The 57,671-nt window shown below is 31.9% G+C and carries 53 protein-coding genes and 1 riboswitch; of the genes, 40 read left to right on the forward strand and 13 right to left on the reverse strand.

Features of this window, described 5'->3' with window-relative positions; genetic code table 11:
* Positions 1–324 precede the first annotated feature (324 nt).
* Positions 325–891 (forward strand): hypothetical protein, encoded by a 567-nt coding sequence (locus ACVC08_RS10580; protein ID WP_452602010.1) that lies wholly within the window; start codon positions 325–327, stop codon positions 889–891.
* 76 nt (positions 892–967) lie between these two features.
* Here the strand turns inward: ACVC08_RS10580 and leuB are convergent, their stop codons facing one another.
* The 4 genes from leuB to ACVC08_RS10600 form a co-directional block, all read right to left on the reverse strand.
* A complete protein-coding gene (gene leuB, locus ACVC08_RS10585) occupies positions 968–2,086 on the reverse strand; it encodes a 3-isopropylmalate dehydrogenase (protein WP_452602011.1) in 1,119 nt (372 codons plus the stop codon).
* A 340-nt stretch (positions 2,087–2,426) separates the two neighbouring features.
* The gene (leuD, locus tag ACVC08_RS10590; RefSeq protein ID WP_452600417.1) at positions 2,427–3,014 is read right to left on the reverse strand and encodes a 3-isopropylmalate dehydratase small subunit; all 588 of its coding nucleotides are present in this window, start codon (positions 3,012–3,014) and stop codon (positions 2,427–2,429) included.
* Position 3,015: 1 nt separating this feature from the next.
* Positions 3,016–4,398, reverse strand: coding sequence for a 3-isopropylmalate dehydratase large subunit (gene leuC, locus ACVC08_RS10595; RefSeq protein WP_452602012.1), 1,383 nt, complete (start codon positions 4,396–4,398; stop codon positions 3,016–3,018).
* A 58-nt stretch (positions 4,399–4,456) separates the two neighbouring features.
* Complete coding sequence (locus ACVC08_RS10600) at positions 4,457–5,632, reverse strand: 2-isopropylmalate synthase (protein WP_452602013.1); 1,176 nt, start codon at positions 5,630–5,632, stop codon at positions 4,457–4,459.
* 149 nt (positions 5,633–5,781) lie between these two features.
* Between ACVC08_RS10600 and ACVC08_RS10605 the strand changes: the two genes are divergently transcribed.
* The 21 genes from ACVC08_RS10605 to ACVC08_RS10705 all read left to right on the forward strand — a co-directional run bounded on the left by ACVC08_RS10605 (position 5,782) and on the right by ACVC08_RS10705 (position 30,654).
* On the forward strand, positions 5,782–7,326 hold the full coding sequence (locus ACVC08_RS10605; protein WP_452602014.1) for a hypothetical protein: 1,545 nt from the start codon (positions 5,782–5,784) through the stop codon (positions 7,324–7,326).
* A 218-nt stretch (positions 7,327–7,544) separates the two neighbouring features.
* Positions 7,545–7,669, forward strand: a riboswitch (SAM riboswitch).
* A 119-nt stretch (positions 7,670–7,788) separates the two neighbouring features.
* A complete protein-coding gene (locus tag ACVC08_RS10610; RefSeq protein WP_452602015.1) occupies positions 7,789–9,081 on the forward strand; it encodes an O-acetylhomoserine aminocarboxypropyltransferase/cysteine synthase family protein in 1,293 nt (430 codons plus the stop codon).
* Between the two features lie 101 nt (positions 9,082–9,182).
* Complete coding sequence (thrA, locus tag ACVC08_RS10615) at positions 9,183–12,581, forward strand: bifunctional aspartate kinase/homoserine dehydrogenase I (protein ID WP_452602016.1); 3,399 nt, start codon at positions 9,183–9,185, stop codon at positions 12,579–12,581.
* A 15-nt stretch (positions 12,582–12,596) separates the two neighbouring features.
* Positions 12,597–13,766, forward strand: a complete 1,170-nt coding sequence (locus ACVC08_RS10620) for a trans-sulfuration enzyme family protein (protein ID WP_452602017.1) — start codon at positions 12,597–12,599, stop codon at positions 13,764–13,766.
* A 40-nt stretch (positions 13,767–13,806) separates the two neighbouring features.
* Positions 13,807–14,802 (forward strand): homocysteine S-methyltransferase family protein, encoded by a 996-nt coding sequence (locus tag ACVC08_RS10625; RefSeq protein ID WP_452597063.1) that lies wholly within the window; start codon positions 13,807–13,809, stop codon positions 14,800–14,802.
* Positions 14,802–17,486, forward strand: a complete 2,685-nt coding sequence (gene metH, locus ACVC08_RS10630; protein WP_452602018.1) for a methionine synthase — start codon at positions 14,802–14,804, stop codon at positions 17,484–17,486. The genes ACVC08_RS10625 and metH overlap by 1 nt, the downstream gene beginning before the upstream one ends.
* 142 nt (positions 17,487–17,628) lie before the next feature.
* Complete coding sequence (gene metF / locus ACVC08_RS10635; RefSeq protein WP_452597061.1) at positions 17,629–18,585, forward strand: methylenetetrahydrofolate reductase [NAD(P)H]; 957 nt, start codon at positions 17,629–17,631, stop codon at positions 18,583–18,585.
* Between the two features lie 28 nt (positions 18,586–18,613).
* Positions 18,614–19,027, forward strand: coding sequence for an RrF2 family transcriptional regulator (locus tag ACVC08_RS10640; RefSeq protein ID WP_452597060.1), 414 nt, complete (start codon positions 18,614–18,616; stop codon positions 19,025–19,027).
* Positions 19,028–19,141: 114 nt separating this feature from the next.
* Positions 19,142–19,393 (forward strand): DUF2061 domain-containing protein, encoded by a 252-nt coding sequence (locus ACVC08_RS10645; protein WP_452597059.1) that lies wholly within the window; start codon positions 19,142–19,144, stop codon positions 19,391–19,393.
* Positions 19,393–20,007 (forward strand): phosphoadenosine phosphosulfate reductase domain-containing protein, encoded by a 615-nt coding sequence (locus ACVC08_RS10650; RefSeq protein ID WP_452602019.1) that lies wholly within the window; start codon positions 19,393–19,395, stop codon positions 20,005–20,007. The genes ACVC08_RS10645 and ACVC08_RS10650 overlap by 1 nt, the downstream gene beginning before the upstream one ends.
* A gap of 6 nt (positions 20,008–20,013) precedes the next feature.
* Complete coding sequence (cysD, locus tag ACVC08_RS10655; RefSeq protein ID WP_452602020.1) at positions 20,014–20,916, forward strand: sulfate adenylyltransferase subunit CysD; 903 nt, start codon at positions 20,014–20,016, stop codon at positions 20,914–20,916.
* A gap of 92 nt (positions 20,917–21,008) precedes the next feature.
* Complete coding sequence (locus ACVC08_RS10660; protein ID WP_452602021.1) at positions 21,009–22,256, forward strand: sulfate adenylyltransferase subunit 1; 1,248 nt, start codon at positions 21,009–21,011, stop codon at positions 22,254–22,256.
* Between the two features lie 7 nt (positions 22,257–22,263).
* On the forward strand, positions 22,264–24,354 hold the full coding sequence (locus ACVC08_RS10665) for a HEPN domain-containing protein (RefSeq protein ID WP_452602022.1): 2,091 nt from the start codon (positions 22,264–22,266) through the stop codon (positions 24,352–24,354).
* Positions 24,355–24,372: 18 nt separating this feature from the next.
* Positions 24,373–25,140 carry a uroporphyrinogen-III C-methyltransferase gene (gene cobA / locus ACVC08_RS10670; protein ID WP_452602023.1) on the forward strand — a complete coding sequence of 256 codons (768 nt, stop codon included), beginning with the start codon at positions 24,373–24,375 and terminating at the stop codon, positions 25,138–25,140.
* Positions 25,140–25,727 carry a precorrin-2 dehydrogenase/sirohydrochlorin ferrochelatase family protein gene (locus tag ACVC08_RS10675; protein ID WP_452602024.1) on the forward strand — a complete coding sequence of 196 codons (588 nt, stop codon included), beginning with the start codon at positions 25,140–25,142 and terminating at the stop codon, positions 25,725–25,727. Before cobA ends, ACVC08_RS10675 begins: the two co-directional genes overlap by 1 nt.
* A 3-nt stretch (positions 25,728–25,730) precedes the next feature.
* Positions 25,731–26,780, forward strand: coding sequence for an NAD(P)/FAD-dependent oxidoreductase (locus ACVC08_RS10680; protein WP_452602025.1), 1,050 nt, complete (start codon positions 25,731–25,733; stop codon positions 26,778–26,780).
* Positions 26,780–27,109 carry a ferredoxin gene (locus ACVC08_RS10685; RefSeq protein WP_452600359.1) on the forward strand — a complete coding sequence of 110 codons (330 nt, stop codon included), beginning with the start codon at positions 26,780–26,782 and terminating at the stop codon, positions 27,107–27,109. The genes ACVC08_RS10680 and ACVC08_RS10685 overlap by 1 nt, the downstream gene beginning before the upstream one ends.
* 15 nt (positions 27,110–27,124) lie before the next feature.
* Positions 27,125–27,865 carry a serine O-acetyltransferase EpsC gene (epsC, locus tag ACVC08_RS10690; protein ID WP_452602026.1) on the forward strand — a complete coding sequence of 247 codons (741 nt, stop codon included), beginning with the start codon at positions 27,125–27,127 and terminating at the stop codon, positions 27,863–27,865.
* Between the two features lie 4 nt (positions 27,866–27,869).
* Positions 27,870–28,748 carry a cysteine synthase CysM gene (gene cysM, locus ACVC08_RS10695; RefSeq protein ID WP_452602027.1) on the forward strand — a complete coding sequence of 293 codons (879 nt, stop codon included), beginning with the start codon at positions 27,870–27,872 and terminating at the stop codon, positions 28,746–28,748.
* Between the two features lie 64 nt (positions 28,749–28,812).
* The gene (locus ACVC08_RS10700) at positions 28,813–29,907 is read left to right on the forward strand and encodes an acyloxyacyl hydrolase (RefSeq protein WP_452602028.1); all 1,095 of its coding nucleotides are present in this window, start codon (positions 28,813–28,815) and stop codon (positions 29,905–29,907) included.
* Between the two features lie 3 nt (positions 29,908–29,910).
* Positions 29,911–30,654 carry a head GIN domain-containing protein gene (locus tag ACVC08_RS10705; RefSeq protein WP_452602029.1) on the forward strand — a complete coding sequence of 248 codons (744 nt, stop codon included), beginning with the start codon at positions 29,911–29,913 and terminating at the stop codon, positions 30,652–30,654.
* 170 nt (positions 30,655–30,824) lie between these two features.
* On the opposite strand, the gene ACVC08_RS10710 is transcribed toward ACVC08_RS10705, so the two are convergent.
* The 3 genes from ACVC08_RS10710 to gldA are packed head-to-tail and all read right to left on the reverse strand — an operon-like array spanning position 30,825 to position 32,291.
* Complete coding sequence (locus ACVC08_RS10710) at positions 30,825–31,178, reverse strand: hypothetical protein (protein WP_452602030.1); 354 nt, start codon at positions 31,176–31,178, stop codon at positions 30,825–30,827.
* Between the two features lie 4 nt (positions 31,179–31,182).
* Complete coding sequence (locus ACVC08_RS10715) at positions 31,183–31,392, reverse strand: hypothetical protein (protein ID WP_452600365.1); 210 nt, start codon at positions 31,390–31,392, stop codon at positions 31,183–31,185.
* A 5-nt stretch (positions 31,393–31,397) separates the two neighbouring features.
* Positions 31,398–32,291, reverse strand: a complete 894-nt coding sequence (gldA, locus tag ACVC08_RS10720; protein WP_452602031.1) for a gliding motility-associated ABC transporter ATP-binding subunit GldA — start codon at positions 32,289–32,291, stop codon at positions 31,398–31,400.
* A 342-nt stretch (positions 32,292–32,633) separates the two neighbouring features.
* Between gldA and ACVC08_RS10725 the strand changes: the two genes are divergently transcribed.
* Genes ACVC08_RS10725 through ACVC08_RS10740 form a run of 4 tightly spaced genes read left to right on the forward strand, consistent with a single transcriptional unit; the run spans position 32,634 to position 36,559 of the window.
* A complete protein-coding gene (locus ACVC08_RS10725) occupies positions 32,634–33,461 on the forward strand; it encodes a prephenate dehydratase (protein ID WP_452602032.1) in 828 nt (275 codons plus the stop codon).
* Complete coding sequence (locus tag ACVC08_RS10730) at positions 33,458–34,600, forward strand: pyridoxal phosphate-dependent aminotransferase (protein WP_452602033.1); 1,143 nt, start codon at positions 33,458–33,460, stop codon at positions 34,598–34,600. Before ACVC08_RS10725 ends, ACVC08_RS10730 begins: the two co-directional genes overlap by 4 nt.
* Positions 34,600–35,451, forward strand: a complete 852-nt coding sequence (locus tag ACVC08_RS10735) for a prephenate dehydrogenase (protein ID WP_452600388.1) — start codon at positions 34,600–34,602, stop codon at positions 35,449–35,451. The genes ACVC08_RS10730 and ACVC08_RS10735 overlap by 1 nt, the downstream gene beginning before the upstream one ends.
* Positions 35,452–35,476: 25 nt before the next feature.
* Positions 35,477–36,559, forward strand: a complete 1,083-nt coding sequence (locus tag ACVC08_RS10740) for a chorismate mutase (RefSeq protein ID WP_452600369.1) — start codon at positions 35,477–35,479, stop codon at positions 36,557–36,559.
* Positions 36,560–36,783: 224 nt separating this feature from the next.
* Here ACVC08_RS10740 and ACVC08_RS10745 read toward each other — a convergent pair whose 3' ends face one another.
* Together ACVC08_RS10745 and ACVC08_RS10750 are read right to left on the reverse strand one after the other, a co-directional pair.
* Positions 36,784–36,957 carry a hypothetical protein gene (locus ACVC08_RS10745; protein WP_452602034.1) on the reverse strand — a complete coding sequence of 58 codons (174 nt, stop codon included), beginning with the start codon at positions 36,955–36,957 and terminating at the stop codon, positions 36,784–36,786.
* 375 nt (positions 36,958–37,332) lie between these two features.
* Entirely contained in the window at positions 37,333–37,812 is a 480-nt protein-coding gene (locus ACVC08_RS10750) for a hypothetical protein (RefSeq protein WP_452602035.1), read from the reverse strand.
* A gap of 287 nt (positions 37,813–38,099) precedes the next feature.
* On the opposite strand from ACVC08_RS10750, the gene rsgA reads away from it, so the two are divergent.
* From rsgA to rlmN, 10 genes are all read left to right on the forward strand, one after another.
* The gene (gene rsgA / locus ACVC08_RS10755; RefSeq protein WP_452602036.1) at positions 38,100–39,053 is read left to right on the forward strand and encodes a ribosome small subunit-dependent GTPase A; all 954 of its coding nucleotides are present in this window, start codon (positions 38,100–38,102) and stop codon (positions 39,051–39,053) included.
* A gap of 10 nt (positions 39,054–39,063) precedes the next feature.
* Positions 39,064–39,516 (forward strand): D-aminoacyl-tRNA deacylase, encoded by a 453-nt coding sequence (dtd, locus tag ACVC08_RS10760; protein ID WP_452602037.1) that lies wholly within the window; start codon positions 39,064–39,066, stop codon positions 39,514–39,516.
* Positions 39,517–39,559: 43 nt separating this feature from the next.
* Positions 39,560–41,458 carry a DUF3857 domain-containing protein gene (locus ACVC08_RS10765; protein WP_452602038.1) on the forward strand — a complete coding sequence of 633 codons (1,899 nt, stop codon included), beginning with the start codon at positions 39,560–39,562 and terminating at the stop codon, positions 41,456–41,458.
* A gap of 2 nt (positions 41,459–41,460) precedes the next feature.
* Positions 41,461–43,491: a DUF3858 domain-containing protein gene (locus ACVC08_RS10770; RefSeq protein WP_452602039.1), complete on the forward strand. Its 2,031-nt coding sequence runs from the start codon at positions 41,461–41,463 to the stop codon at positions 43,489–43,491.
* A 24-nt stretch (positions 43,492–43,515) separates the two neighbouring features.
* Positions 43,516–45,528, forward strand: coding sequence for a DUF3857 domain-containing protein (locus tag ACVC08_RS10775; protein WP_452602040.1), 2,013 nt, complete (start codon positions 43,516–43,518; stop codon positions 45,526–45,528).
* Between the two features lie 4 nt (positions 45,529–45,532).
* A complete protein-coding gene (locus ACVC08_RS10780; RefSeq protein ID WP_452602041.1) occupies positions 45,533–46,054 on the forward strand; it encodes a metal-dependent hydrolase in 522 nt (173 codons plus the stop codon).
* Positions 46,044–46,370, forward strand: coding sequence for a nucleotide pyrophosphohydrolase (locus ACVC08_RS10785; RefSeq protein WP_452600379.1), 327 nt, complete (start codon positions 46,044–46,046; stop codon positions 46,368–46,370). Before ACVC08_RS10780 ends, ACVC08_RS10785 begins: the two co-directional genes overlap by 11 nt.
* 50 nt (positions 46,371–46,420) lie before the next feature.
* Positions 46,421–47,653: a 3-phosphoshikimate 1-carboxyvinyltransferase gene (locus tag ACVC08_RS10790; protein WP_452602042.1), complete on the forward strand. Its 1,233-nt coding sequence runs from the start codon at positions 46,421–46,423 to the stop codon at positions 47,651–47,653.
* 237 nt (positions 47,654–47,890) lie between these two features.
* Entirely contained in the window at positions 47,891–48,940 is a 1,050-nt protein-coding gene (gene queA / locus ACVC08_RS10795) for a tRNA preQ1(34) S-adenosylmethionine ribosyltransferase-isomerase QueA (protein ID WP_452600381.1), read from the forward strand.
* A 128-nt stretch (positions 48,941–49,068) separates the two neighbouring features.
* Positions 49,069–50,109 (forward strand): 23S rRNA (adenine(2503)-C(2))-methyltransferase RlmN, encoded by a 1,041-nt coding sequence (gene rlmN / locus ACVC08_RS10800; protein ID WP_452600382.1) that lies wholly within the window; start codon positions 49,069–49,071, stop codon positions 50,107–50,109.
* A 6-nt stretch (positions 50,110–50,115) separates the two neighbouring features.
* Here the strand turns inward: rlmN and ACVC08_RS10805 are convergent, their stop codons facing one another.
* The 3 genes from ACVC08_RS10805 to ACVC08_RS10815 form a co-directional block, all read right to left on the reverse strand.
* Complete coding sequence (locus tag ACVC08_RS10805) at positions 50,116–50,739, reverse strand: JAB domain-containing protein (protein WP_452602043.1); 624 nt, start codon at positions 50,737–50,739, stop codon at positions 50,116–50,118.
* Positions 50,740–50,804: 65 nt separating this feature from the next.
* Positions 50,805–51,218 carry a hypothetical protein gene (locus ACVC08_RS10810; protein ID WP_452602044.1) on the reverse strand — a complete coding sequence of 138 codons (414 nt, stop codon included), beginning with the start codon at positions 51,216–51,218 and terminating at the stop codon, positions 50,805–50,807.
* Position 51,219: 1 nt separating this feature from the next.
* Positions 51,220–52,005 (reverse strand): hypothetical protein, encoded by a 786-nt coding sequence (locus ACVC08_RS10815; RefSeq protein ID WP_452602045.1) that lies wholly within the window; start codon positions 52,003–52,005, stop codon positions 51,220–51,222.
* Between the two features lie 167 nt (positions 52,006–52,172).
* Between ACVC08_RS10815 and ACVC08_RS10820 the strand changes: the two genes are divergently transcribed.
* From ACVC08_RS10820 to ACVC08_RS10835, 4 genes are all read left to right on the forward strand, one after another.
* Positions 52,173–53,150, forward strand: coding sequence for a polyprenyl synthetase family protein (locus ACVC08_RS10820; RefSeq protein ID WP_452600385.1), 978 nt, complete (start codon positions 52,173–52,175; stop codon positions 53,148–53,150).
* An 80-nt stretch (positions 53,151–53,230) separates the two neighbouring features.
* On the forward strand, positions 53,231–53,797 hold the full coding sequence (locus ACVC08_RS10825) for an RNA polymerase sigma factor (RefSeq protein WP_452602046.1): 567 nt from the start codon (positions 53,231–53,233) through the stop codon (positions 53,795–53,797).
* Positions 53,784–54,641: a hypothetical protein gene (locus tag ACVC08_RS10830; RefSeq protein ID WP_452602047.1), complete on the forward strand. Its 858-nt coding sequence runs from the start codon at positions 53,784–53,786 to the stop codon at positions 54,639–54,641. Before ACVC08_RS10825 ends, ACVC08_RS10830 begins: the two co-directional genes overlap by 14 nt.
* A 72-nt stretch (positions 54,642–54,713) precedes the next feature.
* Positions 54,714–55,781: a hypothetical protein gene (locus tag ACVC08_RS10835; RefSeq protein ID WP_452602048.1), complete on the forward strand. Its 1,068-nt coding sequence runs from the start codon at positions 54,714–54,716 to the stop codon at positions 55,779–55,781.
* A gap of 103 nt (positions 55,782–55,884) precedes the next feature.
* On the opposite strand, the gene ACVC08_RS10840 is transcribed toward ACVC08_RS10835, so the two are convergent.
* A complete protein-coding gene (locus ACVC08_RS10840; protein ID WP_452602049.1) occupies positions 55,885–57,288 on the reverse strand; it encodes an HYR domain-containing protein in 1,404 nt (467 codons plus the stop codon).
* Between the last annotated feature and the right edge of the window lie 383 nt (positions 57,289–57,671).

Genomic DNA, 57,671 nt, shown 5'->3' on the forward strand with positions numbered 1-57,671 from the left:
ATTATTTTATTAATTTTAGGAACGTATTTCTTTGTAACCAAAAAAGCATCAGAATCAACAACTAATTTATTGTTAATAGCAGGAGTTACTCAATTAACCCTTTTTTACGGAGTTATGTTTTACCTTTATAAAGGAAAAATGCATTAGAAGACTAGTACCCCATGTTGGAACTCGTCTGCGACGAGTTATTATTTACAATATATGTAGATACAGAAAGAAATAAAAAGCTTTCGTAATGTAAGCATTGCGAAGGCTTTTTTACATTTGTGTGTATTATAAAACACTAAATAGACTATTAATTACTCTTTTTATAACCCAACCATTATGTTTAAAACATTAAAAAAAACAGCGCTTTTTATTTTAACTTTTGCTATAATCTCTTGCGGCGCAAAAAAAACAAGCACTAAAACAAAATTAAAAGTAAATACACATTTTAATGAGCGCTATAAAAACAGTGTAAAAACGTTTACAGGCGTATTAAACAATACAGACTATAACGCATTAAAAACGGCATTAAAAACGGCATTAGAAAAGGAGTTGGGTACAACACTACCTAATGATAAAGCAATACTTATAAATTATAACCAGGAAGCACCTAATTGTATTGGGTATACATATTGGAATATTGGTAATAGAGTAAGGATTTCATCTAGAATAAGTAACGCTAATAATGCAATGGATTTTTTTGTGTACAATGCGAATGCGTTTCATAAGGAACTATATGAAAAGTATAAGAAGTATAGGTTAGACACAGGCTTCTTTTATAATACCATTTTTACATTGCACGAAAATTGCAAAGCCTTTTTTATTGTAAAACCTAACGGTGACTTTTTAAAGTATTATGGAGAAGATTATTTTAGTATAGTGGAAGATTTTTTAAAAAAAGATTAAAACTTTATACTTAAAAAGCGACACTATTATTACATTAGCGTCGCTTTAAGTAGTAGTTGTGTGTCGTGTTTATTCTTTAAATAATAGTAGACTGCCCCAAGTGTATGTTATTAAAATTAACAGTACTGTCTTCGGGGTTACTAATAAAATCGGCAATAAAATCACCAACTTTAGTTGTTGTTATATTACCATAAGTGGTATTAATATCTGGTGTTGTAATTTCTAATTTAAGCGATTTTTCTACAGCTTCTTTAATAAGTTCAGCTTCGTCAAATAACTCAAAGTGCTCTAGCAACATGGCCGCTGATAAAATAGAAGCAATAGGGTTGGCAATACCTTTACCCGTAGCTTGTGGGTAGGAACCGTGTATAGGCTCGAACATAGCATAACGGTCTCCTACAGAGGCAGAAGCTAGTAAGCCTATAGAACCACCGATAACACTAGCTTCGTCGCTAATAACATCACCAAATAGGTTTTCGGTTAGTATAACATCAAACTGTTTTGGGTTTAAAATCATTTGCATAGCAGCATTATCTACAAACAGAAAATCTAGAGTAACCTCTGGGTAATCGCTTGCCATTTCGGTAACGACTTTACGCCATAAACGAGAGGTTTCTAAAACATTAGCTTTATCTACTAAAGTTACTTTTTTATTGCGCGCTTGTGCGGCTTTAAAGGCTAAATGCGCAATACGCTCAATCTCTACACGCGAGTACTCGCATAAATCTGATGCTGTATTGCCATCGTCGCTTAATTGTTTTTTACCAAAATAAATGCCGCCAGTAAGCTCACGATATATACTAATATCTGTGCCTTGTATAATGTTGCGTTTAAGAGGTGATTTTTCTAAAAGCGTATCGTAAGCCTTTACGGGTCTTATATTGGTGTATAACCCTAGTTCTTTTCGTAACTTTAAAAGCCCTTGCTCTGGACGTACTTTTGCGCTGGGGTTGTTATCGTATTTAGGGTCGCCAATAGCGCCAAATAAAATAGCATCGCTAGATTTGCATAAGTGTAATGTATGGTCTGGTAACGGGCTGTTATGTTTATCTATGGCAATGGCGCCTACGTCTGCGCTTTTAAATAAAAACGTATGGTCGAACTCTACAGCGATGGCTTTTAAAACCTTTATGGCTTGCTCGGTAACTTCTGGGCCAATGCCATCTCCTGCTAAAACTGCTATGTTTAATTTCATATTAATTTCTGTGAAGGCAGGACGCTTATCCTACTTTCTTTTTTTTATAAATTTCTGCGAATACAGAAACCTTATTATTTGTATTTATTTTATAGTGTTACGTTTGCAAGTGCATTCGTAATTTTTATTGGTTCTCGATACACTGCTCATACTTCGCAGTACTCGAACTGACGTTTATACTATATTTTTCAATTTTAATTTTCATAAGAGTAAGCCAATCGTCATTCATTAATTGTACTTCTCAATGGTTCTCGATACACTGCTCATATTTCTCAGCACTCGAACTGATGTTTGTTTTTATTTGAGTAAGCCACAGCTTACTGCGAATTGCTCACTTATTTTAATTTCTATTGGCTTCAAAAGCTATGATACTGTCTTTTTTGCTTAATAAATAATCGATATCATCATAACCATTTATTAAGCAGGTTTTTTTATACGGGTCTATTTCAAACGAACTAGAAAAGGAGGTATGCTCAACTGTAATGGTTTGTGCCTCTAAATTGACTTCTAGTTTAGTGTCTGGTTTTGCTGTGATTTCGGTTAATAGAACGTTTAAAAAGCTTGGCGAGACTTGTATAGGTAATAGGCCATTGTTTAATGCATTACCTTTAAAAATATCGGCAAAAAAACTTGAGACGATTACTTTAAAGCCATAATCGCTTAAGGCCCATGCGGCATGCTCTCTACTAGAACCACAACCAAAATTATCGCCAGCAACTAATATGCTTCCAGAATATTTAGGATTGTTTAAAGTAAAGGCTGTGTTTAAAGTATTGTCTTTATTGTATCTCCAGTCTCTAAACACGTTATCACCAAAACCGTTTCTATCGGTTGCTTTTAAAAAACGAGCAGGGATAATTTGATCGGTATCTATATTCTCTATAGCTAATGGAATGGCTTGCGATTTTAATGTTACGAATTTTTCCATTTTAATTTAATTGTTTCATTACATCAATAATTTTTCCTTCTACAGCAGTTGCAGCTGCTACAAGCGGACTTGCTAAAATAGTTCTAGCGCCTTGCCCTTGGCGACCCTCGAAATTTCTGTTAGACGTAGAAACACAATATTCACCTTGCGGAATTTTATCATCATTCATTGCCAAACATGCCGAACAACCGGGTTGCCTTAATTTAAAACCAGCAGCATCAAAAATGGTTTTTAAGCCTTCTTCTATAATTTGAGCTTCTACTTGTTTGCTTCCAGGAACTAACCAAGCCGTGACATTATCGGCTTTTTGCTTGCCTTTTATGTAGTTGGCTGCTACTCTAAAATCTTCAATTCTAGAATTGGTACAACTGCCAATAAACACATAATTTATAGGCTTGTTTATTAAGGATTCTCCTTTATTAAAGTTCATGTACTGTAATGATTTCTCGAAAGAGTCGTCCTCTAAAACAGGGATATTTTCGGTAACCTTAATGCCCATACCTGGATTGGTACCATAAGTAAGCATAGGTTCTATATCTTCTGCATCGAAAACATATTCTTTATCGAAAACGGCACCATCATCTGTTGGTAGCGTTTTCCAATAGGCTACTTTTTTATTAAAATCTTCGCCTTTAGGCGCAAAGACCTTGTTTTGTACATAGTCGAAAGTGGTTTGGTCTGGCGCAATCATTCCGCCACGAGCCCCCATTTCTATGCTCATGTTACATACCGTCATGCGGCCTTCCATAGACATGTTTTCGAATACGTCGCCAGCATATTCGCAAAAATAGCCAGTACCAGCATTGGTACCTAATTTAGCAATAATGTATAGTATTACATCTTTTGGTAGTACGCCCTGCTTTAATTTTCCGTTAACCGAAACACGTAAGCTTTTAGGTTTGGTTAATAATAAGCATTGGCTTGCAAATACCTGTGCAACTTGGCTAGTACCAATACCAAAAGCAATAGTGCCAAAAGCACCATGGGTGGAAGTATGGCTGTCTCCACACACAATGGTCATACCGGGTTGGGTAATGCCTAGCTCTGGCGCCATAACATGTACAATACCATTGTATTTATGGCCTAGCTCGTATAATGTGATATTATTTTTTTTACAATTGGCAGATAACTGCTCTAGTTGTTTTCTAGAGTTGTCGTCTTTAATTGGTAAATGCTGATTTTCGGTAGGGGTATTATGGTCTGCCGTAGCAACAATTTGGTCTGGTCTAAAAATAGGAATATTACGTCGCTCTAATTCGTTAAATGCTTGCGGGCTTGTTACCTCGTGAATTAAGTGCTTATCTATATATAACACCTGTGGACCATTCTCTATAGCATCTACCACGTGAGCATCCCAAACTTTATCGAAAAGTGTTTTTTTCATTTTTTATGCCCGAGTTATCGGGTAATTTTATTTTCCGCAAAAGCGGTAATCCGTTTAATTATGCTCTAACGAGTTGTTGGTAAATTTTACTGGTTTCAATAATTTGGTGTATATCGTTATCGTTAACTTCTTTCTTTCTATCGGCAAAGGTTAAAAAGTTTGCATACACATCATCTAGCTGCAGTTTAGTTAGCTCGTACCCTACATTTTTAGCTCTGTAAGCTAAAGCCGCTCTACCGCTTCTAGCAGTTAAAACAATTGCAGATTCGGTAACACCAACATCTTTAGGGTCTATAATTTCGTAAGTTTCTCTGTTTTTAATAACACCATCTTGATGAATTCCAGAGCTATGTGCAAAAGCATTAGCACCAACAATAGCTTTATTAGGTTGTGTATAAATACCCATACTGTCACTTACCAATTGGCTTAATCCAAACAATTTAGTAGTATCTATATTAGTGTCTAAATCTAGGTCGGCATGCTGTTTAAGTACCATAACAACTTCCTCTAAAGCGGTATTACCTGCACGCTCACCAATACCATTTATAGTACATTCTATTTGGCGAGCACCATTAATAACACCTTCTATAGAATTGGCAGTTGCCAAGCCCAAATCGTTATGGCAATGGCAAGATAAAATAGCGTTTTCTATACCCTTTACATTATCCATTAAATACTTAATTTTTGCTCCATACTCGCTAGGTAAACAATAGCCAGTAGTATCTGGTATGTTAAGTACCGTTGCCCCAGCTTTTATAGCTGCTTCGCAAACACGCGCTAAGTACTCATTATCTGTTCTACCTGCATCTTCTGCATAAAACTCTACATCTTCAACAAAAGACTTTGCATAGCTAACAGCATCAAAAGCACGTTGTATTATAGTTGCTCTATTCGATTTAAATTTAAATTTTATATGCGAGTCGCTCGTGCCAATACCAGTATGTATTCTTGGTTTTTTTGCATATTTAAGCGCATCGGCAGCAACCTTAATGTCGTTTTCTACCGCACGTGTTAAACCACATACAGTAGCGTTCTTTACAATTTTTGCAATGGCTTCTACCGATTTAAAGTCTCCAGGACTAGAAACAGGGAAGCCAGCTTCGATGACATCTACACCTAATTGGTCTAATTGCTGGGCGATAACAACTTTTTGTTCGGTGTTTAGTTTGCAACCAGGAACTTGCTCTCCATCTCGAAGTGTTGTGTCGAAAATTTGAATGTGTTGTTTTGACATTTTGTAAGAATATATTTTTCTATTGTACCACGAATTTATATTTTGGGTAAAGCTTAGGCAGACATTCTTTTTTAATTTTTACGATGTTCAAAAAGGATATTTTTATTTAAAAACCTGACAATCAAATGGTTGTTTTTATTTTTTAATTGATGACTAAAGACCAAAAAGACAGCTTATTTTTGTTGGTTAAATCTTTAACCAAATCCGAAAAACGACAATTTAAGTTGTATGTTGGTCGGTTAGGAGTGAATTCTGACTCTAAATTTTTAAGTGTTTTTAATGTTTTAGATAAAATGGCAACCTATGATGAAGCAGCTATTTTAAAATCTACAGCAGTTAAAAAACAACAGTTAGCCAATGTAAAAGCGCATTTATACAAACAAATTTTAATTAGTTTAAAGTTAACGCCATCGCATCAAAATGTACGTTCTCAAATTAGAGAGCAACTCGATTTTGCCTCTATTTTATACCATAAAGGACTTTATAAACAAAGTTTAAAAATTTTAGATAAAGCTAAAGATCTGGCCATAATTAACGAAGAAAAGAATTTAGCGTACGAGATTGTAGAACTCGAAAAAGTAATAGAGTCGCAATACATTACTAGAAGTATAAGCAATAGAGCAGACGAACTTACCATACAAGCAAAAGAGCTTAGTGCGGCTAATGTTATGTCTAGTAAACTGTCTAACCTATCACTACAATTATATGGGTTGTTATTAAAAACAGGGTATGTAAAGAATGAGGAGGAGAGCCTTTGGGTTAAAAATTATTTTAATGAAAGGTTACCAAAATACAATATAAAGACGCTTGGGTTTAGAGAAAAACTGTGGTTGTATAATGCTTATTTGTGGTACAGCCTTTTAATGCAAGATTTTTTAAATAGTTATAAGTATGCCTCTAAATGGGTTAATTTATTTTATGAATACCCAGACATGATTCATTTAAACCCAGTATTCTTTCTAAAAGGAAACAACTACTTATTAGAAGCTTTATTTTTCTTAAAAAATAGAGACAAGTTTAAAGAGGTACTAAAACAACTAGAGCTTATAACTGTAGAGAACACTTTGCCTAAAAATGAAAACGTAGAAGCTTTAGCTTTTTTATATATTAATTTAAATAAAATTAATTTACACTTTATAGATGGGACTTTTAAGGAAGGCTTAGAATTAATACCAAAAATGGAAGCCGATTTAATCTGCTATAAAAACAGAATAGACGAACACCATACAATGATATTCTACTATAAGTTTGCAAGCTTACATTTTGGATCTGGAAATAATAGAAAAACTATAGACTATTTGGATAAAATTATCTCTAATAAAACCCTAACAATGCGAGAGGATTTATTGTGTTTTTCTAGAGTACTAAACCTTGTAGCACATTACGAAGCTGGACTAGACTACCATTTAGAAGCTTTATTGCGAAGTACTTATAAGTTTTTAATTAAAATGAACGATTTGCATGAGGTGCAAAAAGAGATGATAAAATTTATTCGAGGGCTACAGGATGTGTACCCGCACGATATAAAAAAGGCCTTTAAAGTGTTACTTAAAAAACTAAAAGTATATGAAAATAGACCTTACGAGGGGAGAGCCTTTTTGTATCTAGATATTATATCGTGGCTAGAAAGTAAAATAGAAAATACACCAGTAGACCAAATTATAAGAACGAAATATTTAGAAAGTAAAAAATAAGTGTCGTTGTCTTGTGTTTACCTAAAAGTATAACTTTATTTTAATTGATAACGCGATAGTTGTTATGAAATATATTTTGTAATAATTTATTTTTGTAGTTTTTATTTCTGTTTATTTTGAGTTTTTAATTTTATTCTGAAAATTTTTCGGTTTTTGTTTGGAGGTAAGAAATATTTTTTACAATATTTGCACTCACAAAGTTCAATAACTATATTGAAATGTTATCAAGAAAGGTGGAGGGAATAGACCCGTTGAAGCCTTAGCAACCCTTAAGCAATTAAGTAGGTGCTAAATTCTACTTAAAGTAACGATCCATTTATCGTTAATTTAAGATAGATAACCCAACATAATTACTCATTTGTAATTATGCAATTTCTTATAACATTTTTCTATTAAGTATGCCTTTAACTAGGCTTATTTGGCTTTTGTTTTAATTTATCATTAACTCAAAAACTTAGAAAAATGAGTACACAAAAATTTGCAACGAAAGCGTTGCACGCAGGACATGATGTCAACCTAAATGCAGGAACAAGAGCCGTTCCTATTTACCAATCTACAGCATACGTGTTTAACGACTCGGACCATGCAGCAAATCTATTTGCTTTGGCAGAGCCAGGAAACATTTATACTAGAATTAACAACCCAACAAACGATATTTTAGAGCAACGTTTGGCGGCATTAGAAGGCGGTATTGCAGCAGTAGCAACAGCTTCTGGAACCTCTGCAATAGCAACAACACTACTAACATTGTTAAAGGCAGGGGACCATATTGTAGCTTCTAATAGTTTGTATGGCGGAACCTACAATTTACTTAATGTAACTTTACCAAGACATGGTATAACCACAACATTTGTAGACCCTTCAAACCCAGAAAATTTTAAAACAGCAGCTCAAGAAAATACAAGAGTATTTTTTATAGAATCTCTAGGGAATCCTAAACTAGATGTGTTAGATATAGAAGCTATATCTAAAGAAGCAAAAGCTTACAAAGTACCATTAATTGTAGATAATACAGTGGCAACACCGTATTTATTAAACCCAATAGCGTATGGTGCAAATATTGTTATCCACTCCTTAACAAAATACATTAACGGAAATGGTACAGCACTTGGCGGTGTTATTATAGATGCAGGAACGTTTGATTGGGCAAATGGTAAATTCCCAGAATTTACAGAACCCTCTGCTGGATACCATGGGTTAATTTATAACGAAACCATAGGAGCCGCAGCATTTATAGCAAAAGTAAGAATAGAAGGCTTAAGAGATTACGGCGGGGCATTGAGTCCATTTAATGCGTTTCAAATTATTCAAGGATTAGAAACATTAGAACTACGTATTAAAAAGCATAGTACCAATGCATTAACGCTAGCAAAATGGTTGCAAGAACAACCCGAAGTGCTATGGGTAAATTACCCAGGGTTGGAAACCAGTAAATATAAAAACTTAGCAAGAAAATATTTGCCTAATGGACAAAGTGGTATTGTTACTTTTGGGTTAGATGGTGGTTACGAATCGGCAAAAAAAGTAGTAGACTCCACAAAATTATTTTCACTACTAGCAAATATTGGAGATACAAAGTCATTAATTATTCACCCAGCAAGTACAACACATCAACAATTAAGTGACGAAGCACAAGAAACTACAGGTGTTACAAAAGATTTAATTCGTCTCTCTGTAGGTATAGAAAATATTGAAGATTTAAAAGCCGATTTAAAAGAAGCCTTTTCTAAAGTTAAAAAAACAGTTCTGGTTTAAATTTTAACTCACAAGAATCTTAGTTAATGTTGATTGATTAGAGCTATGCGTCCTATCCTGAGGGCGTATGGTTCTATAATACTGCACACTTCTAATAGATAATGGATAATTTAAAACACATAACACTAACAGATTTTGGTACCCAAAACGGAGATATTATGGCAACCCTTAAGCTCTCTTATCAATGTTTTGGGCAGCCATTATTTAGCGCACCAATAGTACTAATAAACCATGCACTAACAGGTAATAGTAATGTTACAGGAAAAGGCGGGTGGTGGACCGAGTTAGTAGGAGCAAATAAAGTTATAGATACTAATAAGTACACCGTTTTAGCATTTAATATTCCTGGTAATGGTTACGATGGTTTTATTATAGACAACTATAAAGCATTTGTAGCAAGAGACATTGCTAAAATATTTCTTCTAGGATTAGAGCACTTAAAAATTACAAAGCTTTTTGCTATAATAGGAGGTTCGTTAGGAGGAGGTATAGCATGGGAAATGGCAGTATTAAAACCAGATTTGGCAACACATTTAATTGTTGTGGCTACCGATTGGAAATCTACCGATTGGTTAATGGCAAATTGCCAAATACAAGAACAGTTTTTAGTAAATTCTAGTAACCCCGTTCATGATGCTAGAATGCATGCTATGTTATGTTATAGAACACCAGAATCGTTTAAACATCGTTTTCAACGCTCTAAAAATGAAGCACTACAAATTTTTAATGTAGAAAGTTGGTTGCTACACCATGGTAAAAAACTACAAGAACGTTTTCAGTTGTCTGCCTATAAACTAATGAATCAATTGTTAAGAACAATAGATGTCACTAAAGACAGAGGTGCAAATGCAAATGTTTTAGACACTATTCAATCTAAAATAACCATTATAGCGGTTGATTCCGATTTGTTTTTTACAGCAGAAGAAAATAGAGAAACGCAAAAACAATTAGCCTTAACACATACTAACGTAACTTATAATGAGATAAATTCTATACATGGGCATGATGCTTTTTTAATAGAGTTTGAACAACTTGAAAAAATTATAGCTCCCATTTTTAGAGTAAACTCAAAAGAGAGAAAAATGAAAATATTAAAATTTGGAGGTAAATCTTTAGCCAATGGAGAAGGTTTAAACCGAGTAATTTCTATTATAGAAAATAAAGTAAAAGACAACGAAAAAATAGCGGTTGTTGTTTCTGCTAGAGGAAAAGCTACAGACGAACTGGAGTTAATTTTAGAAAAAGCAGTAGAAAACAAAAATTATATAGAACAATTAGAAGCCTTTAAAAACTACCAGAATTTATTAGCCAATACAGATTTATCTAATGAGTTTTCTAGGTTAGATAGTTTGTTTGAAGGCGTACAATTATTAGGCGACTATAGCCAGAAAATTAAAGATGAGGTTTTAGCACAAGGCGAGTTAATTTCTGCTAAATTAATTTCTGCATTACTAAGAAGTAAAAATATAAATGCCAAAGCAACAGACGCTAGAACATTAATAAAAACAGATGATAACTATGGCAATGCAAAACCAATAGAAGGGGTGTCTAAAAAAAATGTTGTCGATTATTTTAAGCAAAATAATGGAACAACGGTAAACATTGTTACAGGCTTTATAGCCTCTAATAAGGATAATAAAACAACAACCTTAGGACGTAATGGAAGTAACTACACAGCATCGTTATTAGCAAACTATCTAGATGCAGAAGAGTTGCAAAATTATACACACGTAAATGGTATTTATACAGCCAATCCAGATTTAGTACCAGATGCAAAAAAAATTGAGCGATTATCGTTTACAGAAGCTAATGAACTAGCCAATTTTGGAACAACAATATTACACGCTAAAACGATTATTCCATTAATAGAAAAAAATATTCCACTTCGTATATTAAATACATTTAACCCAGAAGATAAAGGAACCATTATAACCTCAAAAAGTAATTCTAAGGGAATCCGTTCTTTATCGGTACTAGACAATGTTGCATTAATAAACATAGAAGGACGAGGGTTATTGGGTAAAGTTGGAGTAGATGCTAGAATTTTTAAAGCATTAAGCGCTCAAAATATTAGTGTAAGTATAATATCTCAAGGCTCTTCAGAACGCGGTATAGGCTTAGTTATAGACGCTAAAAAAGCAGCTAAAGCAGTTATTGCACTAGAACAAGAGTTTGAAAACGATTTTTACTCTCAAGACATTAATAAAATTAGTGTTATAGACGACGTGTCTGTAGTCTCTATTGTGGGGCAAGAGCTAAGTACGTTTCATAAACCCTTTAATGCGCTTATAAAAAACCAAGTAACACCACTATTATTTAATAATACAGTTACTGGAGAAAACGTAAGTATAGTTGTTAAAAAAGTACAATTACATAAAGCTGTAAATGTAATACATGGAGAGATTTTTGGAATTTCTAAAAAAATAAACTTAGCCATTTTTGGACATGGTTTGGTAGGGACAGCTTTAATTAATCAAATAATAAATTCTGCTAACGAAATAGAAAAACGAAAAGGAGTAAAGCTTAATATTTTTGCAATAGCCAATTCTAAAAAAGCCATTTTTAATAAAAACGGAATTACAGAACATTGGAAAGAGGAAGTAGAAACACAAGGCCAAAACTATACAATACAAGATGTATATGCATTTGCAAAAGCAAATCATTTAGAGAATTTAATAGCAATAGATAATACATCAAGTCTAGAATTTGTATCCAACTATATACAATTAGTAGAAAAAGGTTTCGATCTAGTATCCTCTAATAAAATAGCAAATACAATAGATTTTAACTTTTATAAAACATTAAGAGAAACCTTAGCTAAGTACCAAAAATCGTATTTATACGAAACCAATGTAGGTGCGGGTTTACCATTAATAGATACCATAAAATTACTACATCTATCAGGAGAAAATATTGTAAGAATTAGAGGGGTGTTTTCAGGCTCATTAAGTTACTTGTTTAATACATTTTCAGCTGAAAATATCCCCTTTTCTACAGTGTTACAACAAGCCTTAGATAAAGGCTACACAGAACCCAACCCAAGAGAAGATTTAAGTGGTAACGATGTGGCTAGAAAACTTTTAATTCTAGCAAGAGAATTGGATTTACATAACGAATTGAGTGATGTTACTATAGAAAATTTAATCCCAGAACAATTAAGAACTATAGAAACAGAAGACTTTTTACAATCGTTTGAAGAGATGAATACTGTTTTTCAAGACAAAAAAGAAGCACAAAAAGATAATCATGTATTACGATATATAGGAGACTTACATGGCGATTTAGCAGACGAAAAAGGAGCAAAGTTAGACGTGAAATTAGTGTCTGTGCCAAAACAATCACCATTAGGTGCCTTAAAAGGAGCCGATTCTATTTTCGAAATATATACAGAAAGTTATGGCGAAAACCCTATTGTAATTCAAGGCGCAGGCGCAGGCGCATTAGTAACAGCTAGAGGCGTTTTTGGGGATGTTTTACGATTAACAGAAAAAAACAACTAAAACCAACTAAAAACCATGAGCACTAAAAATATTGAAACCCAAGCCATACGCACACAAATAGAGCGATCGCAATACTTAGAACATTCCAATCCGTTATACTTAACCTCTAGTTACGTTTTTGAAGACGCAGAAGACATGAGAGCCTCTTTCGCAGACGAAAAAGAACGTAATATTTATAGCCGTTACTCTAACCCTAACACCTCAGAGTTTATAGAAAAAATTTGTAAAATGGAAGGTGCCGAACGCGGTTATGCATTTGCAACGGGTATGTCTGCTGTGTTTTCAACCTTTGCAGCATTATTAAATTCAGGAGACCATATTGTATCCTCACGAAATGTATTTGGTTCAACACAAACCATGTACAATAATATATTGCCAAAATGGAACATTTCTACAAGCTATTTCAAGTTGGATGAAATAGATAAAATAGAAAGCTTAATACAAACTAATACAAAAGTGTTATATGCAGAAAGCCCAACAAATCCAGCAGTAGACATATTAGATTTAGAACGATTAGGACAGATAGCAAAAAAGCATAATTTAATACTAATAATAGATAACTGTTTTGCAACACCCTATTTACAACAACCCATAAAATTTGGAGCAGATTTAGTAATACACTCTGCAACAAAACTAATAGATGGACAAGGCAGAGTTCTTGGAGGAGTAACCGTTGGTAAAGCAGATTTAATACAGCAAATCTATTTATTTTCTAGAAATACAGGGCCAGCATTATCACCATTTAATGCTTGGGTATTATCCAAAAGTTTAGAGACCCTACCGGTTAGAGTAGACAAGCATTGTGAAAATGCATTAAAAGTGGCGACTTTTTTAGAAAGTCATGATAAAGTAAACCTAGTAAAATATCCATTTTTAAAGTCGCACCCGCAATACAAATTAGCAAAAAAACAAATGAAGTTAGGAGGTAGTGTTGTTGCTTTTGAAGTAAAAGGAGGTGTTAGTGCAGGACGACGATTTTTAAACGCTATTAAGTTGTTATCGTTATCTGCAAACTTAGGAGACACCAGAACGATAGTAACACATCCAGCCTCTACAACACATGCAAAACTATCTGAAGAAGATAGATTACAAACAGGAATAACAGGAGGATTAGTTAGAGTCTCAGTAGGCTTAGAACATGTAGATGATATTATTAATGATTTAAAACAAGCATTAGAACATTAGTAAGGTAAAAGCGGTGTTTTAAATTAAATACAAATAAGGAATGAGTACTATAAACGAGGACATAAAAAAAAGAATATTAGTGTTAGATGGTGCTATGGGGACTATGTTGCAACGCTATAATTTTACAGAAGAAGATTTTCGTGGCGAACGGTTTAAAGACTATCCAACACCCTTACAAGGTAACAATGATTTGTTGTCTTTAACACAACCGCAAGCCATTGCAGAAATTCATAAACAATATTTTGAAGCAGGAGCAGATATTATAGAAACCAATACCTTTTCTGGAACTACCATTGCTATGGCAGATTACGATATGGAAGACTTGGTATACGAGTTAAACTACGAATCCGCAAAAATAGCAAAACAAGTCGCTAATGAATTTACAAAGAAAACACCTGAAAAACCACGTTACGTAGCAGGAAGTATTGGCCCTACCAACAGAACAGCCAGTATGTCGCCAGATGTTAACGACCCAGGCTATAGAGCAGTAACATTTAATGAATTAAGAATAGCCTATAAACAGCAAATAGAAGCATTACTAGATGGCGGAGCAGATATATTATTAGTAGAAACAGTATTCGATACACTAAATGCAAAAGCTGCTTTGTTTGCTATAGAAGAAGTTAAAGACGAACGTAAAATAGAAGTGCCCGTAATGCTAAGCGGAACAATTACAGATGCGAGTGGTAGAACACTATCTGGGCAAACAGCAGAAGCTTTTTTAATATCTATATCCCATATCCCTCTATTATCTGTTGGATTTAATTGTGCATTGGGAGCCAATTTATTACAACCACACTTAGAAGCTATAGCCTCTAAAACAAAATTTGCTGTTTCAGCACACCCCAACGCAGGGCTACCTAATGCTTTTGGAGAGTATGATGAAACAGCAGAAGAAATGGCAAAGCAAATAGAAGCATACCTAGAGAAGGATTTAATAAATATTATAGGAGGTTGTTGTGGTACAACACCAGAACATATTTCGGCAATTGCAGATTTGGCCGCTAAATATAAGCCAAGACAAATAGGAAGGTAATGGACGATGTTAAATATTTAAAATTATCAGGTTTAGAACCATTGATAATTACGCCAGAAAGTAATTTTATAAATGTAGGAGAGCGTACTAATGTAGCAGGATCCCGTAAATTTTTACGCTTAATAAAAGAAGAAAAATTTGATGAGGCATTAGCTATAGCACGCCATCAAGTAGAAGGAGGAGCACAAATTATCGATATTAATATGGATGATGGCTTAATTGATGGAAAAGAAGCCATGGTTCGTTTTTTAAATTTAATAGCAGCCGAACCAGATATTTGCCGAGTACCCATAATGATAGATAGCTCTAAATGGGAAATTATTGAAGCAGGATTGCAAGTAGTACAAGGAAAATGTGTTGTAAACTCTATAAGCTTAAAAGAAGGAGAAGACAAGTTTATTTGGGAAGCAACACAAATAAAACGCTATGGGGCCGCTGTTATAGTGATGGCTTTTGATGAGGTCGGGCAAGCAGATAATTACCAGCGTAGAATTGAGATTGCAGAACGATCATACAGAGTATTAGTAGATAAAGTAGGTTTTGCTCCTGAAGACATTATTTTCGATTTAAATATTTTTCCTGTAGCAACAGGAATGGAGGAGCACAGAAAAAATGCTATAGATTTTATAGAAGCAACTCGCTGGGTACGCGAAAATTTACCACATGTAAGCGTAAGTGGAGGCGTTAGTAATGTATCGTTTTCATTTAGAGGAAATAATACGGTGCGTGAAGCAATGCACTCTGTATTTTTATACTATGCCATTCAAGCCGGAATGAATATAGGGATTGTTAACCCTACCATGTTAGAAGTGTATGATGATATTCCTAAAGACTTATTAGAATATATAGAAGATGTTATTTTAGATAGGCGAGAAGATGCCACAGAACGCTTATTAGAGTTTTCCGAAACCGTAAAAGGAAAGGTAAAAGAAGATGATGAAAAGGTTTTAGAATGGAGGAATCTGCCCCTGCAAGAAAGAATAACACATGCCTTAGTAAAAGGAATAGATACCTATATAGTAGAAGATGCAGAAGAAGCGCGTAAAAATGCAGAAAGACCACTTCATGTAATAGAAGGCCATTTAATGACAGGAATGAATGTGGTAGGAGATTTATTTGGAAGCGGTAAAATGTTTTTACCACAAGTAGTAAAATCTGCAAGAGTTATGAAAAAAGCGGTGGCCTACCTAAACCCTTTTATAGAAGCCGAAAAAGGAGAAAAACAACAAGCCTTAGGTAAAGTTTTAATGGCTACCGTAAAAGGAGACGTACACGATATAGGGAAAAATATAGTAAGTGTAGTTTTAGGATGTAATAATTACGAGATCGTAGATTTAGGTGTTATGGTACCGCCAGAAAAAATTATTGAAACCGCTATAAAAGAAAATGTAGACATTATTGGATTGAGTGGATTAATAACACCATCGCTAGATGAAATGGTGTATTTGGCAAAAGAAATGGAGAGAGAAAACTTTTCAGTGCCGTTATTAATAGGAGGCGCAACCACATCCAAAGCACATACAGCTGTAAAAATAGATACACAATATAAAAATGCAGTAGTACATGTAAATGATGCCTCTAGAGCAGTAACCGTTGTTGGCGATTTATTAAATAAAAAAACAGCAAATGCCTATGTTGTTGAGTTGAAAAAGAACTATGATGAGTTTCGGGATAAATTTTTAAAAAGAGGCAAAACTAAAACCTATATCTCAATAGAAGAAGCAAGAAAAAGAAAATATAAAATAGATTGGAATACAACCGAAATTGTAAAACCCAAAACAATAGGCATTCAATCCATTCAGGAATTCGATATTACCAAGCTAGAGGCCTATATAGATTGGTCACCGTTTTTTAGAAGTTGGGATCTACATGGCAAGTACCCAGATATCTTAAAAGATGAAATTGTGGGAAAGCAAGCCACAGAATTATTTGCAGATGCACAAGAACTGCTTAAAAAAGTATTTAACGAAAAGCTATTAAAAGCAAAAGCTGTTTTCGGGTTATTTCCAGCCAATACAGTAAATGATGATGATATTGAAGTTGAAAAATATGAAGAAGAAGAAAAAGAGCAATATAAATTTTTAACACTTCGTCAACAACTTAAAAAGCGAGAAGGAGTACCTAACCATGCATTAGCAGATTTTATAGCGCCAAAAGAAACAGGTATTCAAGATTATATAGGCGCCTTTTGTGTTAGTACAGGCTTTGGAACCCAAGCACTGGCAGATCAATTTGAAAAAGAAAATGACGATTATAATTCTATTATGATAAAAGCATTGGCCGATCGATTAGCAGAAGCTTTTGCAGAATATTTACACAAAGAAGTAAGAACCAAACATTGGGGCTATGACCAGAATGAAAACCTTACAAATAACGAGTTAATAAAAGAAAACTATAAAGGTATTAGGCCAGCGCCAGGCTATCCAGCTTGTCCAGACCATTTAGAAAAAACAACAATTTGGAAACTATTAAAAGTAGAAGAAACCATAGGTGTAAAACTAACCGAAAGTTTAGCCATGTGGCCCGCAGCTAGTGTTAGCGGTTATTATTTTGGAAATAAAGAAGCAAAATATTTTGGGTTAGGAAAAATTAAAGAGGACCAATTAAAAGATTACGCTAAAAGAAGAGCAGTAACAGACGCTATGGCTAGAAAATGGTTAAACCCCAATTTGGTAGGGACCTAGCAAAGAACGTACAAGTTAAATGAAAAAGCACAAATTAGAAATAAGGTTTGTACTACAAATATTATTGTTAACCACATTAGCTTTAATAGTCGCTTACCTTATTTAAAACTAAAAAAAAGAGTACGCGCAAGCGAATATAAATATGAAAGTCACAGAACATATAAAACAAGCAAACGGGAAAACACAATTTTCGTTTGAGATTTTACCTCCTTTAAAAGGGCAGAATATTCAGTCTATTTTTGATAATATAGACCCATTAATGGAGTTTAATCCTCCATTTATAGATGTAACATACCATAGAGAAGAATACATATACAAAGATTTTGGAAACGGATTACTTAAAAAGCAAATTGTAAAAAAGCGCCCAGGAACAGTTGGTATATGTGCAGCCATTCAAAATAAGTACAGTGTAGATGCCATTCCTCATATATTATGTGGCGGATTTACAAAAGAAGATACAGAAAACTTTTTAATAGATTTAGATTTTTTAGGAATAGATAATGTTATGGCTCTGCGTGGAGATGCAGTAAAAAATGAAACCTATTTTACACCAGAAAAAGAAGGACACAGTTATGCCAGTGAGCTAGTCTCGCAAATTTCAGACTTAAATAAATCTACGTATTTAGATGAAGAATTACAAAACTGTTCCCCTACCGATTTTTGCATAGGTGTAGGTGCATATCCAGAAAAGCATATGGAAGCACCTAGTCTAGACAGTGACATTCATTTTTTAAAAAAGAAAATAAAAAACGGAGCAGAGTATATCGTCACTCAAATGTTTTTTGATAATCAAAAGTATTTCGATTTTGTAGATAAATGTAGAGCAGAAGGCATTACTGTACCAATAATTCCAGGCTTAAAACCAATAGCAACAAAAAAGCAGTTAAACTTATTACCACACCGCTTTCATGTAGATTTACCAGAAGCTTTAATACAAGACATTATTAAATGTAAAGACAATAAGCAAGTAAGACAAGTTGGGATAGAATGGTGTATAGAGCAATCTAAAGCTTTAAAAAAGAAAGGCATTCCTGTATTACATTATTACTCTATGGGGAAAAGTGATAATATTAAAGCAATTGCGACTCAATTGTTTTAAGTCGTTAAAAAGTATTAATTTTGTCCGTATGCTTTCAAAGAAAACAAAATACGGAATAAAGGCTATTGTATATTTAGCGAAACAAGAAGATAGAACGCCAGTTCAAATCGCAACCATTTCTAAAGAAGAAAGTATCTCCCTTAAATTTTTAGAAAGTATTTTGCTAACACTACGTAAAAATGGGCTTTTAGGCTCTAAAAAAGGTAAAGGAGGAGGATATTACCTGCTAAAAGAACCTAAAGAAATTAATATGGCTAATGTAATGCGGGTTTTAGAAGGACCAATAGCAATGGTGCCATGTGTGAGTTTAAATTTTTATGAAAAATGTGACGACTGTCCAGATGAAAATGCATGTGCAGTACATCGTTTAATGATTCAGGTAAGAGATAACTCATTAGAGATTTTCAGAAATACAACATTAGCAGATTTAGCAGATTTATAAATTTTTAACAATGCTTTTTTACTAAACCTTAGGTTTATATAAGTATAATTTATATGTTTGCATCATTATCCTAGTAAGTTGATAGGGTAAATAGGAATTAAAATATTTTATAATATGAATACTGCTTTAGAAATGAATAGAGATGTAGAAGTGAAAAAAAATATCTCAGAAGAAAAATTAAAGAGAAGTCTAGTAAAAACAATTAGTTGGCGAGTTGTGGGAACCATAGCTACAGTTGTAATCTCTTACATAATAACGGGCACTTTGGCATTAGCGTTTTCAATAGGCGTTATAGAATTAATATCAAAATTAGTGTTGTACTTCTTTCATGAACGTGCATGGAATAAAATAAAATGGGGGAAATAATGACGTTAGATATAGATAAAGTAAATAAAACACTAGAAAGTAAAACACCTTTACAAATAGTACAATGGGCAATTGGTTTTGCTAAAAAACCTATAGTAACTACAAACTTTAGACCTTACGAAGCAGCAATTTTAAATATAACGAGTGCTGTAAAAAAAGACATAAAAGTGATTTGGTGCGATACAGGATATAATACCCCAAATACCTATAAACATGCAGAAGTACTTATAAAACAATTAAACCTCAATATAAAACTATATGTACCTAAACAAACAACAGCACACAGAGATGTTGTTTTAGGAATACCAAGTGTAGAAGAATCAAACCATAAAATTTTTACCGAACAAGTTAAGCTAGAACCCTTTAAAAGAGCAATGGAAGATCATAAACCAGATGTTTGGTTTACAAACTTGCGTAGAGGCCAAACCTCTTTTAGAGACAGTATAAATATAATATCTCAAGACAAAAATGGAGTGCTTAAAGTGAGTCCGTTTTATAACTATACAGATGAAGAGTTAGATGAGTATCTAGAAACACATAAGCTGCCAAATGAATTTAAATATTACGATCCAACAAAACAACTAGAAAATAGAGAGTGCGGTTTACACGCATAAAAAAAGATGAAAGATACAGCAAGTATAAACCCGTTAGAAAATGAAGCTATTTATATAATAAGAGAAGTAGCTGCTCAATTTGAAAGACCAGTACTCCTGTTTTCAGGAGGAAAAGACTCAATAACTTTAGTGAGGTTGGCTCAAAAAGCATTTTACCCAGCAAAAATTCCATTTCCTTTAATGCATATAGATACAGGACATAATTTCCCAGAAACTATAGCATTTCGAGATCGACTAGTTAAAGAATTAGATTTAGAATTAATTGTTAGAAATGTTCAAGACTCTATAGACCAAGGAAAGGTAAGAGAAGAATCTGGAAAATACTCTAGTAGAAATGTATTGCAAACCACAACACTATTAGACGCAATAGAAGAGTTTAAGTTCGATGCATGCATAGGAGGCGCTAGAAGAGACGAAGAAAAAGCAAGAGCAAAAGAACGTATTTTTTCCGTACGGGATGATTTTGGGCAATGGGATGAAAAAAATCAAAGACCAGAATTATTCGATATGCTAAACGGAGCAATAGAACACGGGCAAAATGTAAGAGTGTTTCCTATATCTAACTGGACAGAATTAGATGTATGGTCCTATATTCAAAAAGAACAAATAGAGATCCCATCAATATATTTTGCCCATACTAGAGCAACATTTTTAAGAGACGGTTTAATATGGTCTGCAGATGATGATGTTGTTTACAGAGAAGAAGATGAAGAAGTTAAAGACCGCGTTGTACGTTTTAGAACCGTAGGAGATATGAGTTGTACAGCAGCAGTATTATCAAATGCAGCAGATATCTCCACAGTAGTACAAGAAATAAGAAATTCTTCAATATCAGAAAGAGGCGCAAGAATAGACGATAAACGCTCTGAAGCAGCCATGGAAAAGCGTAAACAACAGGGGTACTTTTAAAATAGTATTCAGCATTTTCCAGCAATAGAAATCTTCAATAAAATAATAAAATAAAACCAATAGTTTAAAAGCTAATGGGCAAAAAACATATAATGGAAGTTTTAAAAATAGCAACAGCAGGAAGCGTAGATGATGGTAAAAGCACTTTAATTGGACGCTTGCTTTATGATACAAAATCATTAACAACAGATAAGTTAGAAGCCATAGAAAAAAAGAGCAAACAACTAGGGTACGACTATCTAGATTTTTCTTTAGCGACAGATGGATTGGTAGCAGAAAGAGAACAAGGCATTACAATAGATGTAGCACATATTTACTTTTCTACAACCAATAAAAGTTACATTATTGCAGATACCCCTGGCCATGTAGAATATACTAGAAATATGGTTACAGGAGCATCAACCTCTCAAGCAGCAATAGTATTAATAGATGCAAGAAAAGGAGTAATAGAACAAACCAATCGCCATTTTTTTATAAATAATCTGTTAAGAATAAAAACAGTTATAGTAGCTATAAATAAAATGGATTTAGTTGATTTCTCCGAAGAAAAATATAATGCTATAAAATCCGATTTTGAAGCATTAATGAGTAAAAGAGACTATAAAGAACAAAACATAACGTTTGTTCCAGTAAGTGCTTTAAAAGGAGATAATGTTGTTAATAAATCTGAAAACACACCATGGTATTCTGGTAATACATTATTAGAGTATTTAGAAAATATAAATAACGAAGACATATATAATACAGGAACCCCAAGATTTCCTGTACAATATGTAATACGACCAAAAACATCAGCATTCCACGATTTTAGAGGCTATGCAGGAAAAGTATATGGAGGCGAATTAAGCGTAGGAGATGACATAGTTGTATTACCATCTCAAACAAAATCTAAAATAAAAGACATTCACTTTTATGATAAAAAAGTAGAAACAGCAGCCAGACGCTCTTCAGTATTAATTACACTTCAAGATGATGTAAATATTAGTAGAGGAGACATGATTGTAAAGGTAAACGATTTGCCAACAATAAAAAGACAATTCACAGCAACAGTATCTTGGATGGATTCTAAGAACTTAACATTAGGCGAAAAATACGTGCTACAACACGGTGTTAATAAAGTCTTGGCAAAAGTAGATACTATACACCACAAAATAAATCCAGATTATTCTGGAATAGAAGAAGATGTCAATGCTTTACAAATGAATGATATAGCAACAGTATCTTTTAAGCTTAATAAACCTGTTTATTATGACGCTTTTAAAGAACATAGAACAAATGGCTCATTTATACTAATCGATTCGCAGTCCAATAACACCGTTGGAGCTGGGTTTATTCAATAACAAAATAATGCAAAGCTTTAGAACAGAAATTGAAAACCCTGTAGTAGAAAAGGATATCATAGATTTAGCCAATAAAATAGAGCTATTTCAAAACGGAAAAATTGACGAAGAAAAGTTTAGAAGTCTACGTTTAGCAAGAGGCGTTTATGGACAACGCCAACATGGAGTACAAATGATTCGTATAAAACTACCGTACGGAAAAGTACTTAGTCATCAGTTACGAAGAATAGCTGAGGTTTCCGATGAGTATTCTCGTAGTAGACTGCATATTACAACTCGACAAGATATACAAATCCATTATGTCGATTTAAATCGCACACCAGAATTATGGGCAGAATTAGAACGAGATAATGTAACATTAAGAGAAGCCTGTGGTAACACAGTAAGAAATGTAACGGCAAGTGAAACAGCAGGAATAGATGTAAAGGAACCTTTTGATGTTTCACCATATGCAGAAGCTGTTTTTTCCTTCTTTTTAAGACATCCGGTTTGTCAAGAGATGGGACGAAAATTTAAAGTGTCTTTTTCGGCCACAGAAGAAGATACAGGTTTGTCCTACATGCACGATTTAGGATTTATAGCAAAAATAGAAAATGGAGTAAAAGGATTTAAAGTTATGTTAGGTGGTGGCTTGGGCTCTCAACCAAGGCATGCAGACACGCTATATCGTTTTTTAGCTTCAGATAAAATTATTCCTTTAATGGAAGGAGTGCTAAGAGTTTTTGATAGGTATGGGGAACGTAAAAGTAGAGTAAAAGCACGATTAAAGTTTTTGTTAAAAGATATTGGTTTAGAGGCTTTTAAATCACTAATAGAAGAAGAGCAAAATGCTATAGAATTTAAGACAATAGCAATTAATGAATCCAATTATAAAACTTCGAAACCTGTTGATGTAGAAACACCAATAGTAGAAATACAAGATGTTAATGCATTCAATATATGGAAGTCAACAAATGTCATTCCTCAAAAGCAAGAAGGCTATTTTGCAATAGGTATTAAAGTCTTACTTGGAGATTTTTATACAGACAAAGCACGATTATTAGCCGATTTAGTAGAGCAATATGCAGCAGGAGAGATACGGTTAAGTTTAAGACAGAATATTTTAATCCCTTTTGTAAAAGAAGATTTATTACCTTTTTTCTATACAGAATTAAATAAATTAGGATTTACAGAATTAGGTTATAATAAAGCAGTAGATATAACAGCTTGTCCAGGTACAGATACATGTAATTTAGGTATTGCAAGTAGTACAGGAATAGCCGAAGAATTAGAGCGGGTAATAAAAACCGAATACCCACAATATATAGAAAATAAAGATCTAGTAATAAAAATTAGTGGTTGTATGAATGCCTGTGGGCAACATAATATGGCAAATATTGGTTTTCAAGGCATGTCCATTCGTACCAAAAACAAATTAGTAGCTCCGGCGCTACAGGTCCTTTTAGGCGGAGGAAATTTAGGAGATGGTAAAGCTAATTTTGCAGATAAAGTTGTAAAAATACCGAGTAGAAGAGGCCCAGAAGCACTTAGGCGAGTACTTAATGATTTTGAGGCGAATAGTAACAAAAAACTGTTTGTAGATTACTATAAAACACAAGGAGAAAAATACTTCTACGAACTATTAAAGGATTTAACAAATACAGATAACCTTACTCCAGAAGATTTTATTGATTGGGGAACAGAAGAAAACTACATAAAAGCTATTGGTATAGGTGAATGTGCAGGAGTAGTAATAGATTTAATAGCAACCTTGTTTTTAGAAAGCGAAGAAAAAATAGAAGAAGCAAAAATAGCCTATACAAACAAAGTGTATTCTGGAGCAATATACGAAGCCTACCGCTCAATGGTAAACTCTGCAAAAGCAATACTACTATCAGAAAACATAAAAACAAATACGCAGGCTAATATTATTAGTCAATTTGATGAATTATATGTAAGCACTAATAAGGTAAAACTAGGCGTTTCTTTTTCAGATTTAGTTTATCAAATAAAAGCATTTCCACCAACTAAAGATTTTGCCTTGAGTTATATAGAAAGTGCAGAAACATTTTTGAAAACAGTAAAAATATTTAGAGAAAAAGATATTGCTACAGCATAATTTTCAATGAAAAAAAGTATGAAAAATTCAAGATTAACAGTTGTTGGTGCTGGGCCAGGAGACCCCGAGTTAATAACTCTAAAAGCTATTAAAGCAATCCAAGACGCTAATGTTATTTTGTATGATGCACTGGTAAATAGCAAATTGTTAGAATATGCATCAGCAAATTCAGAGCTTATTTTTGTTGGTAAACGAAAAGGGTGTTACGCATACCATCAAGAACAAATAAATGAATTAATTGTACAACGTGCATTAACAAAAGGGCATGTTGTTAGATTAAAAGGAGGAGATCCCTTTATATTTGGTCGCGGGGCAGAAGAGATAGATTACGCAAAATCATTTGGTATAGAAATCTATGTAGTTCCGGGTATTTCATCATCGGCAGCAGTGCCAGCCTACCAAGGTATTCCTTTAACAAAACGAAACGCATCAGAAAGTTTTTGGGTTATAACAGGCACAACAAAATCACATAAAATTTCAGGTGATATTGCCATTGCAGCAAAATCTACAGCAACCATTGTAATATTAATGGGAATGGGGAAACTATCTGAAATTGTAAAGATTTTTACTTCAGAAGGAAGAGAAAACGAGGCCATAGCTATCATTCAAAATGGGACAACACCACAAGAAAAAATAGGAATAGGTAAAATAAACACTATAGAAGCTATAGTAAAAAAGCAGCAACTATCCTCTCCAGCAATCATTATTATAGGAGAAGTAGTAAAAGAACGTGTTGAATTAACTAAAGTAGTACAAGACGCTAATAAAAAACCAATTCTAGTATAATGGAAACAAAAGAAAGAAATAATTTATATCCTCTTTTTTTTAAACTTAAAAACTTAGAAGTTTTAATAGTTGGAGGAGGTTTTGTTGCCGAAGAAAAACTGATGTTTTTATTAAAGTCTAGCCCCGATGCTAATATAACTATGGTTGCACCAATGTATAGAAACACAACTATAGAAATAGCAAACACAGGCAATGTAAAACGAATTGTAGATACTTATAATAAAAAATATTTGCAAGGAAAGCATATTATAATAGCAACAACAGATAATCCTGAAATTAATAGAGCCGTATATACAGATTGCAGAGCAGAAGATAAATTAGTTAACGTGGCAGACAATCCGCCATATTGCGATTTTTATATGGGAGGTATTGTAACCAAAGGGAATGTAAAAGTTGCTATTTCTACAAATGGCAAATCGCCTACTACAGCCAAACGCTTACGGCAGTTTTTTGAAGACGTGATGCCAGAAAATATAGATGACTTAGTTAAAAACCTTAATCGCTATAGAAAAACAATAAAAGGAGATTTTGAACAAAAAGTAGAAACTTTAAATGAATTTACTAAAGGATTAGTAGAAAAAATATAAAACATGATTAAAACAGATATACTAATAATTGGAGCAGGACCAACAGGGCTATTTACTGTATTTGAAGCAGGTTTGTTAAAATTAAAATGCCATTTAATTGATGCCTTACCGCAAGCAGGAGGACAATGTTCAGAATTATATCCTAAAAAACCTATTTACGATATTCCAGGATTTCCAGAAATATTGGCTGGAGATTTAACAGCTAACTTATTAGAACAAGGAAAGCAATTTCAACCTGGATTTACTTTAGGTGAACGCGCCGAAACAATAGAAAAACAAGAAGACGGTAGCTTTATAGTAACCACAAATAAAGGCACACAACACCATGCGCCTATAGTTGCTATTGCGGGTGGCTTAGGAAGTTTTGAACCCAGAAAACCGCAAATAGAAGGAATAGAGAAATACGAAGATAAAGGCGTAGCATACTTTATTAAAGACCCAGAAGTATACCGTAATAAAAAAGTAGTTATAGCAGGTGGAGGAGACTCTGCTTTAGACTGGAGTATCTTTCTAGCAGACATCGCTTCAAAGGTGACTTTAGTACATAGAAGAAATGAATTTAGAGGGGCATTAGATTCTGTAGAAAAAGTACAAGAATTAAAGTTGTTAAATAAAATTAATTTAATAACACCAGCAGAAGTTACTACCTTAAAAGGAGAAAATTACCTAGAAGGCGTTTCAGTAATTAAAGAAGGAAAACAAATAGATATAGAAGCAGATTATTTTATTCCTCTTTTCGGGCTGTCACCAAAACTAGGCCCGATAAGTAATTGGGGATTAGAAATAGAGAAAAACGCAATTAAAGTAGACACATTAGACTATCAAACTAATATTCCAGGCATATATGCTATAGGAGACGTTAATACGTATGAAGGGAAATTAAAATTAATTCTTTGTGGGTTTCATGAGGCAACGTTAATGTGCCAATCGGCTTATAAACTATTAAACCCAGGTAAAAAGTTTGTTTTAAAATACACAACAGTAAGTGGGATAAATGGGTTTGATGGAACGCGTAAAGAATCACCAAAAGCGGTAGTAAAAGCTATAGTATAATGCAAGACGTTACATTATATATAACAGACCGAAAAGGAGAAAAACATACCGTTATAGCACCTACAGATATGGCTATGAATGTTATGGAGATTGTAAAGTCATACGAGATAGAGCCAGAAGGAACAATTGGTGTCTGTGGCGGTATGGCCATGTGCGCATCCTGCCAATGTTATGTAACATCTAACCATAAACTTAATATAATGGAAGACGAAGAAGATGCTATGTTAGCAGAAGCATTTAACGTGCAAAATAATAGTCGATTAAGTTGTCAACTTCCTATTACTGAAGCATTACATGAATTAGAAATAGAATTAGCACCCGAAGTATAACATAGAGCGTATCTCATGGCTATAGAAACCATAAGTATTCCATTTAGATTTAAAGAGCAAGTAGAAGAATTAGCTAAGGAGTTGTTTTATTATACTCTAGAATCTCCAAAAGAACAAGAGCAATTAATACCCGCCATAAAAACAACTTTTTTTTATGTTTCGCAAACATTAAGCTGTGGTATTTGTAATAGTAAATGGCAACAATTTGTAGAAGCACTTAAACAGTTAAGGCCAAAGTTGGAGTTAGATGCCGAAGCAGCATATAAAAACGACCCAGCAGCAAAAAGCATTAAAGAAGTCTATTTAGCATACCCAGGGTTTTATGCAATAACAATGTACCGTATAAGCAATATATTATGGCAATTAAATATTCCTATTTTACCAAGAATGATAAGTGAATATACACATGGTGTTACAGGAACAGATATCCATCCAGGCGCAACTATAGGAGATTCTTTTTTTATAGATCATGCAACTGGCGTAGTTATAGGAGAAACAGCAATAATTAAAAACAATGTTACCATATACCAAGGCGTTACACTTGGAGGCATTAAAGTAGAAAAAACACTAAGTAATACTAAAAGGCATCCAACAATAAATAATAATGTTACTATTTATGCCAATGCGACTATTTTGGGAGGAACTGTAGTAATAGGTGAAAATAGTATCATAGGAGCCAATGTCTGGATTACTAAATCTATTCCCAAAAACTCAATAGTAACTTATAAATCGGATATAAAAATTACTAACACATAAAAACATGAGCATTTTAAAACAAATTGGGAATACACCGTTAGTAGAAGCAGCACATTTGGTAACCAAACCAAACGTTAAATTGTATTTAAAGTTAGAAGGTAATAACCCAGGCGGAAGTGTTAAAGATAGGCCAGCCTATAATATGATTGCTCAAGCTGTAAATAGAGGAATCATAAAAAAAGGAGGGCATTTAGTTGAAGCCACAAGCGGAAATACAGGAATTGCATTAGCATATGTAGCACGATTATTTGGTTTAAATATTTCATTAATAATGCCAGAAAATGCAACCCAAGAGCGTGTAAAAACAATGCGAGCTTATGGAGCAGAAGTTATTTTAACCTCTATAAATAAAGGAATAGAAGGAGCAAGAGATGTTGCATTTAAAATGAGAGATGACAAAGGCTATGTGCTATTAAATCAATTTGAAAATAACGATAATTGGAAAGCACATTATAAAACAACAGGCCCAGAAATATGGAAAGATACTAATGGAGAAATTACCCATTTTGTATCTGCAATGGGAACCACAGGAACCATAATGGGGACCTCAACTTTTTTAAAAGAACAAAACAAAAATATTCAAATTATAGGAGCACAACCAGAAGATGGTTCTAAAATACCAGGCATAAGAAAATGGTCGCCAGATTATGTGCCAAGTATTTTTAATAGAGAAAAAGTAGACCGTATTATTGAGGTTAATGCAACCGAAGCTACATTAATGACGCAACGCTTGGCTAAAGAAGAAGGCATATTTGCAGGTATGAGCAGTGGAGGGGCAGTAGCTACAGCACTTAAACTCATAGAAACTATTAATAGAGGTGTCGTTGTAGCTATTATTTGCGATAGAGGAGATCGTTATTTGTCGTCTCCGCTGTTTGATTGAAAAACTTAAAATTTTCTAACTCAATATATTTTAGTTTACATTTGCAGCCTAATTAAATTGATTAATGAAATACTTTTTAAGCTGTATTCTCTTGTTATGCTGTTTATTCTTAAATGCACAAGACGATAAGAATCCGTTTGGGTTAGATGTTAATTTTTTCTACGGAAATATTACAGAACATAACTCAGATATTGCTCACTTAATAACAGGGCATCCAACCGGAGTGATATTAAGTTATAACCAAAAAACATTTGGAAAAGAAGCTTGGGAAAGCCGTTACAATTATCCAGATTATGGAGCATCTTTTATTTATCAAGATTTAAAAAATGAGTTTTTAGGTGATAATTTTGGAGTCTATGCGCATTATAACTTCTATTTTTTTAAACGTAATTTAATGTTTCGTATTGGGCAAGGGATAGCCTATAATACTAACCCATACGATAAAGAAACAAACTTTAGAAACACTGCTTTTGGTACCCATTTGTTAAGCTCTACTTATGTGATGCTTAACTATAAAAAAGAAAATATATTTAAAGGATTTGGATTACAAGCAGGAATCTCACTTATACATTATTCTAATGCTAATGTAAAAGCGCCAAATAGCTCTATAAATAGTTTAACCTTTAATATAGGAACTAACTATGTGTTAGATGTAGATAACAAACCAGAGTATATAGCTTCAACAGAAGATAAAAAGTTTACAGAAAAAATAAAATACAATTTAGCCTTTAGATCTGGAGTAAATGAAAGTGATGTAATTAACTCTGGACAGTATGCCTTCTATATTTTTTCGGCCTATGCAGATAAGCGTTTAAATAGAAAATCCGCAATACAATTAGGAACAGATGTGTTCTTTTCAAATTTTCTAAAAACACATATTCGTTATAATGCTGTAGCCTTTCCGTTAGATAATGTTAGTGGCGATGAAGATTATAAACGAGTAGGCGTTTTTGCTGGTCACGAATTATTTATAAGCAAAACCTCTTTAATTACCCAATTAGGATACTATGTGTATTACCCATTCGATTTCGAAGGAAGAATGTATAGTAGAATAGGACTAAAACGTTATTTTGGAAGTAAGTTTTTTGGAGCGTTAACCTTAAAATCGCATGCAGCAAAAGCAGAAGCAGTAGAATTTGGAATAGGAGTAAGACTATAAACTATGAGAAAAATATTATACACATTAACAATATTACTATTAGTAAGTTGTAATAGCGAAAATGCTCCAGATTGTTTTCAAAATGCAGGAGATATTATTCAAAAAGAATTTAATGTAACCGATTTTACAGAGATTATAGTTTTTGAAAATATTGAGTTGATTGTTACAGAAGGAGCTACGCAAAATGTAACCGTTGAAACGGGAGAGTTTTTAATGAGCGATATTGATATTAAAGTAGAAAATGGAAAATTGTTATTAAAAGATAATAATGGCTGTAATTTTACTAGAGACTATGGTATAACAAAAATATTTGTTACTGCGCCCAACTTAACTAAAGTTAGAAATAGTAGTCAGTTTACAGTAAGAAGTAATGGGGTTTTAAACTATGAAAGCTTACATTTAATATCTGAAGATGATTCTGGGGATTTCCATAATGTAGGTATTTTTAATGTTGAAGTTAATACCGTTAATTTAAGAGTAACGATTAATAATTTAACAACAACCTACGTTAGCGGTAATACTACCAATTTAAGAATTTCTCATGCATCAGGTGATGGACGATTTGAAGGTAGAAACTTACTGGCAGATAATGTTTCAATTTTTCATAGAGGAACGAACGATATTATAGTTACACCTCAAGTAGCCTTAGATGCAAAATTAGTAAGTACAGGAAATGTAATTGTAACTAATACACCTCCTACAGTAGATATTTCAGAATTATTTAATGGGCGTGTTATTTTTGAATAACTTTAAAATCTGTGTTTTAAAAATATTTAAAAGTATTAGTAATATTATAATTGAAGGAAAGAGTATTATAAACAACCAAAAATTAAATTCCACATAAGTAATACCTAAAAGGTTGGCGGCGTTAATACAGAAATCTGTAAAGTACCAGTATATATCTTTTACAATTTTTGTCATGATTTAGATTTAGGTAGTCTTTTAGTTAATCGCCATAAAAGAAAAATAGAAACTATAGGAAATATAATAACATATAGTAATAAGTTCATTTGTGCATAACTAAACTTAAAAGGATTTTGCTTTAGCCATGCAATATTCTTTTTGTAAATATCAAAATGTCTAGTTGCAAAAGAAGATTGATTATCATTTTTTAACAGTTCATTAAAATGAATACAACCTTTATTATGGCATGCTCTAGTGCAGTATTCTCTGTTTATAGAATTACTAGGCGTTTCTCTTGTTTCATTAATAAGTATAACTATAAAAAAAGGTATAGATACAATTGCTAATAAAAGAGAAAAGCGTTTCATTTTATTAATAAACTATAAAAATTAGAGCACTTACAATTAGTAATATAATTGATGCTCCTATTCTACGGTTCCAAGATTCATCTAGTATATCTTTAAAACTCTTTTTACCGAGATATAGTACCCATTTTAGGCAAGCACCTAAATACTTAGGAAAACTATAAACTATAGATTCAATAAGAACTTCAACAATAAACTCAACAATACTTTCTATCATTAAAACTAAGACGTTAAATCTCTAAACATACTTTCTAAACTAGCATTCTTTTGGTTTAACTGAAGAATTTTTAACTCATTATCATGAGCAAAATCAAAAACGCGAGAACGCATATCTTTTGTTGTAGAAAACGTAATTTCGTATATAAAATCGAAAGTATTAGTAACCTTTTTTACATGAGGTAATTTTAATAAAAAGGCATCTTCAACACGATAGTCAAACTCAACAACAACAACTTGTTCTTGTCCATCTCGTAATTCTGATAATTTTTTATTGGCAACAATTTCGCCTTTATTAATAATAATCACGCGGTCACACATAGCTTCTACCTCTTGCATAATGTGTGTAGATAAAAACACGGTTTTTTCTTTACCAATAGTTTGTATAAGGTTTCTTATATCTACTAATTGGTTAGGGTCTAGTCCAGTGGTAGGTTCATCTAAAATTAAAACATCTGGGTTATGCAATAAAGCATTAGCTAAACCAACACGCTGCCTATAGCCTTTAGAAAGTTGAGAAATTTGTTTGTGAGCTTCTGGTGTGAGTCCTGTCAATTCTATTACCTCTTCAACTCTAGCTTTACTAACTTTATAAACATCGGCATTAAAAGCTAAATATTCTCTAACATAAAGCTCTAAGTACATTGGGTTGTGCTCTGGTAAATACCCAACACTTAGTTGTACTTGTTTAGGTTGTGTAGAAATAGAATGCCCATTAACTATAGCATGTCCTTCGGTTGGACTTATAAAAGTGGTTAATATTTTCATCATTGTAGATTTTCCTGCACCATTTGGGCCAAGAAAACCAACAATCTCAGGTTTTTTAACTTCAAAAGAGATATTGTTTAAGGCTTTTTGTTCTCCATAAACCTTAGTTATATTTTCAACTTTTATAGACATATTAAAAACTTTATTCAAAAGTAAACATTCTGTAATTTAAAGACTAGTATGTTTACAAATCTTTAAATTTTATAGTAAAACACTAAAAATAAAGCTTTAGTATTTTGATTTGTTAATTTATTAATTACTTTAGCAGCATAAAATAAATATCTGTTTTGCAGATAATAAATAATGAACAATAATTTAAACACATATTTTAGCTGGTTTTATTTCTTTTTTAACAAAAGGAACGAGACGCTATGTGTGTAATTTAAATATTACTATAAACAAAAAAAGTCTCGATATATATCGAGACTTTTTTTGTTTATAGACTTTTATAAAGACAGTATAAAAAAATAAAATATGGTTAACTCAGTTTCAATACAAGGCGTAAAAGGCTCTTTTCATCACATTGTATCTCAAAACTATTTTGGAGATAATGTTGCGGTTAATGAATGTTTGTCTTTTGATTTAACAGTATCTAAATTATTAGATAAAAAATCTGAAGCAGCCATAATGGCTATAGAAAACTCCATAGCAGGATCTATCATTCCAAATTATGCATTAATAGATAACAATAATTTACATATAGTAGGAGAACATTATTTAGATATTCAGCACCATTTAATGGCACTACCTAACCAAAAAATAGAAGATATTACAGAGGTGCATTCTCACCCTATGGCATTACTACAATGTAAGACCTTTTTTAAAAAGCATCCGCATATTAAATTAGTAGAGGATATAGATACGGCAGATGTGGCAAGACGTATAAAAGAAGATAATATTAAAGGTGTTGCAGCAATAGCAAGTTATTTAGCGTCTGAGATTTTTGAATTGAATATTCTAGCCGAAAGCATTCAAACTATAAAACATAACGAAACAAGGTTTGTTATTGTAAAAAGAAACAAACCAGAATTATTACCAGCAGAAATAAACAAAGCCTCTTTAAAGTTTGAATTAGACCATAAAAGAGGAAGTCTAGCGACAATGCTTAATGTTATGAGTGATTGTAAACTAAATTTAACTAAAATACAATCGTTGCCCATAATAGAAACACCTTGGAAATATTCCTTTTTTATAGATGTCACTTTTGAAGATTATAAAGATTACGAAAAAGCAAAATCTATTATGGCGATAATGGCAACAGAATTTAAAGTTTTAGGAGAATACAAAAACACAAAAAAATGATAGAAGTAGCAAACAGGTTACATAGTGTTGAAGAATACTACTTCTCTAAAAAACTAAAAGAAGTAAGAGCTTTAATAGCAAATGGGAAACCTATAATTAATTTAGGAATAGGGAGCCCAGACCTACAACCGCCAGAAACCGTAATTACAGCAATTACAGAAAGTTTTAAAGATGGTAATGTACATAAGTACCAAAGTTATCAAGGTATACCAGAATTACGCGAAGCAATATCGGGTTTTTATAAGGCACATTTTAATGTAAATATAAAAGCTGCTTCAGAAATATTACCATTAATGGGTAGTAAGGAAGGAATTATGCATATTTCTATGGCATTTTTAAATGCAGGAGATAAAGTATTAATACCTAACCCAGGTTACCCAACATACACATCGGTAACAAAATTAATGCAAGCAGAGCCCGTGTACTATAACTTAGAAGCAGCTAACAATTGGTGTCCAGACATTACAACTTTAGAGCAGCAAGATTTAAGTAAAGTAAAACTAATGTGGTTAAGTTATCCGCATATGCCAACAGGAGCAAAAGCTAGTAAAAAAGTATTCACAGATTTAATAGCATTTGCAAAACGAAACAATATTTTGTTGGTAAACGATAATCCATATAGTTTTATTTTAAATAACAATCCATTGAGCATTTTAAGCATAGAAGGCGCTAAGGAAGTTTGCTTAGAGTTAAATTCTTTAAGTAAAACATTTAATATGGCAGGATGGAGAGTAGGTATGCTGTTAGGAAATAATAAACTGCTAAACGAAGTCCTTAAAGTAAAAAGCAATATGGATTCTGGAATGTTTTATGGCATTCAAAAAGGAGCAATAGAAGCTTTAAAAAGCTCTAAAACGTGGTTCGAAAATTTAAATGCTATTTACAGTGTGCGCAGAAAGTTAATATGGAAATTGGCGACAAAGCTTAACTGTACATTTAATGAAGATACTAATGGGTTATTTGTTTGGGCAAAATTACCAAGTGGAGAAACATCAGAAGTATTTATAGATAAATTATTACACGAAAACAATTTGTTTGTAACACCAGGAACAGTTTTTGGTTCGCAAGGAGAAGGTTACATAAGGTTTTCATTATGTGCTTCAAATGAAGCAATAGAAGAAGCGATTACAAGACTATGATACAAAACATATACATAATAGGAATAGGACTAATAGGAGGAAGCTTAGCCTTAGATATTAAGAAAAAGCGACCAGAAGCCATTATTTATGGTATAGATAGCAGCGAAGACCATTTAAACCAAGCCTTAGAATTAAATATAATAGAAGAAAAAGCAACTATAGAAGACTTAGATAAAGCAGATTTAGTAATACTGTCTATTCCCGTTGATGCATCTGTAAAACTATTGCCTCAAGTTTTAGATCGTATTTCAGACTTTACAACAGTAGTAGATGTAGGTTCTACAAAGCTAGATATTTGTAATGCGGTTGAAAACCATAAAAAACGCAGAAATTTCTTAGCAATGCATCCTATAGCAGGAACAGAATTTTCAGGCCCAAAAGCAGCCATAGAAAATTTGTTTCAGCATAAAACAAATATTATATGCGAAGTAGAAAAAACCGCATTTAAACTCCAAGAAAAAGCATTACAGTTATTTACAGAAATTGGTATGCGTATGCGTTACATGAATCCAAAATCGCATGATAAACATATAGCATATATGTCTCATTTATCGCATATAAGCTCCTTTATGTTAGGTAAAACAGTGATTGAAAAAGAAAAAAATGAACGTGATATTTTCGATATGGCTGGTAGTGGGTTTGAATCTACAGTGCGCTTAGCTAAAAGCTCTCCAGCTATGTGGGCGCCTATATTTAAACAAAATAAAGCGAACGTTATAGAAACCTTAGACGATTACATAACTAACCTAACACAATTTAAAAACATGATGGAGAATGATGATTTTGAAGGTGTTTATAATGAAATGAAAGACACAAATTATATAAAACAAATACTAAACGGAATAAGCTAAACTCGAAAGAGTAAAAATAAAAGACATGGAAAATAAAAAAGAAATGAGAACTTGGTTAGACGATTTACAACTAGATCACCCATTAGTAATCGCTGGACCTTGCAGTGCAGAAACAGAAGAACAAGTATTAAAAATAGCACATGAGCTAAAAGATACAGATGTAAGCTACTTTAGAGCAGGAATTTGGAAACCAAGAACAAGGCCAGGAATGTTTGAAGGTGTTGGAGCTTTAGGATTAAATTGGCTTAAAAAAGTAAAGGAAGAAACAGGAATGAAAACCTGTACAGAAGTTGCTAATGCAGCACACGTAAAATTAGCAATAGAAAATGATGTCGATTTATTATGGATTGGTGCACGCTCTACAGTAAGCCCTTTTATAATGCAAGAATTAGCAGATGCATTAAAAGGAACCGATAAAACTGTATTAGTAAAAAATCCTGTAAACCCTGATTTAGCTTTATGGTTAGGAGGAATTGAACGATTACATAAAGCTGGAATTAAAAACTTAGGAGCCATACACAGAGGGTTTTCTACCTACGAAAAAACAAAGTATAGAAATATACCAGAGTGGCAACTAGCTATTGATTTTAAAAACAGATTTCCAGATATTCCTTTAATTAACGATCCCTCTCATATAACAGGAAAAAGAGATATGGTTTTTGATGTCTCACAAACTGCATTAGATTTAAATTTTGATGGATTAATGATAGAAACACATACCGATCCAGATAATGCATGGAGTGATGCCGCACAACAAGTAACCCCAAAAACATTAATACAAATGATGAAGGATTTACGAATTAGAAAAGTAAGCGATCCTGAAACAGAATATAATAATGAATTAGGAAATTTAAGAGCGCAAATAGACGTTGTAGATAACCAAATAATAGATTTAATTGGTAAACGAATGAAAATAGCCGATGGTATTGGGGCTCTTAAAAAGAAACGTAATGTAGCTGTTTTACAAAGCAAACGTTGGAATGAGATTTTAGGAAAAATGGTTCTAGAAGGTGAACAAAAAGGGCTAAGCGAAGAATTTATACTTAAAATGTTTAAAGCCATTCACCAAGAATCTATTAACCATCAAGAAAAAATAATAAAAGGATAAAAACAAAAACCTAACTATTATATACAGGTTTATAATTTTAAAAAGAGGCTGTCTTAAAAAGACTGCCTCTTTTGTATTACAAGAAGATGTAATAAATATTAATTTTAATATAGCTGTTTTTTAATAAAAACGTTCACTATAAGTGCTATTATCATTAAACCTAATAGTACATATGCATAAAAGGAGATAAACTCCCTATTAAGACTACAATTGTTAAATATAAACTATTCTTCGTCGTCAGGAATACCGTTACAGTTTCTATCGTTTGGCGGACATTCTTTTTCAGGGTCGATAATAGCGGTAATATTTTCATCTTCGGTTACTGGTTCTGTAGTGCAAGAAGTAAATGTAATAGAAACCAGTGTTAGCATTAAAAATGCAATAAATAAATTTTTCATAAAATAATAAATTGTTTAGGTTGAATATTAAACAATAAATTACTTGATATTTAGTTGCATTAGGTCGGTTAAACTAATTACTTATCCACTAAATTATTAACGTACAGCGATTTGTAAAGCCGTGAATATATTCTTTTTTTAATTTAATATCGCTAAGGATTTTCCTTATAATTAGTAAGGATTTTTGTTTTTTATAAAATATTTAATATCCGTAATCAATAATATAGTCTACCGTTAACCAGAACTTGTTTTAGGTTCTCTCCATAAAGTATCTATGTTTTTAGGTGTTATGTTATAAAACGGATAGTTTTATAAAAAAAGGCGAAAACACAATGTTACATGTTTTCGCCTTTAATTATGTGTTAAAAAGAACTATTAGTTTGTTCTTTTAAACATATATCTAGTAATAAAAATACCTTTACCGTCTCCTTTTCCACCTTCGCTTTCTACAGCAGTGTTAACAAAGGCTAGTTCCCATCCTTCAGCAATCATTGTGTTTATTTTAGAAGTCATTACAGCATCATTAGCAGCAATGTTTTGAAAACGAATACCACCTAAGTTATAGAAGTTTAATAATTTAGTTTCTTCGTAATCTTTTACACGAATTTCCCCTCTTTTAGATTTATTTTTTTTGTCTTTACCTTTATCTCCAGATCTTACAGAGGTAAACTCTTTATAATCTTTCTTTTCTGTAGCAGAAATCATTCTAGATCTTCCTAAACCATTTGGCACAATAGATTCGACAACAGTAACAACTTTGTATTCTACTTCTGCAGGTTTACTATCAATATTAACAAAAGATACCGAGATAAAAGCGACAGCTGCAAAGGCAGCAAATAATAAAAATTTTTTCATAATGAGTGTTTAAGTTTTTGTTTTTAAATTATTAATTAGAGAGCAAGATATCAACTTCTGTGCCATTAATCAAAAAAAAAATATTCACACAAATAAAGCGTTTACTTATTAGAGTTATTTTAAGCTTTGTTGTTTATATAATTTTGGTATAACAAATTAAAATATAAAACGAATTTTATTTTTGGTTACTACAATAACAGGAGGAAAACGTTTAGGTACCAAAAAAGGAATACATAGATTATTATAATTTAATATAAAAGTTGTTATTTTGTAGCTTAAACTAATGAATGACAGGACTAGTATATAAATCTACAGGAAGTTGGTACACCGTAAAAACCGAATTGGGAACAAGCTACGAGTGCCGAATAAAAGGTAAATTCAGACTAAAGGGAATAAAAAGTACCAACCCAATAGCTGTGGGAGATTATGTAGATTTTGAATTAGATACAAAAAGCGATAAAGAAACCGGTGTTATTAATACCATTCATGATCGTGAAAACTACATTGTACGTAAATCTGTAAACTTATCTAAACAAACCCACATAATCGCCTCTAATGTAGACCAAGTATTTTTATTAGTAACTATAGATAATCCGCCTACATTTACAAGTTTTATAGATCGTTTTTTAGCATCGGCAGAAGCCTATTCTATAAAAACAGTATTACTATTTAATAAAATAGATACCTATAACGAAGAGACTTTATTAGAGGTTAAATATCTAGAACACATTTACAATAAAATAGGATACGAGTGTATTACTATTTCTGCAAAAACAGGAGAAAACATAGATAAGGTAAAAGGTTTAATGGAAGGCAAAGTAAGTATGTTTTCTGGGCACTCTGGTGTAGGTAAATCTACTTTAGTTAATGCTATAGAGCCTAATTTAGATTTAAAAACAAAAGCCATTTCCTCGCAGCACATGCAAGGCCAGCATACCACAACGTTTGCAGAAATGTTCGATTTAAGTTTTAATGCAAAAATAATAGATACCCCAGGTATAAAAGGCTTTGGAGTAGTAGACATGGAAAAAGAGGAAGTTGGCGACTATTTTCCTGAGTTTTTTGCTCTAAAACAAGACTGTAAGTTTAACAATTGTTTACATAAAGAAGAACCAAAGTGTGCAGTAAAGAAAGCATTAGACAATAATGAAATTGCAGCATCGCGTTATAATAGTTACATACAAATATTAGAAGGAGACGAGCAGCATTATCGTACAGATATTTGGGATAAAGAACAATAGGAAATAAAAAATGAAAGCAGTAATCCAAAGAGTTACACATGCAGATGTAACTATTAATGGAAAACAAGTTGCTAATATTAATGAGGGATTGTTAATATTATTAGGAGTTGTTACAAACGATACACAAGAGGATATTAAATGGTTATGTAATAAAATAACAAACCTTCGCATTTTTGAGGATGATGGTGGGATTATGAATAAATCACTTATAGACACAAAAGGAGAAGCCATGGTTGTAAGCCAATTTACATTGCATGCTAGTACTAAAAAAGGAAATAGACCTAGTTATATAAAAGCAGCAAAGCCAGAAGTAGCAATACCTATTTACGAAGCATTTGTGAAACAATTAGAACAAAATATAGGAAAAAAAGTGCAAACTGGGGTCTTTGGAGCAGACATGAAAGTGTCGTTATTAAATGATGGTCCAGTAACTATAATTATAGATACTAAAAATAAAGAATAATATTTTTACTAGCGATACCTTTAAACTAATCAATAAAAAATACATGAGATTTAAAAGAACTATAAGCATTATTGTTATGCTTATTTCCCTAACAACTTACTCTCAAGACAAGTTAATAGCTCTTACAATAAACCCAGAATTAAAAGAGAATGCAAATGCTGTAATACGGCTAAACGATGTTACTATAAATATAGAAAAACATAATAAATTTACCTATATAAATAAACGTATTGTAACTGTTTTAAGTAAATCGGGAAAGTCAGATGTAGGTGCATATATGCATTACAGCAGCAATACAAATATAAAAAAAATAGAAGCAGTTATTTATGATGCTTTAGGACAAGAAATTAAAAAAGTAAAAAAGAAAAACTTTAAAGATGCTAGTGCAGTAGATGGAGGAACCCTCTATTCAGACTCCAGACTTAAATATTTAGATTACACACCAGTTAACTATCCATATACAGTTGTATTTGAAACAGAAGTAGAATATAAATCTACAGCATTTATACCCGGCTGGAGACCCATTGAAGATGTCTTTGTAAGTACAGAACACTCTAATTATAAAATTAATAATACTTCTGGTGTAGAATTAAAGATAAAAACACAAAACTTTGATAACTATAATATCGAAAAATTAGAAGATTATAATTATTTAGCTAAAAATTTAAAAGCATTAAAACCAGAAGCTTATGCTCCATCTTTTAGTACTTATGCACCTTCGTTAAAAGTAGCATTAACCAAATTTGTAATGGAAGGCGTAGAAGGTGTAAATACAGATTGGCAAGACTTTGGAAAGTGGGTAGACGATAAGTTAATACATAATACGCAAGAATTACCAGCATCTGTAAAAGCAGAAATAAAACAGATAACAAAAAATACAACTTCTAATATAGAAAAAGCCAAATTAGTTTATAAATATATGCAAGACAAAACACGCTATGTAAGTGTGCAAATAGGCATTGGGGGCTGGAAACCAATGTTAGCAAGCGATGTAGACAGATTAGGATATGGAGATTGTAAAGCATTAACTAATTATACTAAAGCGTTATTAGATGAAGTAAATGTAGAATCCTATTATACTATTATATATGGGGGGAGAAACGTAGAAAACATAGACAAAGAATTTTCTGCAACGCAGGGAAATCACGCAATTTTAGCAGTACCTAATGAAGATGATTATGTTTGGTTAGAATGTACCAGTCAAACGGCACCATTTGGATATAATGCTAATTTTACAGACGATAGAGATGCTCTAATTATTACCCCAGAAGGAGGTAAAATAGTACATACAAAAATATACCCAGCTGAAGATAATTTACAAACTACTACAGCCAAAGTGAAATTAGATAAGGAAGGGAGTATTTTTGCAGATGTAGAGATAACCTCTAAAGGCACACAATATGATTATCATGTAGATATAGAAAATAAAAACGAAAAAGAAGCTAAACTACACTATAAAGATTATTTTAATAATATAAATAACCTAGAGCTTCTTAAAATGTCTAAAAACAATGATAAAAATGAAATTGTTTTTACAGAGAATGTCAACTTGGCTGCAAGTAAATATACATTAAAAGCGGGCAATAGATTATTATTTGCACCTAATATGTTTAATAAAACAACTAATGTACCACCTAGATATAAGTCTCGTAAACTGCCATTTAAAATAAGTAGAGGCTTTACAGATGTAGATGAATACAAAATAGAATTACCAGAAACGATAGAAGTAGAAGCCTTAATGACACCAGTATCTATAGAAAATAAATTTGGAAGCTATTCTGTAGCTATAGAAAAGAAAGCAAATAATTTGTTAGTATACAAAAGAACATTAGTTATTAATAAAGGAGATTATAAAAAAGAAGACTATAAACAATTTAGAGCGTTTTATTTAAAAATAGTTAAACACGATAAATCTAAAATAGCATTAAAAACCATCAATTAATTATGAAAAAAGTAATAGTAATAACCCTTTTGTTACTGTGTAGTTTTAGTTTTTCGCAAAACTATAAATTCGGAAAAGTAAGTAAAGAAGAATTAGCAGAAAAAACGTATAATAATGATACTACTGTTAATGCCGCGGTGTTATATAGAGAGCATAAAGTATATTATAATTATGTCCAAGATGCAGGGTTTAAAAGATTTATTGAAATTTTTGAACGTATAAAAATTTATAATAAAGATGGATTTAAATGGGGTACAAAAGTAGAGAATCTCTACAATGAAAATGCTTCTAATAAAGAGAAACTGTTAAATTTAAAAGCCTATACATATAACATAGAAGGAGGAAAGATTGAAAAAGATAAATTAAAGAAAAATGGTATTTTTAAAGAAGAAAAAAATGAGTATTGGAAACAGTATAAGTTTACAATGCCTAATTTAAAAGAGGGCTCTATTATAGAATATAAGTACGTAATAGAATCACCTAATATAGAATTAGATGATGATGTTTTTCAATACAATATACCTATAAAGCAATTTAATTACCAATTAAAAGTGCCGGAGTATTTTAGAGTAAGTAAGATACTTAATACTAGAGCTAAATATATACCAGAAATATTAGAAAGAAGTAAAAATAGAAAGTTATTAGTTTCATACCATTCTTCTTTTGCTAATGGATCTGCAGAAGCTAAAACAAAATTTTCTAAAGAGAATCTTGTAGAAAGAACATATGACATTTTAGAAAATATATATGAAGCCGATTTACAAAATATACCTGCTTTAAAAAGAGAACCATACGTAGATAACATTAATAATTATAGAGCAATAGTAAAATGGGAGGTTAAATCAATCAAAAGTTTTGATGGTTCTGTAAAAGAATATTCAACAGATTGGGAACAAGTTACTAAGTCTATATATAATAGAGAAAGTTTTGGGAGACAATTAAGTAAAACAACCTATTTTGAGGAAGACTTAAAAAATATTATTAAGGGTATTAATTCTCCTGAAGAAAAAGTTGCTCTTATATATAATTTTGTAAAGACCAAGATAAAATGGAATGGGCGAAGAGGGTATACCTCAGAGTTAGGTGTGAAAAAGGCTTACAAAGAAAGAGTAGGGAATACTGCCGATATTAATTTAATGCTTACCTCAATGTTAAGGTATGCAGGATTAGATGCTAGTCCAGTTTTGGTTAGTACAAGAGATAATGGAATTCCTATTTTACCTAGTACGAAAGGATTTAATTATGTCATAGCAGCTATAAGCTTAGAAAATGGTTTTATTTTATTAGATGGTACCAGTAAATATGGAAGTGCTAACATTTTAAGAGAAAACTCAATTAATTGGAAAGGTAGGCTTGTTAAACAAAATGGAACTTCTGGTTGGATAGGTCTAACTCCGCAAACTAAATCTAAAGAAATAGCTCTAATGAATGTTGAAATTAACGACGATTTATCTATCTCTGGGAAAATTAGAAAACAGCTAACAGAATATCTAGCATTAGGATATAGAGACAAGTATTATACTACAAATAATGATGCTATAATTAAAGATTTTGAAGATGGTAAAGGAGATATTGAAATTACAAATCTATCTATTAAAAATAAAGAAGCTTTAAATAAACCAATAAGTTATACTTACGATTACAAATTAAATAATGAAGTAGAAGAAATAGGAGATAAACTTTACATATCCCCATTATTATTTCTTGCACCAGAAGAAAACCCGTTTAAACAAGACTCAAGAACCTATCCAATAGATTTTATATATCCATTGTATAGCAAGTACTCTATTACAATAAAAATTCCAGAAGGCTATGCTGTAGAATCTATACCAGAGAATGCAAAAGTACAATTAAATGGAGTCGATGGGGAATTCTCATATATTGTTAAGTCGCTTGGTAATAAATTACAGGTTATGGTAACAACTAACCTTAATAAAACATTAATATTGCCTGCAGAATATGAGCAGTTTAAACAATTTTTTCAATTGTCATTTGAAAAGCAAACAGACAAAATTGTATTAAAAAAAGTATAAAATAAATTTATTTACTAAATAAGCATGAGATTATTAGCTCTACTCGTATTATTTTCAATTCAAGGAATACTTGCTCAGAATTATAAATTTGGAAAAGTAACTAAAGAGGAATTAATAGATAATAGTTATGAAAAAGATACTACAGCTAATGCAGTAGTGCTATATAAAGAACAGAACATAAATTTTATATATAGAGAAAATGATGGCTTTGTACAAAGAAATGAAGTACACGAAAGAATAAAAATATATAATAAAGAAGGTTTCGAGTGGGCAACAAAACGTATTCGGTTGTATGATAGATATACTTCTAAAAGTGAAAAACTATTAGGTTTAAATGGCTATACTTATACTTTAAAAAACGGAAAAGTAGTAAAAACAAAGCTTAAAAAAGAAGGCGTATTCGAAGAAAAAACTAGTAAATATTTAGCAACTAAAAGCTTTACAATGCCTAATGTTAGTGAAGGATGCATTATAGAATTCGAGTATAAAATAGAATCTCCATATGCTTATATAGACGATGTTGTGTTACAATACAATATACCAATAGCTAAGTTAGAGGTCTCTATAAAAACTCCTGAGTATTTTAACTATAAAAAGCAGGCAAATATTAAAGCAGTGTATTTTCCTAAAATAGAAGAGTCAAGAAATCAAAAAAATGTAGCGGTCTCTAATAAACAGAGAGAAGGGACCGTTTTTAGAACAAGAAGTTATGAGTTGTCTCACTCTAGCTGGGTTTATGATGAAAATACAATTACAATAAAAGAAAATAATATTCCCGCTTTAAAAACAGAACCATTTGTAAATAATTTAGACAATTACCGCTCAAAATTAATTTTAGAATATTCCTTTTTTAAAGGAGCAGATGGCGTAATTAAAGATTATACAACAACATGGGAAAGTGTTGCAGAAACCATATATAAAAGTGATGTTTTTGGAGGACAATTAAAAAAGACAGGTTATTTTAAAGAAGAAATAGATGCATTAATAGAGGGGATAAATAACCCTAAAGAAAAAATAAGCGTTATATATAATTTTTTAAAAAACAAGATGACATGGAACGGATTAGTTGGGTTCGAATCTAATAGTGGTGTAAAAAAAGCATATAAAGCTAGAACAGGAAATGTTGGAGACATTAACCTTATGTTAACAGCCATGCTAACGTATGCGGGTGTTAAAGCAAACCCAGTATTAATAAGTACAAGAGCAAATGGTATACCAGTAACACCAACACTAACAGGATTTAACTATGTTATAACAGCAGTAGAAGTAGAAGGGAAAACACTTTTGCTAGACGCAACTAATACTATTACGGCGCCAGGAACATTACCTTTAAGAGCCGTTAACTGGCAAGGACGAATGATAAAGCCTAATGGAAAATCGACATGGATAAATTTATCCCCAAAAGTATTCTCTAGAGAAAATGTTTTGTTAGAAGCAGAAATTACAGATAATTTATCAATTACTGGAACAGTAAGAAAGCGACTTACAAACTACTTAGCATATAATTATAGAAGTAAAAATGTAGATATAGAAAAAGAAGAAGTAGTAAGAAACTTAGAAGAAAGCAAAGGAGAAATAAAAATTACAGATTTAGATATTAAAAACTTAAAAATACTTAACAAACCCATTAATTATAGCTATAACTATACATTAGCTAATGAGGTAGAGCAAATAGGAAATAAATTATACCTTTCTCCACTATTATTTTTTACAGCAAACGAAAATGTATTTAAGCAAGACAAAAGAGCTTTTCCTATAGACTTTATTTACCCTGCCGCAACAAGATGTTCCGTTAACTTAAAAATACCAGAAGGTTATACTATAGAATCCTTACCTGAAAACATAAAGATTCAGTATAACGGAAACGAAGGTGATTTTTCATTTATAACAAAAGTAGATAATGGAGCTATTCAAATAACCCTAACAAAACACTTAAAAACAACATATATAATTCCAGAAAAGTATCAGGAATTTAAAACGTTTACAGACAATATTGTTGAGAAAGAAAGTCAGAAAATAGTATTAAAAAAAGAATGATAAAATGGCATCCTTATTTGGACATGGATTAGTAGGCTTTACGCTATCTAAAATAGTCGACTCTAGAAGTAATAAACTACTATTGTTTTTAGCAATTGGCTCTGCAATACTACCAGATATAGATGTTCTAGCTTTTAACTTTGGAATTCCATATATGCATCCATTTGGGCATCGTGGGTTTACACACTCTATTATTTTTGCAGTATTATGGGGGATAATAATAATGTTGCTATTGCGAAAACAAAAAAAGCAAATTGTTTTTATTGTTATTTTTTTATCAACTATCTCTCATGGTATTTTAGATGCATTAACAACAGGAGGAAGAGGCGTGGGTTTTTTTATTCCTTTTAACGATGAACGTTTTTTCTTTCCATTAAAAATAATAAAAGTATCACCAATAGGTATTAGTAAATTTTTTTCAGAATGGGGAATGCGAGTTATTTTAAGCGAATTAAAATATATTGCTATTCCGTGCATTTTGGTTTTATTATTTTTACGCTTTAAAAAGAAAAACAATGAACATTAAAAACGCACAACTAGACGTAGATAATTGGATAAAAGAACATGGTGTTCGCTATTTTAACGAGCTAACAAACATGGCGCAACTTACAGAAGAAGTAGGTGAAGTTGCTAGAATAATAGCCAGAAGATATGGAGAACAAAGCGAAAAGGAAAGCGATAAAGACAAAGACCTAGGCGAAGAATTAGCAGATGTTATGTTTGTTGTATTATGTTTAGCAAATCAAACAGGAATAAATTTACAAGAAGCTTTCGATAAAAAGCTAGACATAAAAACAAAACGTGATCACGACAGACACCAAAATAATCAAAAATTAAAATAATATTTATAGATAGTATTACAAGCTATAACTATAAATAAAGCCGACTCTAAATGAATTTACATCTTCAAAAATCGCAAATAGTAAACCAAAAAACATCAATTAAAATTACAGGTTCAAAAAGCGAATCGAATCGGTTATTATTATTACAAGCATTATATCCAAAACTACAAGTTTATAATGTGTCTAATTCAGACGATTCCCAGTTAATGACTAAAGCATTAGCCTCAACATCTAACGTTATAGACATTCACCATGCAGGAACAGCTATGCGATTTTTAACAGCATACTTTGCCACACAAGCAGGACGAACAATAGAACTTACAGGTTCAAAACGAATGAAGGAGCGTCCTATTGAAATATTAGTAGAAGCATTAAATCAATTAGGAGCAAAAATAAGTTATAAAGAAAATAAAGGATATCCACCATTAATAATAGAAGGGCAAGAATTAACGCAACATAAAGTTAATTTAAAAGCGAATGTAAGTAGTCAGTACATTTCGGCATTATTACTTGTTGCACCAACTTTAAAAAATGGGATAGAGTTACATTTAGAAGGAAAAATAACCTCTGTGCCATATATTAATATGACACTAAGTCTATTAAATAAAATAGGAGTAGAAACAACTTTTAAGAATAATATAGTTACAGTAAAACCTTTACAAGAAGAATTAAAAGAAAAAATTGAACTTGTAGTAGAGTCAGACTGGTCTTCGGCATCATATTACTATAGTATAGTCGCTTTATGTAGTATAGGTACAGAAATTGAATTAACATCTTATACAAAAGAAAGCCTACAAGGAGACGCTTCATTAGCCAAATTTTATAAAACGTTTGGAGTAGAAACACAATTTAATGATAATACAATTCTATTAAAGAAAACAGAATTAGTAGATGCAGACACCATTATTAATTTCGACTTAGCGAATTCACCAGATATAGCCCAAACCATATCGGTTACAGCCTTTGCTTTAGGATTAGAATGTAACCTAACAGGATTGCACACGCTAAAAATAAAAGAAACAGACCGTTTAGAAGCATTAAAAGCCGAAATAGAAAAATTAGGAGGAAATGTAGAGATAACAGACAATTCTTTACAACTATCGGCCTCAAAAACTATAAAAGAAAACAGCTCTACAGAAACCTATAACGATCATAGAATGGCTATGGCATTTGCACCATTAGCACTGAAAGTTCCTATTATTATTGAAGATTCAGGAGTCGTGTCTAAATCTTACCCTACATTTTGGGAAGATTTAAAAACGTTAGGTTTTAAGTTTAATTAATAATAATCAGTCATTTACTTGACAACCCCTATCTCGAGATTGTATATTTGCAATCTTGAAAAATAAATACCGGAGAGAACAGACTAGCAACTTTAATGCAAAAGGTCATTTTATCTGGAAGATTAAAATAAACAACTAGCAAATGAACCATTCAATAAGGTGATAACTATTCGATAAGAACAGTATATAAAATTGAATGTAACATTTGACCAAAAGATTAAAATAAACAACTAGCAAATGAAACTATCTAACTTTGGCTTTGAATTACCAGAAGAACTATTAGCAGAATACCCATCTGAAAACAGAGATGAATCTCGTTTAATGGTTTTAAATAGAAAAGAGCAAACCATAGAGCACAAACAATTTAAAGACCTTATCGATTATTTTGAAGAAGACGATGTTATGATTCTTAATAATACAAAAGTATTTCCTGCACGTTTATTTGGAAATAAAGAAAAAACAGGAGCTAGAATAGAAGTCTTTTTATTAAGAGAGTTAAATGAAGAGCAACGCCTTTGGGATGTTTTAGTAGATCCAGCACGTAAAATTAGAATAGGGAATAAATTATACTTTGGAGACGATGAAACGCTAGTAGCAGAAGTTATAGATAACACAACCTCTAGAGGAAGAACATTACGTTTTCTTTATGACGGTTCATACACAGAGTTTCGTGCTAAGTTAAAAGCATTAGGAGAAACACCACTTCCTAAATACATTAAAAGAGAAGTAGAACCAGAAGATGAAGAACGTTACCAAACCATTTTTGCAAAAGAAGAAGGTGCTGTAGCAGCACCAACAGCAGGACTACACTTCTCTAAACACCTATTAAAGCGTTTAGAAATTAAAGGCATAGACTTCGCAGAAGTAACATTGCATGTAGGCTTAGGAACCTTTAACCCTGTTGAGGTAGAAGACTTGTCTAAACATAAAATGGATAGTGAAGAAGTATTTATAGGGCCAAAAACAGTAGAACAAATAAATACAGCTTTAAAAAACAGAAGACGTATTTGCGCAGTAGGTACAACAGCTATGCGTGCAGTAGAAAGTGCAGTATCTTCAAATTCTACATTAAATGAAATAGATGGTTGGACCAATAAATTTATTTTCCCTCCATACGATTTTAGTATAGCAAATGCAATGATTACTAACTTCCATACACCAAAATCTACATTATTAATGATGGTGTCTGCCTTTGCAGGACATGATTTTATTATAAGAGCGTATGAAGAAGCTGTAAAAGAAAAATACAAGTTTTACAGTTATGGAGATGCTATGCTAATTATCTAATTTGCATTAAACGTATATAAAATTGAAAGCCTTGATTCATTTTTTTTGAATCAAGGTTTTTTTAGTAATAACAATTCCTAAAATCAAAAAAAAGTAATTAATAAACGTTTACTATTTTTGCACAACCTATGGCAGTTAAGAAAAAAGACATACGAGCATTAACAAAAGAGCAATTAAGAACGTTTTTTGAGCAAGAAGGCGATAAAGCATTTCGTGGTAATCAAGTATACGAATGGCTTTGGAGTAAAGGCGCGCATACCTTTGAAGATATGACGAATCTCTCTAAAGCAACACGCCAAATGCTAGAAGAAAACTTCGTGATTAATCACATAGAAGTCGATACCATGCAACGAAGTAACGATGGTACGGTAAAAAATGCAGTGCGTTTACACGATGGCTTAATTGTAGAATCTGTATTAATACCAACAGAAACTAGAACAACAGCTTGTGTTTCTAGCCAAGTAGGATGTAGTTTAGATTGTAAATTTTGTGCTACAGCACGTTTAAAACGCATGCGTAATTTAAATCCAGACGAGATTTACGATCAAGTTGTTGCCATAGATAAAGAAAGCAAGCTATACTTTAATCGTCCGTTAAGTAATATTGTATTTATGGGTATGGGAGAACCACTTATGAACTACAATAACGTTATTAAAGCCATAGATAAAATTACATCTCCAGAAGGCTTAGGGATGTCCCCTAAACGTATAGTTGTTTCTACATCAGGAGTGCCAAAAATGATTAAAAAAATGGCCGATGATGAGGTTAAATTTAACCTAGCAGTCTCATTACATTCTGCAATAGATGAGGTGCGTACAACGATAATGCCGTTTAATGAAACCTTTCCTCTTAAAGATTTGCGAGAAGCTTTAGAATACTGGTACCAAAAAACACAACGTAAAATTACTTACGAGTATGTCGTTTGGGATGGTATTAACGATTCGCAAAAAGATATAGATGCACTAGTTCGTTTTTGCAAATATGTACCCTGTAAAGTCAATATTATTGAATACAATCCAATAGACGATGGACAATTTCAACAAGCAAAAAGTACAGCAATAGACGATTATATTTACCACTTAGAAAAAAACAGAATTGTTGTTAATGTGCGTAGAAGCAGAGGTAAAGATATAGATGCAGCCTGTGGCCAATTAGCCAATAAGAGTTAAAGTAAGCTACTTTTTTCTAACTTTTAAAGCTTCAACCTCTTTAACAGATAAACCTGTAGTTTCTGAAATTAATGTGTTTTCTATGCCTTTGCGTTTCATAGCTTTAGCAATTTCAACTTTTTCTTTATGCTTTGCTATTTCTGAAGCTTCTTTCACAATTCGTTGCTCTAATACGTATTTAGGTACATATTTGGTGCTTTTTTTAAGTTCATCTAAAAGCCCAATATCTTTAAAGCTTAAATAGCTTTTATCAGAGATAATTAAGTGATCTAAAACTTCGGTATCTACAATAATACCAACTTGTATTAATCTATCGGAAGTATCTTTGTCGTCTTCCGATGGTTTTAGTTCTCCACTAGGGTGATTATGGCATAAAATTATTTTAACCGCTCGCTTTTGTAATGCAAAACTAAAAACCTCCATCGGTTCGGCAATCGATGTTTTTACAGAACCAATACTAATAAGCTCTATAAATAAAACACGATTATTATTCTCTAAACCAATAACCCAAAAATGTTCTCTGTTTTGGTCTATTTTATGTTCACGAAGCAAAATAGTCTGCATGATTTTGTATATATCATCAGAATTTAGAATTTTAATTTTCTCAGCTTCGGTAAGTTTTATATCCATAGGATAAATATACTGTTTTTTTAAATTAGAAACGGGTTTTAATAATTAGAGTTGTTGGTCTAAGCTTAATAACATGTATTATGAACTATATGTTTTACTATTAAAACCATAAAAATCATTACTATATATAAAGGCCATATTGTTTTACCAAATAAATTACTTAATAAACTATATCTACCACCTTTAAATTCATTAGTAGACATTGCAAAATCGATATTATTTTCATCGATAAGTCTTACTTTATCATATAAAGCTCTGTATTTTCTTTCTTGTTGTAAAAAGAAACCGTTTAAATACCAAAATATAATTATGGGGAGTAATGTTATAATTAAAAATTGTTTATTCATTTTATCGTCTGTGAATATAAAAAGTATCGAAACGATAGAAATAGTCCAGCCTTTAATTAAAAATGAATTACTACTCATTCTATTAATAGTATTATGAATGTAATCTAGGTGTTTAAATTTATTATCATTCATTTTAAATTAAAAATTTGTTGTTGATATTATGGTAATTGTATAATACGTCTAAAGGTGTTTCGTAAGAAAGTTTAGCATTTTTTATCCAAGTTTTTATATCGTTTAAAGATAATTTTGTTAGATGGGATAATTCAATTTGATATTCAATGTTCAATTGAGTTTTTACACTTTCATTTAGATTCTCGTTTGCTGAGAAAATTCGTGTTTCTTTCCTTAATCTTTGTGGAGTCTTTTTTCTAATAATTTGAGTTGTCATAATTTCAGAAAATATCCAAGGCGACATTGTTTTATTATTAATAGTATCATCAGGAGTTATGGAATTTGGAGTGTTCATAAAGAAAATAGCTTCACAAGAATCTATCATTTTATTTAATGCCGAATTTAGCATTAAATGAATATGAGCAGTTGAAAAATTTCTTTTTTCGTAACAATAGCTTTCTCCATTTTCATGTTTACAATAATAGTCATCTATAACCTTTAATAAACTATCAGAATATCCCCATACTGTTGAGTCTACGAAAGTTTTTAGGCCTAGATTTTCTTCTAACATTATGGCTAACATTATGGCTTTCGATTGGTCTTTGTGAGAGTGCGATAAAAAAATATCACATTCTACTATGGGAAACCATTGTTCTATGACTTTGTTTCCATCAATTATTTCTCTCGTCATTATATAATCAATAAAGTGATTTCTTGTTTTAGCGAGCATTTTAGCTTTATATTTTTTGATTTTATCGGTATCAAAATCTAAGTCATTTGGAATTTCTAGGTTAAATCCTCTATACATAAAATTATTTTATAGCGTTAATTCATACAATTTAAAAATAGTTTATGACTTAAACATATTATGTGGTTTCTTTTTATTTAGAATTTGATACTTATATTTTTTGACACTATCAATAATTAAATAAAACATAGCATATAAATTAACGAAATACTATATTTGTTTCATCTGTGAAAATAACTGAGCAAATAAAACAACCCATTGATTACGAAATGGAACTTTTCGAGAAAAAGTTTCGTTTAGCAATGTCTTCTAAAGTGGCGTTATTAAATCGTATAACACACTATATCGTTAATCGTAAAGGAAAACAAATGCGCCCAATGTTTGTGTTTTTAGTAGCTAAAATGGTCTCTAATGGAGACGTTGTAGACCGTACATATAGAGGTGCTTCAGTTATAGAGTTAATACATACAGCAACATTAGTGCATGACGATGTTGTAGACGATAGTAACCAACGCCGTGGATTTTTCTCAATCAATGCACTTTGGAAAAATAAAATAGCCGTATTAATAGGAGATTTTTTATTGTCTAAGGGCTTATTACTTTCTATAGATAATGGGGATTTCGATTTATTAAAAATTATATCGGTAGCCGTTCGTGAAATGAGCGAAGGCGAGTTGCTTCAAATAGAAAAAGCAAGAAAGCTAGACATTACCGAGGATGTGTATTACGAAATTATTAGGCAGAAAACAGCAACCTTAATAGCTGCCTGTTGTAGTTTAGGTGCAGCTTCGGTAAAACCAGACTCAGAGTATGTAGAACTTATGCGTAAATTTGGAGAGCTTATAGGTATGGCATTTCAAATAAAAGATGACCTGTTCGATTATGGTTCTAAAAGTATTGGTAAGCCTGTAGGAATAGATATAAAAGAACAAAAAATGACCTTGCCTTTAATTTATGTCCTAAATACCAGTAATAAAAAAGATAAGCGTTGGCTTATAAACTCTGTAAAAAATCATAATAAAGATAAAAAACGAGTTAACGAAGTTATCGATTTTGTGAAAAATAATGGAGGACTAGAATATGCTGTTTCTAAAATGAAAGCATTTCAGTCTGAAGCCCTGCAAATACTGAGTAAATTTCCAGATTCTGAGTACAAATCTTCATTAGAATTAATGGTAAATTATGTGATTGAAAGAAAAAAATAAACTTTTTTTTTAATCAATAGGCAACCATATGTACAACTTTTGCGTCTTTGTAAATAGAAGACTAAAACTATCCGCTTTTTGTGAAAGTAATTCAATTATATAAAAACGAATCTAAGCTTATTAAGAGAGCCATCGATAATAATCGAGAAGCACAGCATGTATTGTATGAGTTACACGCGCCAAAAATGTTAAGTATATGTCGCTATTATATAAAAGATGTACAGCATGCAGAAGAAGCTATGCTTAATGGATTCTTTAAAGTGTTTTCAAACTTAAAAAGTTTTAAAGGAGAAGGAAGTTTTGAAGGATGGATAAGGCGCATAATGGTAAGAGAAGCCATTTCGTTTTTAAGACAAAAAAAGACTATTGAGTTTCCAGTAGAAACTATAGTGGAGGTAAATAATGATACTACAAACAATATTCAAACAGAGATAAATGTAGAGCAAATACAACAATTAATAGATACATTACCAGAAGGATACAAAGTCGTTTTTGTAATGTATGCGATAGAAGGATATAAACATCAAGAAATTGCAGAAATGCTAAACATAAGTTTAGGAACTTCAAAATCGCAATTATTTAAAGCACGAAAAATGCTTCAGCAAAAAATTAATGAATTAAACATATCGAGTTATGGCACCAATTAAATTTGAAGAAAACATAAAAGAAAAGCTCGAGGAAAGAACAATAAATCCTTCGCCAAAAAGTTGGGAGGCATTAGCAAACCGTTTAGATGAGGCTCCAACTAAGAAAAATATAAAACGTTTTAAAGTAGTAGGTATAGCAGCCAGTTTTATAGGCGTACTATTGTTAATTACAGGCATTGTAAATTATAATGATAAAGAATCATTTAAAACGGTGGAAACCGATGTTGAAACAAAGAGCAATATAGTAAAGGACAAAATAGAAGGTGATAAGGAAATAAATCTATTAAATGATTCTAAAAAAGAAGAACGTATAGTAGATATGGAAAATAAAACAAATAATAACATTAAAAGAGAAAGTCTTAAAATACAAAAAGAACAATCTATTAAAAAAAGAACAGAAGGGGTTGCTAGTGTAGTTACAAATAACAATGTTAATAATAAACAGAAGGAGGTAAACACCAATATAATAAATACGAATAAAAAGAGCGATAACAATGCTCGACAAAACACAATAAATAAAGCATATATAGCCTTTAACACGCAAGGAGAAGGCGGTAAAGAAAAGCTATTAAAAAATAGTACTATTCCTGAAGAGAAAAAAGCAATAGCTTCTAATACTAATAATCAAATAATTCAAGTTACCGATAGCGAACTTGATAAGCTTTTAAATAATGCTAAAAGAGATATTGCTAAAAAATCATCTAACCCAATCCCTTTAGATTATAATGAATTGCTTCAAGACGTTGAAGATAATTTAGAAGAATCCTTTAGAGATAAAATTTTGAAAACGGTAAAAGGAGGGTATCATTCTGTTAAATCATATGTTGCAGAACGTAACGAATAAATAACATCAATTAAAAAAACATCATTAATTTCTCGTCATTTTAAGTAATGAGGAGGCAAAAAACGAACAATTATGCAAACTATCATTAAGTACACTATTGTAATTTTATTAAGCTTTTATTGCTTAGCTCTAACAGCTCAAGAAACAGAAGGGGAAACAAAAGAAAGTAAAATTGAAAAATTAAAAGAAAAAATTAAATCTGGTGAAAAAGAAGCATTAAGGATTGAAGTAGAACAAATTAACGAGCGTGTAAGTAAAAAAGAAATTACTTACGAAAAAGGAGAAGAATTAAAACAAGAAGTCGCTAAAAAAAGAGCCTTAAATATAGAAAACAGAATAGCGGTTTTAGAAAATAAAATAGCATTTAATGAAAGAAATAATCTGCCATTAAAACTAGACACCAATAAAAACAAGGCCTTTGGAATTACATTTGGAGATAATGCAGCCAATATAATAGGGCTTACTGTAATAGGAAGCAAAGAACCAAAGCCAGTAAAATATGATTATAGAACAGTAAGTGGGTTAGTTGTATCGGCAGGACTTAACAACGCTATTATGGATGGCGCTAGCTTAAGCGATTCTCCGTACAAAATTGGAGGGTCAGGATATTTCGAGTTAGGATTTCAATGGAGAACAAGAGTGTTAAAAAACTCTAATGCTATAAGATTAAGATATGGTTTGTCATTTCAATGGAATAAATACGATTTAAAAGATAATCAGTTTTTTGTACAAAACGGAAATAATACAACAATAGAAACCTTTCCTACAGATTTAAAACAAGCTAAATTTAGAACAACAAATCTTGTAGTGCCAATTTATTTCGAGTTTGGGAAATCTCGTAAAATAGAAAAAGAAGACCGTATACGTTATTACAACAAAGGGTTTAAATTTGGAATTGGTGGTTATGCAGGTTTAAATCTTGGAGCAAAACAAAAGCTTTGGTATAAAGAAGATGGAGACAGAGTGAAGCAAAAAATAAAAAGAGATTACAATGTAAACCCTTTTGTTTATGGAGTTGGTGCATATATTGGTTTAGACGATGTAAGTTTGTTTGCTAAATACGATTTATCGGAAACCTTTAAAAGCGGAGGACCAAAACAGCATAATTTATCACTAGGATTAAGACTGGAAATAGAATAGTCCCTAAAACAGTATAACAATTAATTAGTTTCTTTAAATATAAAGGCAATCTGAAAAAGTAATTAATTTCCAGATTGCCTTTTGTATATATTAATAGCAGATGTTATTTTTTTATAAATCGTTTTACAGTACTACTACCAGAATTACCTTTAATTTTTACAAGGTATAATCCAGAAGTTAAGCTAGAAACATCTATTGTTTTGTCTTCTAAAATAGAATCAAAATTAGTAGAACTAATAACGCGTCCGTTAATATCGTAGATTACAGCATTCTCAAGGATAACATTAGATGTATTTTTTAAAGTTAAACTATGCGTAGCAGGATTTGGGTACATTGTAATACCAGTATCTAAACTAAAAGAAGGAGTACTTAACACCTCATTAACAATAACATCAAAAGAACAAGTAACAGAATTACCCTCAACATCTGTAACAACAAAGGTATTAGTAGTAGTACCTATTGGAAAATCACTACCACTAGCTAACCCCGCAGTTTGTTGTGGAGCATAATTTAATTCTAGAAGATACTTATAAGTATTAGCTGTATTAACATCGTTCCAACCTCCAGAAGTTTCTATAGTTGTATAATCTTCATTACCAGCATTATTAGGCTCTCCAGAATTCCAATTACTATAAGTGGCTGCATCACCACTATGCCATACAAAAGTACTTTCGGTATTTAAATCATTATATCCAATAAGAACCGTTTCTGTAATACCAGCCATTGACATAGCATTTAAAAGATAAGTGGCATCAGCACTATTTCTAATAGTACCAACAAATCCACCTTGGTTTACGGCATCGGTGTAAGCATTATCTGCAGTAAATGCATTATCAGAAACATAATAAGCTTTACCATTTAAGGTGCCTAATGGAGTAAAACCAGTAAGCGGGTTAATAGTAGAGCAATTATCTGAAGCAGATACCGAATAATTAACAACAGCAGTAGCAGCTCCAGGATCTGTATCTATCATAATATTAGAAGGACAGGTTGCAACAGGATTTTCAGAATCGTTAACGGTAACATTAAAGCTACAACTCACAGTATTGTTATCTGAATCTGTAACAGAATAAGAAACAACAGTTGTACCAATAGGAAAATCGCTTCCAGAAGCAAGACCAGAAATTAACGTAGGTGTTAACGTGCCATCTTCAGTATCATTAGCGGTAACAGTATAAGTAACATTACCAGTGCATTGTCCCGCAGTATTATTTACAGTAATATCGCTAGGGCAAGTTAATACAGGGAGGTCTCCAATAGCAGTATATAATTGAACATCTGCAATTTGGTTAATAGAGCTAGTTCCACAAGTCCCCGTAAAATTTACTCTATAGTAAGTATAACTATTGGTATTGCTAAAGGAAAAAGTTCTAGCAAAAAAACGAGTAGAAACACAAGGGATGCTACCAGTTGCTATACTTGTATAATTAGTACCATCATTAGAACCAAAAACTTCAAAAGCATTAGGGTCTCTCTCAGGGGCATCATTAGCAGTTACCATTTCCATAGCAATAGCAGTTTGCGAAACACCTAATAAATCGACTTCAAAACCAATACCATCAAAAGCATCGAAATCTAAAAATTTAGTATTAGAGTTTTGATCTATAACATTCTGAACACCTTCTGCGCCAGGAGAGTTTACAGAACCAAAATTAGTAGCTGTATGAATAGAATCATCGAAAATGCCCTGTGCAGAAACAGTAATAAGGCTAAATAAAAGTAATAAAAAAACTTAGTGTAATTTTTTTCATAAAAATATAGTTGTATTTTGATTAATACAATGAATATAAAACTTTATTTATTTTTTAAGGTATTTACTCGATATACTGATTTTTAGTTGGTTATAATGTAATTTTTGGGTGTTAAATTGGTAAGTATTCTAACAAAAAG

It is taken from the genome of Pontimicrobium sp. MEBiC06410 (assembly GCF_053601615.1).

Coding starts and splice junctions, on each gene's coding strand:
- ACVC08_RS10580 (WP_452602010.1), top strand. CDS start 325: ATGTTTAAAACATTAAAAAAAACAGCGCTTTTTATTTTAACTTTTGCT.
- leuB (WP_452602011.1), bottom strand. CDS start 2,086: ATGAAATTAAACATAGCAGTTTTAGCAGGAGATGGCATTGGCCCAGAA.
- leuD (WP_452600417.1), bottom strand. CDS start 3,014: ATGGAAAAATTCGTAACATTAAAATCGCAAGCCATTCCATTAGCTATA.
- leuC (WP_452602012.1), bottom strand. CDS start 4,398: ATGAAAAAAACACTTTTCGATAAAGTTTGGGATGCTCACGTGGTAGAT.
- ACVC08_RS10600 (WP_452602013.1), bottom strand. CDS start 5,632: ATGTCAAAACAACACATTCAAATTTTCGACACAACACTTCGAGATGGA.
- ACVC08_RS10605 (WP_452602014.1), top strand. CDS start 5,782: ATGACTAAAGACCAAAAAGACAGCTTATTTTTGTTGGTTAAATCTTTA.
- ACVC08_RS10610 (WP_452602015.1), top strand. CDS start 7,789: ATGAGTACACAAAAATTTGCAACGAAAGCGTTGCACGCAGGACATGAT.
- thrA (WP_452602016.1), top strand. CDS start 9,183: ATGGATAATTTAAAACACATAACACTAACAGATTTTGGTACCCAAAAC.
- ACVC08_RS10620 (WP_452602017.1), top strand. CDS start 12,597: ATGAGCACTAAAAATATTGAAACCCAAGCCATACGCACACAAATAGAG.
- ACVC08_RS10625 (WP_452597063.1), top strand. CDS start 13,807: ATGAGTACTATAAACGAGGACATAAAAAAAAGAATATTAGTGTTAGAT.
- metH (WP_452602018.1), top strand. CDS start 14,802: ATGGACGATGTTAAATATTTAAAATTATCAGGTTTAGAACCATTGATA.
- metF (WP_452597061.1), top strand. CDS start 17,629: ATGAAAGTCACAGAACATATAAAACAAGCAAACGGGAAAACACAATTT.
- ACVC08_RS10640 (WP_452597060.1), top strand. CDS start 18,614: ATGCTTTCAAAGAAAACAAAATACGGAATAAAGGCTATTGTATATTTA.
- ACVC08_RS10645 (WP_452597059.1), top strand. CDS start 19,142: ATGAATACTGCTTTAGAAATGAATAGAGATGTAGAAGTGAAAAAAAAT.
- ACVC08_RS10650 (WP_452602019.1), top strand. CDS start 19,393: ATGACGTTAGATATAGATAAAGTAAATAAAACACTAGAAAGTAAAACA.
- cysD (WP_452602020.1), top strand. CDS start 20,014: ATGAAAGATACAGCAAGTATAAACCCGTTAGAAAATGAAGCTATTTAT.
- ACVC08_RS10660 (WP_452602021.1), top strand. CDS start 21,009: ATGGAAGTTTTAAAAATAGCAACAGCAGGAAGCGTAGATGATGGTAAA.
- ACVC08_RS10665 (WP_452602022.1), top strand. CDS start 22,264: ATGCAAAGCTTTAGAACAGAAATTGAAAACCCTGTAGTAGAAAAGGAT.
- cobA (WP_452602023.1), top strand. CDS start 24,373: ATGAAAAATTCAAGATTAACAGTTGTTGGTGCTGGGCCAGGAGACCCC.
- ACVC08_RS10675 (WP_452602024.1), top strand. CDS start 25,140: ATGGAAACAAAAGAAAGAAATAATTTATATCCTCTTTTTTTTAAACTT.
- ACVC08_RS10680 (WP_452602025.1), top strand. CDS start 25,731: ATGATTAAAACAGATATACTAATAATTGGAGCAGGACCAACAGGGCTA.
- ACVC08_RS10685 (WP_452600359.1), top strand. CDS start 26,780: ATGCAAGACGTTACATTATATATAACAGACCGAAAAGGAGAAAAACAT.
- epsC (WP_452602026.1), top strand. CDS start 27,125: ATGGCTATAGAAACCATAAGTATTCCATTTAGATTTAAAGAGCAAGTA.
- cysM (WP_452602027.1), top strand. CDS start 27,870: ATGAGCATTTTAAAACAAATTGGGAATACACCGTTAGTAGAAGCAGCA.
- ACVC08_RS10700 (WP_452602028.1), top strand. CDS start 28,813: ATGAAATACTTTTTAAGCTGTATTCTCTTGTTATGCTGTTTATTCTTA.
- ACVC08_RS10705 (WP_452602029.1), top strand. CDS start 29,911: ATGAGAAAAATATTATACACATTAACAATATTACTATTAGTAAGTTGT.
- ACVC08_RS10710 (WP_452602030.1), bottom strand. CDS start 31,178: ATGAAACGCTTTTCTCTTTTATTAGCAATTGTATCTATACCTTTTTTT.
- ACVC08_RS10715 (WP_452600365.1), bottom strand. CDS start 31,392: ATGATAGAAAGTATTGTTGAGTTTATTGTTGAAGTTCTTATTGAATCT.
- gldA (WP_452602031.1), bottom strand. CDS start 32,291: ATGTCTATAAAAGTTGAAAATATAACTAAGGTTTATGGAGAACAAAAA.
- ACVC08_RS10725 (WP_452602032.1), top strand. CDS start 32,634: ATGGTTAACTCAGTTTCAATACAAGGCGTAAAAGGCTCTTTTCATCAC.
- ACVC08_RS10730 (WP_452602033.1), top strand. CDS start 33,458: ATGATAGAAGTAGCAAACAGGTTACATAGTGTTGAAGAATACTACTTC.
- ACVC08_RS10740 (WP_452600369.1), top strand. CDS start 35,477: ATGGAAAATAAAAAAGAAATGAGAACTTGGTTAGACGATTTACAACTA.
- ACVC08_RS10745 (WP_452602034.1), bottom strand. CDS start 36,957: ATGAAAAATTTATTTATTGCATTTTTAATGCTAACACTGGTTTCTATT.
- ACVC08_RS10750 (WP_452602035.1), bottom strand. CDS start 37,812: ATGAAAAAATTTTTATTATTTGCTGCCTTTGCAGCTGTCGCTTTTATC.
- rsgA (WP_452602036.1), top strand. CDS start 38,100: ATGACAGGACTAGTATATAAATCTACAGGAAGTTGGTACACCGTAAAA.
- dtd (WP_452602037.1), top strand. CDS start 39,064: ATGAAAGCAGTAATCCAAAGAGTTACACATGCAGATGTAACTATTAAT.
- ACVC08_RS10765 (WP_452602038.1), top strand. CDS start 39,560: ATGAGATTTAAAAGAACTATAAGCATTATTGTTATGCTTATTTCCCTA.
- ACVC08_RS10770 (WP_452602039.1), top strand. CDS start 41,461: ATGAAAAAAGTAATAGTAATAACCCTTTTGTTACTGTGTAGTTTTAGT.
- ACVC08_RS10775 (WP_452602040.1), top strand. CDS start 43,516: ATGAGATTATTAGCTCTACTCGTATTATTTTCAATTCAAGGAATACTT.
- ACVC08_RS10780 (WP_452602041.1), top strand. CDS start 45,533: ATGGCATCCTTATTTGGACATGGATTAGTAGGCTTTACGCTATCTAAA.
- ACVC08_RS10785 (WP_452600379.1), top strand. CDS start 46,044: ATGAACATTAAAAACGCACAACTAGACGTAGATAATTGGATAAAAGAA.
- ACVC08_RS10790 (WP_452602042.1), top strand. CDS start 46,421: ATGAATTTACATCTTCAAAAATCGCAAATAGTAAACCAAAAAACATCA.
- queA (WP_452600381.1), top strand. CDS start 47,891: ATGAAACTATCTAACTTTGGCTTTGAATTACCAGAAGAACTATTAGCA.
- rlmN (WP_452600382.1), top strand. CDS start 49,069: ATGGCAGTTAAGAAAAAAGACATACGAGCATTAACAAAAGAGCAATTA.
- ACVC08_RS10805 (WP_452602043.1), bottom strand. CDS start 50,739: ATGGATATAAAACTTACCGAAGCTGAGAAAATTAAAATTCTAAATTCT.
- ACVC08_RS10810 (WP_452602044.1), bottom strand. CDS start 51,218: ATGAATGATAATAAATTTAAACACCTAGATTACATTCATAATACTATT.
- ACVC08_RS10815 (WP_452602045.1), bottom strand. CDS start 52,005: ATGTATAGAGGATTTAACCTAGAAATTCCAAATGACTTAGATTTTGAT.
- ACVC08_RS10830 (WP_452602047.1), top strand. CDS start 53,784: ATGGCACCAATTAAATTTGAAGAAAACATAAAAGAAAAGCTCGAGGAA.
- ACVC08_RS10835 (WP_452602048.1), top strand. CDS start 54,714: ATGCAAACTATCATTAAGTACACTATTGTAATTTTATTAAGCTTTTAT.
- ACVC08_RS10840 (WP_452602049.1), bottom strand. CDS start 57,288: ATGGAAATGGTAACTGCTAATGATGCCCCTGAGAGAGACCCTAATGCT.